Source organism: Streptomyces sp. NPDC087844, assembly GCF_044742785.1.
Classification (GTDB): Bacteria; Actinomycetota; Actinomycetes; order Streptomycetales; family Streptomycetaceae; genus Streptomyces.
Window position 1 is genome coordinate 344,608 of sequence record NZ_JBIUVD010000002.1, and the last position, 56,628, is coordinate 401,235.

The 56,628-nt window shown below is 69.4% G+C and carries 51 protein-coding genes and 2 pseudogenes (1 of these 53 only partly in view); 34 read left to right on the forward strand and 19 right to left on the reverse strand.

From position 1 onward, the window contains the following. Positions 1-4,704: the 3' portion of a polymorphic toxin-type HINT domain-containing protein gene (locus tag ACIOKD_RS05145; protein WP_402078348.1), read on the forward strand. It extends 2,208 nt beyond the left edge of the window; 4,704 of the gene's 6,912 nt are visible here — the last part of the coding sequence; the start codon falls outside the window, past its left edge; its stop codon occupies positions 4,702-4,704. A gap of 9 nt (positions 4,705-4,713) precedes the next feature. Then, positions 4,714-5,400, forward strand: a complete 687-nt coding sequence (locus ACIOKD_RS05150) for a hypothetical protein (protein ID WP_402078351.1) — start codon at positions 4,714-4,716, stop codon at positions 5,398-5,400. 90 nt (positions 5,401-5,490) lie between these two features. On the opposite strand, the pseudogene ACIOKD_RS05155 reads toward ACIOKD_RS05150, so the two are convergent. Next, positions 5,491-6,151 (reverse strand): annotated as a pseudogene (locus tag ACIOKD_RS05155) (site-specific integrase); the annotation flags it as partial. Between the two features lie 42 nt (positions 6,152-6,193). Beyond that, entirely contained in the window at positions 6,194-6,649 is a 456-nt protein-coding gene (locus ACIOKD_RS05160; protein ID WP_402078354.1) for an ATP-binding protein, read from the reverse strand. 245 nt (positions 6,650-6,894) lie between these two features. Here ACIOKD_RS05160 and ACIOKD_RS05165 point away from each other — a divergent pair, with 245 nt between their 5' ends. Beyond that, on the forward strand, positions 6,895-7,746 hold the full coding sequence (locus tag ACIOKD_RS05165) for a helix-turn-helix domain-containing protein (RefSeq protein ID WP_402078356.1): 852 nt from the start codon (positions 6,895-6,897) through the stop codon (positions 7,744-7,746). 8 nt (positions 7,747-7,754) lie between these two features. After that, on the forward strand, positions 7,755-7,949 hold the full coding sequence (locus ACIOKD_RS05170) for a hypothetical protein (RefSeq protein WP_402078358.1): 195 nt from the start codon (positions 7,755-7,757) through the stop codon (positions 7,947-7,949). Positions 7,950-7,987: 38 nt separating this feature from the next. Here ACIOKD_RS05170 and ACIOKD_RS05175 read toward each other — a convergent pair whose 3' ends face one another. After that, complete coding sequence (locus ACIOKD_RS05175; RefSeq protein WP_402078361.1) at positions 7,988-8,338, reverse strand: LAETG motif-containing sortase-dependent surface protein; 351 nt, start codon at positions 8,336-8,338, stop codon at positions 7,988-7,990. A 110-nt stretch (positions 8,339-8,448) separates the two neighbouring features. Here ACIOKD_RS05175 and ACIOKD_RS05180 point away from each other — a divergent pair, with 110 nt between their 5' ends. The 6 genes from ACIOKD_RS05180 (at position 8,449) to ACIOKD_RS05205 (ending at position 17,230) form a co-directional block, all read left to right on the forward strand. Further along, entirely contained in the window at positions 8,449-8,790 is a 342-nt protein-coding gene (locus tag ACIOKD_RS05180; protein WP_402078363.1) for a hypothetical protein, read from the forward strand. 210 nt (positions 8,791-9,000) lie between these two features. Then, positions 9,001-10,272 (forward strand): Ig-like domain-containing protein, encoded by a 1,272-nt coding sequence (locus tag ACIOKD_RS05185; protein WP_402078365.1) that lies wholly within the window; start codon positions 9,001-9,003, stop codon positions 10,270-10,272. Positions 10,273-10,493: 221 nt separating this feature from the next. Further along, the gene (locus tag ACIOKD_RS05190) at positions 10,494-11,978 is read left to right on the forward strand and encodes an ABC transporter permease (RefSeq protein ID WP_402078368.1); all 1,485 of its coding nucleotides are present in this window, start codon (positions 10,494-10,496) and stop codon (positions 11,976-11,978) included. A 137-nt stretch (positions 11,979-12,115) separates the two neighbouring features. After that, positions 12,116-12,799: an ABC transporter ATP-binding protein gene (locus ACIOKD_RS05195; protein WP_402078371.1), complete on the forward strand. Its 684-nt coding sequence runs from the start codon at positions 12,116-12,118 to the stop codon at positions 12,797-12,799. A 151-nt stretch (positions 12,800-12,950) separates the two neighbouring features. After that, the gene (locus ACIOKD_RS05200; protein WP_402078374.1) at positions 12,951-16,274 is read left to right on the forward strand and encodes a S8 family serine peptidase; all 3,324 of its coding nucleotides are present in this window, start codon (positions 12,951-12,953) and stop codon (positions 16,272-16,274) included. 140 nt (positions 16,275-16,414) lie between these two features. Beyond that, entirely contained in the window at positions 16,415-17,230 is an 816-nt protein-coding gene (locus ACIOKD_RS05205) for an antibiotic biosynthesis monooxygenase (protein ID WP_402078377.1), read from the forward strand. 122 nt (positions 17,231-17,352) lie between these two features. On the opposite strand, the gene ACIOKD_RS05210 is transcribed toward ACIOKD_RS05205, so the two are convergent. Further along, a complete protein-coding gene (locus ACIOKD_RS05210; RefSeq protein ID WP_402078380.1) occupies positions 17,353-18,282 on the reverse strand; it encodes a helix-turn-helix transcriptional regulator in 930 nt (309 codons plus the stop codon). Positions 18,283-18,465: 183 nt separating this feature from the next. Between ACIOKD_RS05210 and ACIOKD_RS05215 the strand changes: the two genes are divergently transcribed. The 3 genes from ACIOKD_RS05215 to ACIOKD_RS05225 all read left to right on the forward strand — a co-directional run bounded on the left by ACIOKD_RS05215 (position 18,466) and on the right by ACIOKD_RS05225 (position 22,303). After that, positions 18,466-19,506, forward strand: coding sequence for an NAD(P)-dependent alcohol dehydrogenase (locus ACIOKD_RS05215; RefSeq protein WP_402078383.1), 1,041 nt, complete (start codon positions 18,466-18,468; stop codon positions 19,504-19,506). 240 nt (positions 19,507-19,746) lie between these two features. After that, the gene (locus ACIOKD_RS05220) at positions 19,747-20,136 is read left to right on the forward strand and encodes a VOC family protein (protein WP_402078385.1); all 390 of its coding nucleotides are present in this window, start codon (positions 19,747-19,749) and stop codon (positions 20,134-20,136) included. A 67-nt stretch (positions 20,137-20,203) separates the two neighbouring features. Continuing rightward, on the forward strand, positions 20,204-22,303 hold the full coding sequence (locus ACIOKD_RS05225) for a restriction endonuclease (protein WP_402078388.1): 2,100 nt from the start codon (positions 20,204-20,206) through the stop codon (positions 22,301-22,303). A 15-nt stretch (positions 22,304-22,318) separates the two neighbouring features. Here the strand turns inward: ACIOKD_RS05225 and ACIOKD_RS05230 are convergent, their stop codons facing one another. Next, positions 22,319-22,741 carry a winged helix-turn-helix transcriptional regulator gene (locus tag ACIOKD_RS05230; protein ID WP_402079205.1) on the reverse strand — a complete coding sequence of 141 codons (423 nt, stop codon included), beginning with the start codon at positions 22,739-22,741 and terminating at the stop codon, positions 22,319-22,321. A 154-nt stretch (positions 22,742-22,895) separates the two neighbouring features. Here ACIOKD_RS05230 and ACIOKD_RS05235 point away from each other — a divergent pair, with 154 nt between their 5' ends. The 3 genes from ACIOKD_RS05235 to msrA all read left to right on the forward strand — a co-directional run bounded on the left by ACIOKD_RS05235 (position 22,896) and on the right by msrA (position 25,099). After that, positions 22,896-23,531 (forward strand): NADPH-dependent F420 reductase, encoded by a 636-nt coding sequence (locus ACIOKD_RS05235; RefSeq protein WP_402078391.1) that lies wholly within the window; start codon positions 22,896-22,898, stop codon positions 23,529-23,531. A gap of 294 nt (positions 23,532-23,825) precedes the next feature. Then, positions 23,826-24,380: a DUF3455 domain-containing protein gene (locus tag ACIOKD_RS05240; RefSeq protein WP_402078395.1), complete on the forward strand. Its 555-nt coding sequence runs from the start codon at positions 23,826-23,828 to the stop codon at positions 24,378-24,380. A gap of 206 nt (positions 24,381-24,586) precedes the next feature. Then, positions 24,587-25,099 carry a peptide-methionine (S)-S-oxide reductase MsrA gene (gene msrA / locus ACIOKD_RS05245; RefSeq protein ID WP_402078398.1) on the forward strand — a complete coding sequence of 171 codons (513 nt, stop codon included), beginning with the start codon at positions 24,587-24,589 and terminating at the stop codon, positions 25,097-25,099. A 163-nt stretch (positions 25,100-25,262) separates the two neighbouring features. Here the strand turns inward: msrA and ACIOKD_RS05250 are convergent, their stop codons facing one another. Next, positions 25,263-26,078 carry a hypothetical protein gene (locus ACIOKD_RS05250; protein ID WP_402078400.1) on the reverse strand — a complete coding sequence of 272 codons (816 nt, stop codon included), beginning with the start codon at positions 26,076-26,078 and terminating at the stop codon, positions 25,263-25,265. A 570-nt stretch (positions 26,079-26,648) separates the two neighbouring features. After that, positions 26,649-27,770 carry a hypothetical protein gene (locus ACIOKD_RS05255; protein WP_402078402.1) on the reverse strand — a complete coding sequence of 374 codons (1,122 nt, stop codon included), beginning with the start codon at positions 27,768-27,770 and terminating at the stop codon, positions 26,649-26,651. A gap of 175 nt (positions 27,771-27,945) precedes the next feature. Between ACIOKD_RS05255 and ACIOKD_RS05260 the strand changes: the two genes are divergently transcribed. Next, positions 27,946-29,100, forward strand: coding sequence for a cystathionine gamma-synthase (locus tag ACIOKD_RS05260; RefSeq protein ID WP_402078405.1), 1,155 nt, complete (start codon positions 27,946-27,948; stop codon positions 29,098-29,100). 78 nt (positions 29,101-29,178) lie between these two features. On the opposite strand, the gene ACIOKD_RS05265 is transcribed toward ACIOKD_RS05260, so the two are convergent. The 3 genes from ACIOKD_RS05265 to ACIOKD_RS05275 form a co-directional block, all read right to left on the reverse strand. Continuing rightward, complete coding sequence (locus ACIOKD_RS05265; protein WP_402078408.1) at positions 29,179-29,430, reverse strand: hypothetical protein; 252 nt, start codon at positions 29,428-29,430, stop codon at positions 29,179-29,181. Continuing rightward, complete coding sequence (locus tag ACIOKD_RS05270) at positions 29,427-29,936, reverse strand: sigma factor-like helix-turn-helix DNA-binding protein (protein WP_402078411.1); 510 nt, start codon at positions 29,934-29,936, stop codon at positions 29,427-29,429. The genes ACIOKD_RS05265 and ACIOKD_RS05270 overlap by 4 nt, the downstream gene beginning before the upstream one ends. A 183-nt stretch (positions 29,937-30,119) precedes the next feature. Further along, the gene (locus ACIOKD_RS05275) at positions 30,120-30,620 is read right to left on the reverse strand and encodes a MarR family winged helix-turn-helix transcriptional regulator (protein WP_402079208.1); all 501 of its coding nucleotides are present in this window, start codon (positions 30,618-30,620) and stop codon (positions 30,120-30,122) included. A gap of 162 nt (positions 30,621-30,782) precedes the next feature. Here ACIOKD_RS05275 and ilvA point away from each other — a divergent pair, with 162 nt between their 5' ends. The 3 genes from ilvA (at position 30,783) to ACIOKD_RS05290 (ending at position 34,121) form a co-directional block, all read left to right on the forward strand. After that, positions 30,783-32,012, forward strand: coding sequence for a threonine ammonia-lyase (gene ilvA / locus ACIOKD_RS05280; RefSeq protein WP_402078413.1), 1,230 nt, complete (start codon positions 30,783-30,785; stop codon positions 32,010-32,012). A 217-nt stretch (positions 32,013-32,229) separates the two neighbouring features. Continuing rightward, positions 32,230-33,267: an ATP-binding cassette domain-containing protein gene (locus ACIOKD_RS05285; protein ID WP_402078415.1), complete on the forward strand. Its 1,038-nt coding sequence runs from the start codon at positions 32,230-32,232 to the stop codon at positions 33,265-33,267. After that, positions 33,264-34,121, forward strand: a complete 858-nt coding sequence (locus ACIOKD_RS05290; protein WP_402078417.1) for an ABC transporter permease — start codon at positions 33,264-33,266, stop codon at positions 34,119-34,121. Before ACIOKD_RS05285 ends, ACIOKD_RS05290 begins: the two co-directional genes overlap by 4 nt. A gap of 68 nt (positions 34,122-34,189) precedes the next feature. Here ACIOKD_RS05290 and greA read toward each other — a convergent pair whose 3' ends face one another. Next, entirely contained in the window at positions 34,190-34,687 is a 498-nt protein-coding gene (greA, locus tag ACIOKD_RS05295; RefSeq protein ID WP_189769428.1) for a transcription elongation factor GreA, read from the reverse strand. A gap of 222 nt (positions 34,688-34,909) precedes the next feature. Further along, positions 34,910-35,302, reverse strand: coding sequence for a DUF4307 domain-containing protein (locus ACIOKD_RS05300; protein ID WP_402078420.1), 393 nt, complete (start codon positions 35,300-35,302; stop codon positions 34,910-34,912). Between the two features lie 215 nt (positions 35,303-35,517). Here ACIOKD_RS05300 and mca point away from each other — a divergent pair, with 215 nt between their 5' ends. Beyond that, positions 35,518-36,378, forward strand: a complete 861-nt coding sequence (mca, locus tag ACIOKD_RS05305; RefSeq protein ID WP_402079210.1) for a mycothiol conjugate amidase Mca — start codon at positions 35,518-35,520, stop codon at positions 36,376-36,378. Next, positions 36,371-36,643, forward strand: a complete 273-nt coding sequence (locus tag ACIOKD_RS05310) for a hypothetical protein (RefSeq protein ID WP_402078423.1) — start codon at positions 36,371-36,373, stop codon at positions 36,641-36,643. The genes mca and ACIOKD_RS05310 overlap by 8 nt, the downstream gene beginning before the upstream one ends. A 95-nt stretch (positions 36,644-36,738) precedes the next feature. On the opposite strand, the gene ACIOKD_RS05315 is transcribed toward ACIOKD_RS05310, so the two are convergent. Then, positions 36,739-39,960 (reverse strand): tetratricopeptide repeat protein, encoded by a 3,222-nt coding sequence (locus ACIOKD_RS05315; RefSeq protein WP_402078426.1) that lies wholly within the window; start codon positions 39,958-39,960, stop codon positions 36,739-36,741. A 91-nt stretch (positions 39,961-40,051) separates the two neighbouring features. Between ACIOKD_RS05315 and ACIOKD_RS05320 the strand changes: the two genes are divergently transcribed. From ACIOKD_RS05320 to ACIOKD_RS05365, 10 genes are all read left to right on the forward strand, one after another. Beyond that, positions 40,052-40,312, forward strand: a complete 261-nt coding sequence (locus ACIOKD_RS05320) for a hypothetical protein (RefSeq protein ID WP_402078428.1) — start codon at positions 40,052-40,054, stop codon at positions 40,310-40,312. 618 nt (positions 40,313-40,930) lie between these two features. Continuing rightward, on the forward strand, positions 40,931-41,443 hold the full coding sequence (locus ACIOKD_RS05325; protein ID WP_402078431.1) for an RNA polymerase sigma factor: 513 nt from the start codon (positions 40,931-40,933) through the stop codon (positions 41,441-41,443). Positions 41,444-41,704: 261 nt separating this feature from the next. Then, entirely contained in the window at positions 41,705-42,361 is a 657-nt protein-coding gene (locus ACIOKD_RS05330; RefSeq protein ID WP_402078433.1) for a hypothetical protein, read from the forward strand. 140 nt (positions 42,362-42,501) lie between these two features. Next, on the forward strand, positions 42,502-44,070 hold the full coding sequence (locus ACIOKD_RS05335; RefSeq protein ID WP_402078435.1) for an ABC1 kinase family protein: 1,569 nt from the start codon (positions 42,502-42,504) through the stop codon (positions 44,068-44,070). Between the two features lie 53 nt (positions 44,071-44,123). Next, positions 44,124-45,002, forward strand: coding sequence for an SAM-dependent methyltransferase (locus ACIOKD_RS05340; protein ID WP_402078438.1), 879 nt, complete (start codon positions 44,124-44,126; stop codon positions 45,000-45,002). A gap of 2 nt (positions 45,003-45,004) precedes the next feature. Further along, positions 45,005-45,472, forward strand: a complete 468-nt coding sequence (locus ACIOKD_RS05345) for a hypothetical protein (RefSeq protein WP_402078441.1) — start codon at positions 45,005-45,007, stop codon at positions 45,470-45,472. Then, positions 45,469-46,485 carry a phosphatidylglycerol lysyltransferase domain-containing protein gene (locus tag ACIOKD_RS05350; protein ID WP_402078444.1) on the forward strand — a complete coding sequence of 339 codons (1,017 nt, stop codon included), beginning with the start codon at positions 45,469-45,471 and terminating at the stop codon, positions 46,483-46,485. The genes ACIOKD_RS05345 and ACIOKD_RS05350 overlap by 4 nt, the downstream gene beginning before the upstream one ends. Before the next feature lie 93 nt (positions 46,486-46,578). Beyond that, positions 46,579-47,526: a VlmB-like protein gene (locus tag ACIOKD_RS05355; RefSeq protein ID WP_402078446.1), complete on the forward strand. Its 948-nt coding sequence runs from the start codon at positions 46,579-46,581 to the stop codon at positions 47,524-47,526. Positions 47,527-47,581: 55 nt separating this feature from the next. Further along, complete coding sequence (locus ACIOKD_RS05360) at positions 47,582-48,634, forward strand: fatty acid desaturase family protein (RefSeq protein ID WP_402078449.1); 1,053 nt, start codon at positions 47,582-47,584, stop codon at positions 48,632-48,634. A gap of 18 nt (positions 48,635-48,652) precedes the next feature. Beyond that, positions 48,653-49,252, forward strand: a complete 600-nt coding sequence (locus tag ACIOKD_RS05365; RefSeq protein ID WP_402078451.1) for a hypothetical protein — start codon at positions 48,653-48,655, stop codon at positions 49,250-49,252. Positions 49,253-49,317: 65 nt separating this feature from the next. On the opposite strand, the gene ACIOKD_RS05370 is transcribed toward ACIOKD_RS05365, so the two are convergent. From ACIOKD_RS05370 to ACIOKD_RS05395, 6 genes are all read right to left on the reverse strand, one after another. Beyond that, positions 49,318-50,172, reverse strand: a complete 855-nt coding sequence (locus tag ACIOKD_RS05370; protein ID WP_402078454.1) for an esterase/lipase family protein — start codon at positions 50,170-50,172, stop codon at positions 49,318-49,320. Positions 50,173-50,477: 305 nt separating this feature from the next. Then, the gene (locus ACIOKD_RS05375; RefSeq protein WP_402078456.1) at positions 50,478-51,053 is read right to left on the reverse strand and encodes a flavin reductase family protein; all 576 of its coding nucleotides are present in this window, start codon (positions 51,051-51,053) and stop codon (positions 50,478-50,480) included. Next, positions 51,046-51,528: a type II toxin-antitoxin system RatA family toxin gene (locus ACIOKD_RS05380; protein WP_402078458.1), complete on the reverse strand. Its 483-nt coding sequence runs from the start codon at positions 51,526-51,528 to the stop codon at positions 51,046-51,048. The genes ACIOKD_RS05375 and ACIOKD_RS05380 overlap by 8 nt, the downstream gene beginning before the upstream one ends. 25 nt (positions 51,529-51,553) lie before the next feature. Then, positions 51,554-52,891 carry an aspartate aminotransferase family protein gene (locus tag ACIOKD_RS05385; RefSeq protein WP_402078460.1) on the reverse strand — a complete coding sequence of 446 codons (1,338 nt, stop codon included), beginning with the start codon at positions 52,889-52,891 and terminating at the stop codon, positions 51,554-51,556. Beyond that, positions 52,888-54,039 (reverse strand): SDR family oxidoreductase, encoded by a 1,152-nt coding sequence (locus ACIOKD_RS05390; protein ID WP_402078463.1) that lies wholly within the window; start codon positions 54,037-54,039, stop codon positions 52,888-52,890. Before ACIOKD_RS05390 ends, ACIOKD_RS05385 begins: the two co-directional genes overlap by 4 nt. A gap of 169 nt (positions 54,040-54,208) precedes the next feature. Continuing rightward, complete coding sequence (locus ACIOKD_RS05395; RefSeq protein WP_402078466.1) at positions 54,209-55,342, reverse strand: acyl-CoA dehydrogenase; 1,134 nt, start codon at positions 55,340-55,342, stop codon at positions 54,209-54,211. Positions 55,343-55,504: 162 nt separating this feature from the next. On the opposite strand from ACIOKD_RS05395, the pseudogene ACIOKD_RS05400 reads away from it, so the two are divergent. After that, a pseudogene (locus ACIOKD_RS05400) lies at positions 55,505-55,905 on the forward strand (Scr1 family TA system antitoxin-like transcriptional regulator); the annotation flags it as partial. A 305-nt stretch (positions 55,906-56,210) separates the two neighbouring features. Beyond that, positions 56,211-56,423 (forward strand): hypothetical protein, encoded by a 213-nt coding sequence (locus tag ACIOKD_RS05405; RefSeq protein WP_402078468.1) that lies wholly within the window; start codon positions 56,211-56,213, stop codon positions 56,421-56,423. Positions 56,424-56,628: the final 205 nt, after the last annotated feature.

Below are 56,628 nucleotides of genomic sequence, written 5' to 3' on the forward strand. Positions count from 1 at the left end.
CAGGTGACGTCGTACACCTATGTCGGGGACGCCGGCTGGCGCAAGGCCAAGCCCGACGGCCTGAGCAAGACCGAGTACCTGACCTGGAGCGACTGGCGGGGCTACCAGAAGGTCCGCGTCGAGACGTCCGACGGCTCCACCAGCGCCTCCAACACCAGGGCCGAGCACGTTTTCTTCCAGGGACTGGACGGGGACACGGATCCTGACGGCGGCACCAAGTCGTCGTCGGTGACCGACTCGACGGGTACCAGCCACCCGGACTCCGACTGGAAGTCCGGCCTGGAGCTGGAGACGCTCACCTACGACGGCACCAAGGTCGACTCCAAGACGGTGAACACCGTCTGGAGCAAGGTCACCGCCACTCGTGTCAAGGACTGGGGTACCCGCACCGCCCGGTTCATCCGCCCGGCGAGGACGGACGTCTACACCGCCCTCGCTTCGGGCGGCTGGCGCCAGGTGGCCACCAGCAACAGCTACGACGACACCACGGGGCGCATCACCCAGGTCGCCGACTACGGCGAGACCGGGGTGGCCGACAACCAGTGCATCCGCAGTGAGTACGCGGACAACGCGGCCAAGCACATGTACGCGTACGTCTCCCGTGTCGAGACGGTCGCCGTCGACTGCGGCACGACCCCCGACCGCTCCAAGAACGTCATCTCCGACGACCTGACCCTCTATGACGGCTCGACCGGCGTGGGTACCGAACCCACCTCGGGCAGTCCGACCGTTCTCAAGCGGCTCTCCTCACACAGCGGCACAGCGGCGACCTATCAGACGGTCTCGACCACGACGTACGACAAGTACGGCCGTCCGCTGACTTTGAAGGACGCCAAGGACACACCCAAGACCATCACCTACACCGACACCTACGGGCTCGCCACCTCCAAGAAGGAGACCAACAACCTGGGCTGGGTCGCCACGACCGAGTACGCCCCTCAGTGGGGCCGGGCATCCGCCCAGGTGGACGTGAACAACAAGCGCACGGACCTCGCCTACGACGGCATGGGCCGGCTGACGTCCGTCTGGTTCCCCGACCGGGCCAAGGCGTCCTACTCTCCGTCGATCAAGTACGCGTACGGGATCCGCACCACCGACCCGAGCTATGTGCGTACGGAAAGAGTGGAGAACGGCGGCACGTACGGCAGCGAGTACACGCTGTACGACGGTCTGCTGCGACCACGTCAGATCCAGGCCAAGGGCCAGAACAGCGGCCGTCTGATCGCCGACACGTACTACGACGGTTCCGGCCGCATCGTGAAGTCGAACGGCACCTACTACGCGAAAGAGGCCCCGACTCCGACCCTTTTCGCACCGCTGGGCGAGGACATCGATGCCCAGACGGTCACGGAGTTCGACGGCGTGGGCCGCACCACGGCGTCGGTCTTCAAGGTCGCCCAGGTGGAGAAGTACCGCACCACCTACGCCTACGGCGGCGACCGGGTGCACGTGGACCCGCCGACCGGTGAGACCGCGACGACGACCATCACGGACGCACGTCAGCGCACGGTCGAACTGCGCCAGTACAAGGGTGCCGCCCCCGTGCCGTCCGGCACATCGGCGGACTACACCGCTACGAGCTACCGCTACACCCCGGCCGGTGAGCTGGCCGAGGTGAAGGACAGCGGAGGCAACGCATGGACGTACGAGTACGACCAGCGCCACCGCAAGGTCAGAACGGTCGACCCTGACACCGGGGAGGCGACGTCCGCCTACGACGACCTGGACCGCCTGACCTCCGTCACGGACTCGCGCAAGAACACCACCACGACGGTGTACGACAGCCTGAGCCGGCCCGTCTCCACCTGGCAGGGTGCCGCCGACACCGGCACCAAACTGTCGGTGACCAGGTACGACACCGCAGCCAAGGGCGTGCTGTACGGCGTCTACTCCTACAAGGACGGCGCGGTCCACTCCTCGGTGACCTACCCGGTCCTGGAGGAGAACAACGACTACAAGCCCAGCCAGACGAGCTACTTCCTCTCCAAGACGGCCGAGCCGGAGCTGGGCGGCACCTACCAGTTCAACACCCAGTACTACGACGACGGCACCGTCTCGGGCCAGAACTTCCCGGCCGCGGGGGGACTCGCAGCCGAGTCCGTGTCCTACATGTACGACTCCCTGCAGCGTCCCACGGCCCTGAACACCTCCCTCGGCGGCGGTACCTACGTGCCGTCCGTCTCGTACTCCCCCACGAACCAGCTCGAAGGGATGTCGCTGACGACCGGCGGCTCCTCCGACAAGAAGACCTCGCTGCACTACCAGTACGAGCAGGGGACCCAGCGTCTCACCAACGCACGTGTCGTCGTCGAGGGGGCGTCGTCGTTGGCCTACGACGCCGACTACACGTACGACGCGGCGGGCAACGTCCTGTCCATCGTCGACGACCCGACCGGCGGTACCCGCGACGCGCAGTGCTTCGCCTACGACAACCTGCGCCGGACGACCGAGAACTGGACGTCCAAGGTGACGCCCGACGGCAAGGTCGGCACGGGCAGCGCGGACACCGCCTGCGCTTCCGCCCCGTCGTCGGCCACGGTCGGCGGAACGGCTCCTTACTGGCACAGCTACGGCTACGACGCGCTCAACAACCGCACATCCGAGACAGCGCACGGCATCAGTGACACGGCGACATCGACGAAGACGTACAAGTACGGCGAGAACGGTGAGGGTCCGCACCAGCTGACCAAGGTCGTCGCGGAAACGACGGCGACGTCCACGACGCCCGCCGTCACCTCGCAGAACACGTACTCCTACGACGCCGCGGGGAACACCGAGACCCGTGTGCTGGGCGGCGACACCCAGTCGCTCGCCTGGGACAAGCAGAACGACCTGACCAAGGTGACAAACGCGGACGGCACCGAATCGTCGTACGTGTACGACGCCTCGGGCAGCCGGGTGCTGCGGAAGTCGGCGTCGGAGACGACGTTCTACCTGCCCGGTATGGAACTGCGCCTCGACAAGTCGGCGGGCGGGGTGAAGGCCACCCGCTACTACTCCATCGGCGGCCAGACCGTCGCGGTCCGCGACACGGACGGCGTCACCTTCCTGGCCGGCGATCACCACGGCACCGCGCAACTCGCCGTCGACGCCGTCACCGGCGAGACGCAACGCCGCCGCCTCGACCCGTTCGGCAACGGCCGGGACACCGACTCGTCGGACCTGTCGAAATGGGTGGACGACAAGGGCTTCGTCGGCGGCACCAACGACGAGACCTCCGGCCTGGTGAGACTCGGGGCGCGTGAGTACGACGCCTCGATCGGCAGGTTCGTCTCGGCCGACCCGGTGCTGAACGTGGACAACCCGCAGCAGATCAACGGCTACGCGTACGGCAACAACAACCCGGTCACGATCGCCGACCCCACCGGTATGTGCGCCGAGATCGACTGCCCGACCCGGCCGTGTGCCCAGTGTGAGAACACCACCCCCGGGGTGGTACCGGGCCCGCCGCGCGTGTCCGCCAACGCTGCGGCCGCCGGGATCACACTTGCGCAGGCCATCGGCCACTCCTCCGCCGCGGCGGTCAAGCAGCGCGAGGCGGACGCGGCCAAGCAGCGGGCGATCGCGGTCGCCAAGGAACTGGGCAAGATCATTGCGGACGAACTCGGACTCACCGACGCCCTGGACTGCTTCACCACGGGAAGTCTGGGGGCCTGCGGGGCCACAGTCGTCAACGTCGTCTCGTCGGTCATCAGCGGCGGTCCGATCGGCAGGCTGGTCGCCAAGTACTGGTATCGCGTCGACAAGGCTTGGGCGCTGGGCAAGCGCATAGTCGCTCTCGGGAAACAGCTCTGGGGAGCGTTCAAGGACTGGAAGAGAACCAGCAGAGCCGCGTCGTCGGCGGCGGAATCCTGCTCGGTGAACAGCTTCACACCCGGTACCAGGGTGCTGATGGCCGACGGCACGACGAAGGCGATCAGGGACGTCGATATCGGCGACAAGGTCCGGGCCACCGATCCGGAAACGGGCGAGACGAGCACCGAGACGGTCACCGCCGAGATCAAGGGCAAGGGCGTCAAGCACCTCGTCAAGGTCACGATCGACACGGACGGCAAGAAGGGCGACAAGATCGCCTCGGTCACGGCGACCGACGGCCATCCGTTCTGGGTCCCGGAACTCGGCGAGTGGATCGACGCCACTGCGCTGAAAGCGGGGGAGTGGCTGAGCACCGGCTCGGGCGCCCGGGTCCAGATCGGCGCGGTCAAGCGCTGGACGGCGCCGACGGCCACGGTTCACAACCTCACTGTCAGTGATCTGCACACGTACTATGTGCTGGCGGGGGCTACGCCGGTCCTGGTTCACAACTGCGGCGGCGGGGCTGCCGACCTAGGTCATCTGACCGATAGAGCCGACGACTTGCATTCTCTGATTCCGTCAGGCGGCCAGCGGTACAGGACTACCGGGGTGTTGCACGCCGACGGCGTTGGTGGAGGCATTGATCTGTCTGCTGTTGGGGCGAGGAGTAACCTCACTCTGATTCAAAGGGCTGATTCTCTTGACGCTGGAGAACTGGCTATATCGATGAGTAATGGTGCGCATGCTGAAGTGAAGCTAGTAACTGCAGCTCAGCACCTAGGTCTTAGTCCTGGTGGGATTGCAGCCAGTAGGCCTTTCTGTTCTGCTTGTTCTCAGTTCCTGACAAACCAGGGTGCGACACTTGTGAGCCCTAGGACCGCTCTTTGGCTTCCGCCCGGCGTAAGGTAACTCTCGATCGTGGCGGCATCGGAAGGGGTGCAAATGCTCACAAAGGAAGAGATTGGCCGGATCGAGGCAGCGTGTGGCGAGCTGGCCCTCGAGAGAGTCTTCGTGCTCTCTCTGGCCGCAGCCCACCGGACTCTTCCCGTCTATCAGGTGTACAGCGAGGCCCACGCTGACCTGGAAGGATACGGATTGGTTCATGATGGCCTGGTGGGGGCGTGGCGAGTTCTGCGCGCCAGGCCGGGCGCCTCTGCCATCGAACTTGCTCCCAGACTCGAGGCTGCGATCAGGAGTGCAGAGTCAGACCTTGAGTCGATCAACACGGTTGATGAATTTGGCCTCGCCCAAGCTTTGGCTGTGGAGTCAATTTCTACCGCGACTCTGGCATTGCGTGCCTACCTCGAAGAATCGCGAAGTGGCGCATTCAATGCCATTGTTGGCGCTCTTGAGGTTGATTCTGTTTGGGCGGAAGGCGAGGCCGAACGTCCAGGCGCCGAAGGTGATGTTTCGTGGGACAGATTGATGACTCACTACGGGCAGCAAGTGCGGGATATCGCTCTCCTGTCTGGTGCTGATGAGTCTGACGAGCAGCTCCTGTTCCGTGATATTGCAATGCGCGCCGAACGGGAAGGTATGCCTTTCCTTGTCCAAATGAGGGAATTGGTGTCAACCACGACCCCTAAATCTCATAGGGGGTCGTGAAAGACCGCGCATTTCAAACAGCCAAAGTGCCTCGCCGGATTAATTCCGGCGGGGCACTTTGGCTGTTTGAAGGCAACGGTGACGGCAACGTCAGCGGACGACGGCTGTGACGGATGGGTTGTCGGGGGCGTCGTCGGTTGATCCGAGGACGCCCCCGAGGGTGTCGATGGCTTGGCGTTGGAGGCGGAGTCGGACGTGGGCGTAGACGCCGGCGGTGACGCCGATGTGGGCATGCCTGAGGAGTTCCTTGATGACGACGAGGTCGACGCCTTGTTCCAGGAGCAGAGTGGCCATCGAGTGTCGGAGGTCGTGGAAACGGATGGTCCGGAGCTGCGTGCCCTGGAGGAGTCGGCGGAATCGGCGGGTGAGGTCGAGCGGTCTACCGGTGGGGGTGATGAAGACGAGCCCGTTGTACGTCCAGCTCGTTCCGGCCGCCTGGCGCTCTTCCTGCTGTCGTTCCTGGTGGATCTTGAGGGAGTTGATGCATTCGGTGGGGGGACGATGCGGCGTTCGGAGGCGCGGGTCTTGGTGTGCAGGATGGTCAGGCCGCCGGTGCGGGTGCGCTGGAGAGAGCGGTGGATGGCGGCGGTTCCGGTGGTAAGTCGAGGTCGTCCCAGTGCAGGCCAAGGAGTTCGCCCTTGCGGAGGCCGGTGCGCAGGGTGAGTTCGTGCAGGGCGTGGAGCCGGTCGGTGCTGGCGGCGTGGAGGAACTGCCGGGCCTCGTTCGTGGTGAAGGGCTTGAAGCGCCGGGGGCACGCGCGGCTTGGCTCGGACACGCCGATCGCTGCCGGGCCTCACTCGCGTACGGCGGCCAGTTCGAACCACACCACTTTCCAGCCGGCCGTCCGGGAGCGGGCCGGGAGGTGGTAGCGGCCCCAGGTGTCGGCAAGAGCCTCGACGAGGAACAGGCCTCGGCCGAAGTCCTGGTCAGGGGTGCAGGGCAGGGGGCCTGGGAGTTCGGGGTGGTTGTCCATGACCCCGATGCGGACGACTCCGTCGCGGGTACGGAGTCTGACGGTCACCGGACCGTCCGAGTGCTTCACCGCGTTCGAGACCAACTCGGAGGTCAACAGCTCGGCGGTATCCGCGAGTTCGGATGCGTAGCCGTAGCCGACGAGGACTGTGCGGATGGTCTGGCGGGCGATGCGGGCCGCTCGGGGGTCGTTGGTGAGGTGCAGATGGCACTCCCAGGCGACGGGAGGGGGCGCGGGCAGGGGCGGCACAGGGCAGAGGGAGGTTGGTTTGGGCATGGGGGACTCCAGTACGTGTGGTGAGTTCCGAGGCCGCACGGCCCGTGGCCTGTCTCTCTGGCGCGAGCCGCTCCTCCCGGGGCGGGAGCATCGCCGGCAGGCTCGTGCCATGCACTTCCGCTATGCCGTGCGTGAGTGGTGCACTACAGAAAGTAGAGAAAATGGAGTCACTGTGTGCATCTTACTGGAGATAATTACCCCCTTCGTGTGTGGACCTCGACCTCTGGCACAGGCAGACTGTCGCCATGTCAACCAGAATCACCCCGACGCAACGGCAGAAGCGACTCGGTTCCGAGCTGCGCAAGATGCGGCTGGCGGCGGATGCCACCACGGAGTACGCCGCGAGTCTCCTCGGCATCGACAGAACGCGGCTCTCCAACATGGAGTCGGGCATCCGCCCCTTCTCGCCGGAACGCGTCCGCATCCTGGCATGCAACTACGCGTGCACGGACGAAAGCTACGTCGAGGCTCTGGTGGCCATGGCCGTCGACAAGGAACGCGGGTGGTGGGAGCGCCACCGCGGCACGCTGCCCTCCGGCCTGCTGGACATCGCCGAGCTGGAGTGGCACGCCACCCGTGTCCGGACCGCTCAGGTCATGCACGCGCCCGGACTGCTCCAGAGCGAGGGGTACGCGCGCGCTGTTTTCGCAGCCGTACTGCCGCCACTGACCCGCCTCGAAATCGAACTCCGCGTCGCGCATCGCATGGAGCGTCAGCAGGTCTTCGAGCGGCCGGACCCGCTCCCGTACGTCGCCCACGTCCACGAAGCCGCTCTGCGTATGCCGTACGGCGGCACGGGGGCCACCCGGCAACAGCTCAGGCATCTGGGCGCCCAGTCCGAGCGGGACAACATCGAGGTCCGCGTGATCCCCACATCCGTGGGCGGGTTCCCGGGCGCAGGGCATGCGTTGCTCTATGCGGACGGGGCAGTGCCCTGTCTCGACACCGTGCAACTGGACTCGGCACACGGACCGGAATTCACCCACGCCGAGGCTCAGCTCACGAAGTACCGTGCCCATCTGGACTGGATGGACGGCGCGGCAATGACCTCGACAGCGTCACGCGACCACATCCGCAAGATTGCTCGCGAACTGTAGGAGACGTCGTGACCGACCACATCACCTGGGAAGACCCCTTCTGCGGCGAGGGCAACAACTGCTTCCGCCTTGGCACCGACCCCGACGGCAACGCCTACATAGCCGTGGCCGGTGCCGAGGACACCCCTCTGACCGACACCCGCGAGGCCCTTCGCACCCTCATCCTCGACATCAAAGCCGGCAAGGCGGACCACCTCCTCTGACCGGGAGCGACCCGGCTCCGTTCGGCGGGCGGGGGCGGTCAGAACTCGGTCATGCGTTCCCTGCGTACCGAATAGACGACGAACCCCGCCCCCAGGGCCAGGAACAGCGTGCCGCCCGCCACGTACGGGGTCGTGTCGAAGCTCCCCGTGTCGGCCAGACGGGTCTGGGTCGTGTCGGTCGTATCAGTCGTGTCTGTAGTGTCGGTGGCGGCCTCCGCGGACGTGTCCGTGGACGTGTGCGCCGCGGTGCGGACCACCGTCGTGGTCGTTGTCCGTGTTCTGTGCTCCGCCGGCTTGTCGTCCGTCGCCTTGGCGGACGGGACGAACCACAGGGCACCCAGGAGGGTCCCCGCGGCGGTGGCGGTCAGCAACGATCGACGTGCGGACACGGAATATCGATCCCCTTGTGACGCTGGCGAATTGGCCGTGTGGGGCGATGTTAGTGAAAGGTGCGGGTCACGGGAAAGTCACGGTGGCCAAGAGTCGTACGCTCCCATGCATGAGCACACCTGAGACATCACGTTTTGTGCGGTTGCACGTCGAATTGGTCGTCGAGGTCGACGACGAGAACGCACTGACCAAGGCGGCGCTGAGCCGCATGGCCGAGGATTCCGAGATCCCGGCCGACGAGCGGGCCCACGCCGAGAGCACCGTGACGCACAACACGGCCGAGGCCCTCGCGTACCTCGTCGACCCGTTCGACCTGGTCGCGGACGTACCCGGGGTCGAACTCGCCCAGGCCTCGTGGAGCAGCGAGCACATCGACTACGACCCCGATTCGCCGGATTGGGACCTGGACGAGGATGATGACGCCTCGGACGAGGAAGAAGCGACCGGCTGACGCCGCTTGGGAGAATTCATGACCCCGGGCGGCAACCGCCACCCGGGGTTCTGTCGTCTCAAGGGACGCAGTGACCGACCCCGCACCAGGCGTATCCCTGTGGAACGACGTGGCATGCCCCACACCCTCGACGGATGTGGAACGGGACGAACCGGTCGTAGCGTTGATTGGTGTTACGGGGACTCTCTTGGTTCAGGGGATTCGGCAACGATGGAGAAGCGTGTGATGACGGTCAGTAAGCGGCGCAAGGGCTTGACGGTCGCGTCCGCACTGCTCGGCGGGGTGCTGATGCTCTCCGCGTGCAGCGGAGGGGGCGGCGACAACCCCAAGGGCGAAAGCGAAGGTGACGGCTCCTCGCAGTCCAAGGTCGACGAGGCCGCGGCCAAGGAGACCTCCGAGGCCCAGATCAAGATCACGCCCAAGGACGGCTCCGACAACGCCTCCATCAACAGCGCCGCCGCGGTCACTGTGACCAAGGGCACACTGAGTGCAGTGACCATGAAGACTGCGGCCGGTGCCGCCGTCGAGGGCGAGATATCCGCGGACAAGAAGAGCTGGAAGCCCAGCGGCCAGCTGGAGCGCGCCACCGCCTACAAGATCGCCGCGACGGCCAAGGACTCGGACGGCCGCGCCGCCCACGAGAACGCGTCGTTCACGACGGTCTCCCCGGCCAACAGCTTCATCGGCAACTTCACGCCCGAGGACGGTTCCACCGTCGGCGTCGGCATGCCGGTCTCGATCAACTTCGACAAGGCGATCACGAACAAGGCGGACGTCCAGAAGGCGATCACCGTCTCCTCCACCAGCGGCCAGGAGGTCGTCGGGCACTGGTTCAGCGCCAACCGCCTGGACTTCCGCCCCGAGGAGTACTGGAAGGGCAACTCGACCGTCACCCTGAAGCTGAAGCTCGACGGCGTCCAGGGCGCCGACGGCGTCTACGGCGTGCAGCAGAAGACGGTCACCTTCAAGATCGGCCGCAACCAGGTCTCCATCGTCGACGCCAAGACGAAGACGATGAAGGTCACGCAGGACGGCAAGACCATCAGGACCATCCCGATCTCCGCGGGCGCTCCGGAGAACAAGACGTACGAGGGCCGGATGGTGATCTCCGAGAAGTTCAAGGAGACCCGGATGGACGGCTCGACGGTCGGCTTCACCAAGGAAGACGGCAAGGGCGAGTACGACATCAAGGACGTACCGCACGCGATGCGCCTGTCGACCTCCGGCACGTTCATCCACGGCAACTACTGGGGCGCCAAGTCCATCTTCGGCAGCGTGAACACCAGCCACGGCTGCGTGGGCCTGTCGGACACCAAGGGTGCCAACGACACGAACTCCCCGGGCGGCTGGTTCTACAGCCACTCGATCGTCGGCGACGTCGTGGACGTGCGGAACACCGGTGACAAGACCGTCGCCCCGGACAACGGCCTCAACGGCTGGAACCTGGACTGGGCGGCGTGGAAGGCCGGTTCGGCCGCCTGACCCTCCGACCCGAACACTCCTCGCGCCGAGGGCGGTTGCTCACCACGAGCAGCCGCCCTCGGCGTTCTCACAGCCTTTGGGGGCCGCCCTTGGCGTTTTCACAGCCTTTTGGGGGCCCGCACAGCCCGCTGGAGGGCCTTTCCGAGGTTCTGCACAGCCTTCTCATCCTTCTCTTATGCGGGGCTTATCCGTCCATCACACGGTGTCCCTAGCTTGCGGCCATGTTCTTCACCTATCTGAGGCGCGAACTGCGCCGCCGCAGAAAGGCGGCGCTCGTCGTCGCCTCCGGACTCGCCCTGGGCATCGCCCTGGTCATCGTGGTCAGCTCCGTGTCGTCCGGCATGGAGAAGGCGCAGGGCAAGGTCCTCCAGTCGCTGTACGGGCTGGGCACGGACATGACGGTCACCAAGGCGGCCCAGGCACAGTCGAGCACGGGCGAGCGCCCGCGCTTCCAGTTCGACGCCCGGGACGGTGACTCCGACGAGGAGCAGAGCAGCGACCGCGTCATGGTGCAGGGCTTCCAGACCCTGGCCTCCACCACGGTCTCCAAGGTCGACGCGCAGAAGGGGGTCTCCGACGCCGTCGGCGGGCTCAGCCTCCAGGTCATCAAGGTCAGCGGCCAGTTCCAGCGGGGCGAGTTCCAGCAGGACCAGCAGCAGGGCGGCGGCGGTGGCGACCAGCAGGGTGGCGGCCCCGGCGCCCAGCAGTCCCCGCAGGGCCGTGTCGAGGGCGGTGGCGCCGACTTCGACGTCAACAACTACTCGGTCTACGGCACGGACGTCACCAAGCCCGATCTGGGCCCGCTGACCTCCTCGAAGATCACCAGCGGCCGTACGTTCAAGACCTCGGAGACCGACGCGAAGGTCGTCGTCGCCGACAAGTCCTACGCCAAGGAGAAGAAGCTCGCCCTCGGTGACACGGTCACCGTCAAGAGCGTCAAGTACAAGGTCATCGGCATCGCGACGCCCGACAGCGGTGACGCGGCGGCCAACCTCTACATCCCGCTCAAGCAGGCGCAGACGCTCAGCGACTCCAAGAACAAGGTCACCACGATCTACGTCAAGGCGTCCGACTCGCAGCAGATCGACAGCGTCAAGTCGACCATCCAGAAGAACATCGACGGTACGACGGTGACGACCTCGGCCGACCTCGCGGACACGGTGTCCGGGTCCCTGTCCACCGCGTCCGACCTCGCCTCGAACGTGGGCAAGTGGCTGTCGATCGCCGTGCTCGTGGCCGCGTTCCTGGTCGCGGGACTGCTCACCTCCTCCGCCGTGTCCCGTCGCGTACGGGAGTTCGGCACGCTGAAGGCGCTCGGCTGGAAGTCCGGCCGCGTCACCCGGCAGGTCGTCGGGGAGGCCGTCGTCAACGGCCTGGTCGGTGGCGTCCTCGGGATCGCCCTCGGCCTCGGCGGCGCGTACGCCGTCACCGCGATCAGCCCGACCCTCCAGGCCGAACTCGCCTCCACGGGCGGGGGCATGGGCGGCCCCGGCGCCGGTGGCGGCCCCGGTGGCGGCGGTATGGGCGGCCCGGCCCGCCAGGCGGCGTCCAAGGCCCTCGACGTGACCCTCACGGCACCGGTCGCCCTCAACACGATCGCGATCGCGGTGGGCCTCGCGGTGGCCGGCGGCCTGATCGCCGGCGCCTTCGGCGGCTGGCGGGCCTCCCGCCTCCGCCCGGCGGACGCGTTGCGCCGGGTCGAATAACCCGGACACCCACAAGGCAGCCCGCGCCCCAAGCCCCTCCAAGGGCGCCCTCCCGGGGCGCCCCTCCAGGGGCGCGGGGAACCGCGCGACCAGCCACGGACGGCCCGCACCTTCAAGAACCGGCCCAGGAGTCACACGTGTACGAGCTAAAAGGCATCACCAAGCAGTACAAGCGGGGCAAGGAGACCGTCCACGCCCTCGCCGGCGTCGACCTGACCATCCCGGACGGCGACCGCCTGGTCATCCAGGGCCCCACCGGCGGCGGCAAATCCACCCTCCTCCAGATGCTCGGCGGCCTCGACCGCCCCACCTCCGGAAGCATCGAACTCGACGGAACAGATCTCGCCAAACTGTCCGAGACCAAACTGACCAACGTACGCAGCGAGAACATCGGATTCGTTTTCCAGAGCTTCAATCTCATTCCCACCCTCACCGCCCAGGAGAACGTGGAGACCGCCCTCGTACCGCTGAAGGTGAAGGTGAGGGAACGCCGGGAAAGGGCCGCCGCCGCGCTGGAGTCCGTCGGGCTCGCCGAGCGGGCCGGGCATCTGCCCGCCGAGTTGTCCGGCGGTCAGCAGCAGCGCGTCGCCATCGCCCGTGCCCTGGTCAAGCAGCCGAAGGTGCTGCTCGCCGACGAACCGACCGGCAACCTCGACGAGTCGATGCGCGACGAGATCATGGACGTACTCGAAACCATGTGGAAGGAGCACGGGCTCACTTTCATCATGGTTACGCACGATTCCGCGCTCGCGAAAAAGGCCCCGAGGGTCGCCACGATCCGGAAGGGGAAGATCACCGTCAGGGAAAACGCCAACTCTTGACCGCAGCCACACTATTGAGCACCAGTTCACCCCCCCGGCATACTGAGTATTCCGGGGGGTTGCGCGCGATCATGCGTACGGGATGTCCCCCGGCCGGGTGAACGGGGGTTCATCCCGGACCTGATCTCCAGGGGGAGACTTGCGCAGACAAGTGAAGAGAGCGTGCGCGGCCACGATCGCCACGGCGGCAGCCGTGGCCCTGGCGGCGGGCATGACCAGCCCGGCGTCGGCGGAGGCCGAGCGTACGGCCGCCGACCAGGCCGTACAGACCACGCCCAAGCACCGCGTCACCCTGATCACCGGCGACCGTGTCGTCGTCGACGCCAAGGGCCGTGTCATCGGCCTGGAGCGGGCCAAGGGCCGCGAGGGGATACCCGTCCAGATACGCAAGGCCGACGGGCACACCCTCGTCGTCCCGGCCGACGCGGCACGGCTGATAGCCGGCGGCAAGCTCGACCAGCGGCTCTTCGACGTCACCGAGCTCAACAAGTCGGCCAACCGCAAGGCCCAGAAGCAGGGCCTCAAGCTGATCGTCGGCTACAGCGGCGCGGCCGCGGCGGCGAAGGCGGACGTCCGCGAGGCCGGTGACACCAAGGTCCGCAGGACCCTGAAGTCGCTGAACGCGGACGCGGTGCTGACGCCCAGGGGAGACGCGCCCGACCTGTGGGCCGCGGTCACCGACACACGGTCAGGCGGCGCGAGCACCGCCTCCGGCATCGCCCACGTATGGCTCGACGGGGTCCGCAAGGCCAGCCTCGACAAGTCCGTCCCGCAGATCGGCGCCGACAAGGCGTGGGCCGCCGGATACGACGGCAAGGGCATCAAGGTCGCCGTCCTCGACACCGGTGTCGACGCGACCCACGACGACCTCAAGAACCAGGTCGTCGCCGAGAAGAACTTCTCCGCCGCCGCCGACGCGACCGACAAGTACGGCCACGGCACGCACGTCGCGTCCATCGTGGCCGGTACGGGCGCCAAGTCGACCGGCAAGTACAAGGGCGTCGCGCCCGGAGCCAAGCTGCTCAACGGCAAGGTGCTCGACGACAACGGCTACGGCGACGACTCCGGCATCCTCGCCGGTATGGACTGGGCGGCCGAGCAGGGCGCCGACGTCGTGAACCTCAGCCTGGGCGGCGGGGACACCCCCGACATCGACCCGCTCGAAGCGCAGGTCAACAAGCTGTCCAAGGAGAAGGGCATCCTCTTCGCCATCGCCGCGGGCAACGACGGCGACTTCGGCGAGCAGACGATCGGCTCCCCGGGCAGCGCGGAGGCCGCGCTCACCGTGGGCGCCGTCGACGACACGGACAAGCTGGCCTCGTTCTCCAGCCGGGGCCCCGGCCTCGACGGGCAGATCAAGCCCGACGTGACCGCGCCCGGCGTGGACATCACGGCCGCCTCGGCTGCGGGCAGCGTCATCGCCAAGGAGGTCGGCGAGAAGCCGGCCGGCTATGTGAGCATCTCGGGTACGTCGATGGCGACCCCGCATGTCGCGGGCGCCGCGGCAATCCTGAAGCAGCAGCACCCCGACTGGACGTACGCCGAGCTGAAGGGCGCGCTGACCGGCTCCGCCAAGGGCGGCAAGTACACGCCGTTCCAGCAGGGTTCGGGCCGGATCCAGGTCGACAAGGCCATCAAGCAGAGCGTGGTGGCCGACCCGTCGTCGGTGAGCTTCGGCGTCCAGCAGTGGCCGCACACCGACGACACCCCGGTCACCAAGAAGGTCACGTACCGCAACCTCGGGACGGCCGACGTCACGCTGAACCTCGCGGTGGCGGCCACCGACCCGAAGGGGCAGGCCGCCCCGGCCGGCTTCTTCACGCTCGGCGCCAAGACGCTGACCGTCCCGGCGGGCGGCACGGCCTCCGCCGACCTCACGGCCAACTCGAAGCTGGGCGGCACGCTCGACGGCGCCTACTCCGCGTACGTGACGGCGACCGGCGGCGGCCAGAGCGTACGCACGGCGGCGGCGGTGCAGCGCGAGGTGGAGTCGTACGACCTCACGCTCAAGTTCGTCGGCCGTGACGGCAACCCGGCGAAGGACTACAACGCCAACCTCGTCGGGGTCTCCGGGCTCGCCAAGGAGAAGTGGTACTCGCCCTACGACGGGTCCGGCACCGTCAAGGTCCGCGTACCCAAGGGCGGTTACATTCTCGACTCGGCGTTCTTCGTCGACCCGGAGGACTTCGCCAAGGGCGCCGACTGGGTGGCCCAGCCGAAGCTGAACGTCACCAGGAGTGCCACGATCACGGTGGACGCGCGGACCGCCAAGCCGGTGGACGTCACCGTGCCCGACGCGGCGGCGAAGTCCGAGTTCGCCTCGGCGGACTACACGGTGGACGCCGGCAACAGCAGCTACTCGTTCGGCTGGTGGCTGAACTCGTACACCAACTTCCGTGCCGCGCACGCCGGTCCGCAGATCACGGACGGCACGCTGTACCAGCAGTGGGACGGCCACTGGGCCAAGCCCGCCGAGGAGTACGACACCACCGTCGGAGGCAAGGTCAAGCAGGTCGCCACCGGCTACACCAAGCACTACAAGGCGAGCGAGCTGGCCACGGTGAAGACCGGCCTGGGCGCCTCGGCGAGCGGCAAGAAGGGCGCGCTCAACGCCTGGGGCTCGCTGCCCGGCAGCTCCGGCTCCTCCTCGATCGGTATCCAGCAGACGCTGCCCGGCACACGGACGGTGCACCTGTCCACCGCGGGCGGGGTCAAGTGGAACCTCGACTTCGAGCAGCACGGCGGAGTCGACGAATGGGGCTGGCCGATCGTCGAGGCCTTCTACACGCTCGGCACCCCGCAGACCCTCGCGGCGGGCAAGAGCTACGAGAAGACCTTCAACACGGCGGTCTTCGGACCGCGCATCGGCTCCTCCTTCGGCCTCTACCGCGAGGGCAACGGCATCTACGGTTATCTGCCGCTGTTCGCCGACGGCAAGACCCATTCCGGTTCCTCGCTCTACTCGTCGGTCACCACGACCCTCTACCGCAACGGCGCCAAGGTCGGCTCGAACAGCGACCCGCTGGTCGGGGGCGACATCTTCAAGGTTCCGGCCGGTGACGCCGCGTACAAGCTGACCACCTCGGTCAAGCGGACCGTCAAGGTCGCCGCGGCCTCCACCCGCGTCGACGCCAGCTGGACCTTCCGCTCCAAGAAGGCCGACCTGGCCAAGCTGCCCGCGTCCTCGATCCGCTTCGACGCGGCCGTCGGCCTGGACAGCAGGGCTCCGGCGGACAAGAAGGTCTCCGTCCCGGTGACCGTCCAGGGCTCGGCCGCGGGCTCGAACCTGAAGTCGCTCGCCGTGTACGTGTCGTACGACTACGGCCAGACCTGGAAGAAGGTCACCGTCAAGAACGGCAAGATCGAGGTCACCAACCCGGCCAAGGGCAAGGGGATCTCGTTCCACGCCAAGATCGCCGACAAGAAGGGGAACAAGTCGACGATCTCGATCTACAACGCGTACTACGGAAAGTGACCGAAAGGCTCGCTGAACGCTGATACGCACAGAGACAAGCAGGAAGATACGCACGGAGATACGCACGGACGCGTGAGAACGCGTGAGAACGGCCCGCCGGAAGCACAGCTGACGGCGGGCCGTTCGGGTAGGGGGAGGACATGACCGCGCACACCGTTGAATACATCCGGTACCTCATTCCCGAGGAGCAGTCGGCGCTGTTCCTCGCCGCCTACTCCCGGGCCGCCGCGCACCTCGCGGCGGCCCCGAGCTGCGTCGACTACGAGCTGGCCCGCAGCGAGGAGGACTTCCAGCACTACGTGCTCCGGATCACCTGGACGTCCACCGAGGACCATGTCGAGGGCTTCCGCGAGTCCGAGCTCTTCACCGACTTCGTCGCCGAGATCGGCCCCTTCACCGGGTTCGTGGAGGAGACACGCCACTACAAGCCGACGACGGTACGGGGTACGGGGGCGGCCGTACCGACGCTGTACGCCTGGTCCGGGGGCGCCGAGGCCTTCACCCGCCTCACCGAGGTCTTCTACGACAAGGTCCTCAAGGACGACGTCCTGGCCCCCGTCTTCGAGGGGCTCGCCGCCGAGCACGCGGAGCATGTGGCGGCCTGGTTCGGGGAGGTCTTCGGGGGGCCGCCCGCGTACTCCGAGACGCAGGGCGGGCACGGGCACATGGTCGCGAAGCATCTGGGGAAGGGCATCACCGAGACGCAGCGGCGGCGGTGGGTCAATCTGTTGCAGGACGCGGCGGACGACGCGGGGTTGCCGACGGATGCGGAGTTTCGGTCCGCGTTCGTCGCGTACGCGGAGTGGGGGACTCGGCTTGCCGTGCACTTCTCCGGGCCGGACGCGGTGGCTCCGGGGGAGCAGCCGGTTCCGCGGTGGTCCTGGGGTTCGGCTCCGCCGTATCAGGCCCCCTCGTCCTCGTCCTCGTCCTTGTCCTCAGACGCCGGACGGGCTTGAGGGGGTTCGTTTTCAGCTGCGGGCCGGTGAGGGCCGGTCGCGCAGTTCCCCGCGCCCCTGGGTATCTCAGCCCCTCCGGCGTTCGAGGAGCGGGGGTTCGGGGGCGGAGCCCCCGAGGTCGGCTACTGCCTCGGCGCCGACGAACCCGCCTGGACCGCGTCCGTTCCCCAGCTCGCGAGCAAGCGGAGCGCCTCCGCCGACGGCGACCCCGGCTCCGGGTGATACGTGACCATCGACAACTCCTCGTCGTCGACGAGCTTGAACGTCTCGAAGGACAGCGTCAGCTCACCCACCAGGGGATGGTGCAACCGCTTCACCCCGTGGCTCTTCTCCTTGACGTCGTGCGTCGCCCACAGCCGCCGGAACTCCTCGCTCTTCACGGACAGCTCCCCGACGAGAGCCGACAGCCGAGGATCGTCCGGATGACAGCCCGCGTCCATCCGCAGGAAACTCACCATGTCGGACGCCTTCTGCTCCCACTCCACGAACAGCTCGCGGTACTCGGGCCGCAGAAACACCATCCGCGCCCAGTTCCGCTCCTGCGCCGGCATCTGGGACCAGTCCCCGAAGACGGCCGCGCTCATCCGGTTCCACACGAGGATGTCCGAACGCCGCCCCACGACGTACGCGGGCACACCGTCGAACGTGTCGATCAGCTGCCGCATCGCCCCCCGGACCTGCTGCGGCCGGGCCGACGCCTTCTTCTTGTGCTGCTTGGGCTTCGCGAGATGCGTCAGATGCGCGTGCTCGGCGCCGCTCAGCCGCAGGGCGCGCGCGATCGCGTCGAGGACCTCCGCCGACACGTTCCGTCCGTTGCCCTGCTCAAGGCGGGTGTAGTACGCCACGGACACCCCGGCCAGCTGCGCCAGCTCCTCGCGGCGCAGCCCCGGCACCCGGCGGTGCCGCCCGAAGTCCGGCAGCCCCACGTCCTCCGGCTTCAGCCGGGCCCGGCGGGTGCGCAGGAACTCGCTGAGTTCGGCGCGCCGGTCCAGCCGCCGTCCCGGTTCCTGTCCGGCCCCACCAGTGGGCTCCTGAGCGGGCTGTTCGTCCATACATCCAGTATTCACGGAGCCACACGGTCGTACGCATACGAAGGTGCTCCCGCCAGTAGTAGGACCAGTGGACGTACGTAACACCGTGGTCTGGGTGAAGGCCGGCAGACGGGGCAGCCTGGACGGCGTACCCGGCCGGAAGGCAGGCCGGGCGCAGTTCCATTCTTTAGGAGAACCCTCCGCATGACCACTGTCGCCGCATACGCCGCCCCCGCCGCCAAGGCTCCGCTGGAGCGCACCACCATTGAGCGTCGCCCGGTCGGTGAGCAGGACGTCCTGATCGAGATCAAGTTCGCCGGTATCTGTCACTCCGACATCCACCAGGCCCGCGAGGGCTGGGGCGAGGCCATCTTCCCGATGGTCCCCGGCCACGAGATCGCCGGCGTCGTCACCGAGGTCGGCTCCGGTGTCACCAAGTTCGCCGTCGGCGACCGCGTGGGCGTCGGCTGCATGGTCGACTCCTGCCGTGAGTGCGAGAACTGCAGGGCGGGCCTTGAGCAGTACTGCACCGAGGGCAACATCGGCACGTACAACGCCGTCGACAGGAGCGGCGAGGTCACCTACGGCGGCTACTCGACCCACATCGTGGTCGACGAGGCCTTCACCGTCGGTATCCCCGAGGGTCTGGCCCTCGACGAGGCCGCGCCGCTGCTGTGCGCCGGCATCACCACGTACTCCCCGCTCAAGCACTGGAACGCGGGTCCCGGCAAGAAGGTCGCGATCCTCGGCATGGGCGGCCTCGGACACATGGGCGTCAAGATCGCGCACGCGCTCGGCGCCGAGGTGACCGTGCTGTCGCAGTCGCTCCGGAAGAAGGACGACGGGCTGAAGCTGGGGGCCGACCACTACTACGCGACCAGTGACCCGCAGACCTTCGAGGAGCTGCGTGGCTCGTTCGACCTGATCCTCTCGACCGTTTCCGCTCCGCTGGACCTGGACAAGTTCCTGTCCCTGCTCCGGACGGACGGCGCCTTCGTCAACGTGGGCGCGCCCGAGGAGCCTGTTTCCCTGAACCTGTTCTCCGTGATCGGTGGGCGCAAGACCCTCGCCGGGTCGGGGATCGGTGGCATCCAGGAGACGCAGGAGATGCTGGACTTCTGTGCGGAGCACGGGTTCGGCGCGGAGATCGAGCTGATCAGCGCGGCTGAGATCAACGAGGCGTACGAGCGGGTGCTCGCGAGTGATGTGCGGTACCGGTTCGTGATCGACGCGGCCACGATCTAGCTCCGCTCGGGGGTGACTGGGGCTCGGTCTGTGTTTGGGTGCGGGCGCGGTGGGGGCTGGTCGCGCAGTTCCCCGCGCCCCTGAGGGGCGGGGGTGCGCCCCAGCCCTCCCACGCCTGGACATAGCTGCGCGGGCTGCGGGGGTGCCGTCCCGCCGGGTAGGCGCCTAGCGTGGGCATGGACAGGCATGGACAGGCATGGACCGGAAAGGTGCCGCTGACGAGCCGAGGAGGTCCGCACGATGACCGTCGAGCTGAACCACACGATCGTCGCCGCCCATGACAAGAAGACGTCGGCCCGCTTCCTCGCCGACATCCTGGGTCTGGAGGTGGGCTCCGCGTACGGCCCCTTCGTCCCGGTACAGATTCCGAACGGGGTGACCCTCGACTACATGGACGTCGTCGGCTCCATCCCGCCCCAGCACTACGCGTTCCTGGTCTCGGAGGACGACTTCGACACGATCTTCGCCCGCGTCCAGGATGCCGGGCTCACCTACTGGGCGGACCCGTACCACCGCCGCGTCAGCGAGATCAACACGAACGACGGCGGTCGCGGCACGTACTTCGAGGATCCGAACGGCCACAGTCTGGAGATCCTCACCCGGCCTTATGGAAGCGGGGCGCGAGGGTAGGCGAGGCGGCCGGCACGCCTACTATGTGCTTTTCGGCTGCCATTGTCCTGGGGAGGGCCTGCGGCACATGTCTCGTCGCTCTACTGGTTTTGTCGGCGTGTGGGCCGAAGTGCAACGGCAGCAGCAGCGCCAGCTGGAAGTCGAAGCCAGGCAGCGGAGGCGAGCGGAACAGCAGACCCTCGCCTACCAGCGGCGAGCGGCCCAGAGCCACCGCCAGTACAGACAGGCCGAGGCGCAACGCCGTACCGACGAACTAGACGCACAGGTCGCGTCGTTGCAGGGCCTCCTCGCCGCGGGCTGCCGGACTCCCCCCTTCAGAGCGTCCTCGCTCCTGCGGCCGGAGGAGGTCGAGCCCTTCGCCCCGGGGCCACTGGCCCAGCCGGTACGCATGCCGGACGCCGGCCAGTACCAGGTGCAGAGCGGCTGGACCGCGAACCGTAGGGCCCAGGCGCAGGCCGAGGCACGGGCGCGCTTCGAGCACGACTGGCACGCCGCCCAGGCCGCGGAGGCGCACCGGCAGCGGCAACTGGCCGCCTACCAGCGGCAGTACCAGCAATGGGCCGACACCCAGCTGGCCGAAGTACGCCGTCACAACGCCGGCGTCACCGAGGTCACCGAGGGCGTCCGGCGCCTGGATCCCGACGCGGTGATCGAGTACTTCTCCGCCGCTCTCTACGCCTCCAAGGCGTGGCCTGAGGATCTGCCGCGCCAGGTCGCGGCAGCGTACGACCCGGCGGCCCGGGAACTGGTGCTGGACTGGGAACTGCCCGACTTCGGCATCGTCCCCGAGGTCAAGTCCGTCCGCTACGTGGCAGGGACCGACCAGGACAAGGAGGCCCCGCGGCCCGTGAGTCAACGGCGGGCGCTGTACCGGGACGTTCTCGCGCAGTGCATGCTGCTCGTCCTGCACGAACTCTTCGCCGCGGACGAGCTGGGCGCACTCGAATCGGTGACCCTGAACGGGTTCGTGGACGGACACGACCCGACGACGGGCCGACCGGGCCAGATCTTCCTCGCGACCGTCATGGCCTCCCGCTCGGCGTTCCGCGACCTGCACCTCGCACAGGTGGAAGCGGGCAGCTGCCTGTCCGACGCGCTGCGGGGACAGCTCTCGGCCCGTCCGGACCAGCTCACTCCGGTACGGACGGGACGGCGGCCCCAGGACGTCGGGAACCGTGTCGTCGCCCACGGCGGCGACGAGGAACCCGACCTGTACGCCATGGATCCGATCGCCTTCGAGAACCTCGTCGCCGAACTCTTCCGGGCCATGGGGATGCAGGCGGTGACGACCCAGCGCTCGGGCGACGGCGGCGTGGACGTCGACGCGCTGGACCCGGCGCCGATCCGGGGCGGCAAGATCGTCGTACAGGTCAAGCGGTACCGCAACACCGTTCCGCCCACCGCCGTACGCGACTTGTACGGCACCGTGCAGGACGCCGGGGCCAATAAGGGTGTCCTGGTGACGACTTCGGGCTTCGGTCCCGGCTCGCACACCTTCGCCAACGGCAAACCGCTGGAACTCGTCTCGGGCCCCCAGCTCGTCGATCTGCTGCACCGGCACGGGCTGCGGGGGCGGCTGGGCGAGGGCGACCGGGCGGCAGGCGGCGAGGCGCGGTCGGCCACGCGGTCGGCCACGCGGTCGGCGCGGCCGGCACCGGAGGACCCCGGCACCCGGCTGCCCGACGACTACAACGTCCTCGGCATGTCGTGGTCCGGGAACGTGGCCCTGGACGTGTGCGCGCTGGTCTGCGCGGGCAACCGCGTCCTCAGCGACGATCACTTCGTCTTCTTCAACAACCCGCGGACGCCCGACGGTTCGGTGCGCACCCTTCCCGCCACCGGGCCCGACAAGGCCGCGATCTGTGTGTCCTTCGACGGGCTGCCGGAACGGGCGGACCGGTTCGTCCTCGTGGCCGCGATCGACCCGGAGGCCAACCCGGACGCCGACCTCTCCGGGTTCACCGACGCCCGGATCCGCCTGCTCGACCCGGCGATGTCCGAACTGGGACAGCTGGAGGTCTCCGACGGGCGCCCGCGCGAGACGGCGCTGGTGCTCGGCTCCTTCCGCCGACGGGCGGGCGGCGACTGGGACTTCGTCCTCGGCGGCAAGGGCTACACCGGCGGCCTCATGGAACTCGTGCAGGATCACGGCATAGAGGTGGAGTAGCAGCGGGGACACCCGCTATCGGGTCCGGGGCTCCCAGGGCTCACGGGACTCCTGGGACTCCTGGGTCTCCTGAATTTCCTGGGCCTCCTGGGCTTCGAGGAGTTCGTCGCCGTGCTCGGTCACCCAGCGGCCGAGTGCCGCCATGGGGCCCTCGACCAGGCTCAGCCCCAACCCGGTCAGGGCGTACTCGACGCGCGGCGGCGCCTCGGCATGGGCCCGGCGGTCCACCAGGCCGTTGGCGAGGAGGCGGCGCACCGTGTCGGTCAGCACCTTGTCGCTGATACCGCCGATCGCGGCCCGCAGATCGCGGCGCCGGCACGGTCCCGAGCGAAGAGCCGCCAGGACGACTGGGTCCCAGGTGTGGGCGAACAGATCGGCGGCGGCGCGCAGCCGGCAGTCGGCCACCAGCTCGTAGCAGTGCGCGTCGTCATCGGTCATCACCCCTTCACCCGCCTCTCTGCCATCCGTCTCTGTCATCCGTCTCATTGTCATCATCGCGGGTCGGTCACGCACCGATCGGTGCGTGACGCGCTCCCTACCGTGGCTACCCAACTGGCAGTGGAAGACGACGGTTCGAGAGGCAGCAGCGACGATGCGTATCGGGATTCTGGGAACGGGAACACTGGCGGCGGCCCTGGGCGAGGGCTGGCTCCGTGCAGGGCACGAGGTGTGGATCGGCGGACGGTCGCAGGTCAAGGCGGACAAGCTGGCCGAGCGACTGGGGCGCGGGGCACTCGCCGCCCCACCGCGAGTGGCGGTCACGGGCCGCGACGCGGTGCTGCTCGCCGTGTCCTGGGACGGCGTCGGGGACATGCTGGGACTGGCGGGCGCGTCCGACGGCGTACTCGCGGGCACGCCTCTGATCGACCCTACGAACGCCGTCGCGCACGGTGTCGGCGACCTGCTCACCGGACGCGGCGAGTCGATGGCGATGCGGATCGCCGGGCTCGCACCGGGCGCCCACGTGGTGAAGGCGTTCCATCTCTTCCCCGCCGGCCTGTGGACGAGCCCCGTCGACGACGGCCGGCCCCGGGCGACCGTGGCGATGTGCGGCGACGATCCGACGGCCCTGCGGATCGTCGGCGAGCTGGTGAGTGACGTCGGCGGCGCCCCGGCGACTCTGGGGTCGCTGGACCGTGTCCGCCAGCTGGAGGAGGTCGCGGGCTTCGTCATAGGCCTCGCGTTCGCGGGCGTGGACCCCAACTCCGCTGTTCCAAAGGTCTCTTGAGAAGGTGACGGGACATGCGGAGTGTCCCCCGGGACCGGCGTGGCGTGACCGGCCGAATGCCCCCCAGACCCTCGCCAGGGCGAACAGGGCAGGTGATACTCCTTGCTCCATCACGTGTTGCTCCATCACGTGTTGCTCCATCAGGCGTTGCTCCATCACGTGCCGCGCGCTCAGCCGGGCGGCCCGGTCCGTCGACTCGGCAATGGTTCCCGCACGGCGGAACGGTGTCCGCGTCCGCGTCAGCGTCCGCGGCTGTGACCTCGTTCGTTCGGAATCACCCTGGAGACACATCCCATGAAGCTCGCCAAGCGTCTTGTCCTCACCACCGCGGCACTCGCCGCCGTGACCGCCGGCACGCTCTCCGGCGCGTCGGCCGATCAGGCGGCGGTCTCGCAGCCCGTACGTGTCGGCGTCGACGTTCCCGACGCGCTCAAGGTCCCGGACGGAAACCGGCTCACCGGTGTCTTCGCCGCCACCGGCGTCCAGACCTACACCTGTACCGAGGGTGCCTGGAAGCTGCTGGAGCCCGCCGCCACCCTCTCGGTGAGGAGCGACCGCCACCACCGCCCGGTCGCCCTCCACTCCCGAGGCCCCGTCTGGGTGTCCACGGTGGACGGCAGCGCCGTGAACGCCGCAGCCGTCGCCACCTCGCCCAGGACCGGCACCATCCCCGAGCTCCTGCTCAAGTCCACCGCCACTCGCGGCACCGGCGTCTTCGCCGACGTCTCCTACATCCAGCGCCTCGCCACCGACGGCGGCGTGGCCCCCACCACCGCCTGCGCCGGCACCGACGACCAGGTCAGCGTCCCCTACTCCGCCACCTACACCTTCTACAAGCCCACCGTGTGACGGGTTGAAGATGAGCTGAGAAGAGCTGAACAGCGGCGGGAAGCGCGGCGGCCGGGCAGGGAGCCGTTCGGCCGGGCATCGAGCCGCTCGGCGGGGTACGGAATCGCTCGGAACCCTCGTGCGTTGGGAGGAGTGGGTATGGATGCCGGTGGTGAGCGAGCCGAGCGGCCCGAGTGACCGAGCTGACTGAAATTTGGAGGGCCGCAATGGCTGCGCAGACACAGAGGGCCGTGCTGGCGGGCGGATGCTTCTGGGGGATGGAGGACCTGATCCGCCGACTCCCCGGCGTGACGGCGACCCGGGTCGGATACACCGGGGGCGACGTGCCGAACGCGACGTACCGTAACCACGGCACGCACGCGGAGGCCATCGAGATCCTTTTCGACCCCGCGGGGACCGATTTCCGTACGATCCTGGAGTTCTTCTTCCAGATCCACGACCCGAGCACCAAGAACCGTCAGGGCAACGACCTCGGTCTCAGCTACCGCTCGGCGATCTACTACGTGGACGACGAGCAGAAGCGGATCGCCGAGGACACGATCGCTGATGTGAACGCCTCCGGACTGTGGCCGGGCGAGGTCGTCACCGAGGTGGAGCCGGTCGGCCCGTTCTGGGAGGCCGAGCCCGAGCACCAGGACTACCTGCAGCGTTACCCGGACGGCTACACCTGCCACTTCCCACGCCCGGGGTGGCGGCTGCCGGCCCGCGCGGAGGGCTGACCGCCGGGGCGGCCCGCCGGTCACACCACCTGTGACTGACGGGCCTCCTCGCCCCGGCGCAAGCCGCCGTCCGCCGTGCGCCATGAACCGACCGGTCTCCGTACGTCGCGAAGATGAACCACCGCCGCTCTCGCAGCTCCGCCCCCTCGGCTTCGGGGCGGCATCAGCTGCGCCGCCACCAGCGCCGCCTGGGTTCGACCGTCAGCGCGGTTTCGTCCGTCGACCTGTCCGTGGACTTGTCCGAGTGGAACGCGGCCAGGGCGGTGCGGACGCGGTCGAAGGAGACGACCTCGTGATGGCCGTCGGCGTCGACGGCTACCCCGACGCAGACCAGCTTGAAACGGTGCCCGTCTCCGCCGAGACGGGCGCCGATGAAGACCGGTGCGCCCACGCACCCTTGAGGCAGGTCTCCGTTCCAGTGGATGCCGCCGTTGCCGGTGCGCGCAATCTCGCCGACCACGACAGCCTGCTCCCGCGTACCGTCCCCGTCGGCGACGTGACCCAGTAGATAGGCCGCGACCGGACCGTCACCGAGGTCGACGATGTCCTGTTCCGTGGCCGCGATGGCGTCGGTGATCTCGTCGGTGGTCCAGCGCCACCCCTTGCGAGCGCCGTGGGCGTGCAAGCCGGTGGTGGGCATGACCGCCACTCCCAGATCGCCGAGATGGGTCCAGCCCTCCGCGAAATCGGTCATCAGCAATTTGTCCGCGCTCATCACGGGGGTGCACAGCTCGGGGCGCAGGGTGAACTCGGCCATCGCGACGCGGGTCGGTTCGCCGGCGGTCACGAGGAACTGCCGGACGACCTCGCCGTCGGCGCTCGTCTCCACAAGCTCGTTGCACCAGAAGGCCGTTGCGTGCCGCTCCTCCCGGTTGGCCCGCTGGAAGGGCAGCGTCGAGCGGCCGGCATGACCGACGATCGCGTCGATGGTCGCATCGGAGAGAGCTGGCAGGCCAGGAGGCTCAAGAGGGTCGGACACAGGGCGAGACGTTAGCGCACGCCCGGGGCATCCTGATCCGTCGACTTCCGGCCGCCGTCTTGACGGCCATGCAGCATGAGGCCCGGCACGGCGAAAGTTCGCAAGAGTTCGCGTTGACAGTTCGGTGTGCGGGTGTCGGTGGGACCGCCGCATCGCCACCGCGAGGTCGACTGTCACGCAGCCGCAACCACACCGGCTGACCGGGAACTGTGCGACCAGCCCCCACACGCCCGCGCGTGCGAACGCACCCGGTTCCGCCCCGTCACGGGCGCGAGGAACTCACCGGATCGACTCGACACCGGCCGACAGTGCGCCCGATGTCGCCGCGACTCCCGGCGGAAGAGGCTTACCCGGCTGCCACGGCCACACCCATGGGGCAGGACACCCCGGTCACGTCGAGCCTACGCTGCCCCGGGAACACGGGCCCTCCTCGGCGATGGCGGAGATGGCGGAGATGGAGGCGATGCCAGAAGCCCCCTCGTGGCGGTGGCGTCCAGCGAGAGGAACGTAGGAGCCGTCTCCGGCATTCCGGGGGCAGGGCCGCGGCTGCCGGGGCTGCCAGGGGTGTGCTCAGTGCGGCAGCGTCACCGGGCTTCCCCCGTTCGCCTCGTATCCCGCCACCGACAGGGCCCGGTACACCGCGTAGTCCGCCGCCGGGTCGGGCGTCAGGGTCCAGGGCAGGGCGCCCACGTGGCCGTCGACACGCACCAGCTGGTTCATCGACTCCGCCCAGCGCTCGCCGCGCACCAGGAAGAAGACCAGCAGATGGCGGACATGGGCGAGCATCGGGTCGTCCGAGCGGGCCGCGTGGACCGCGAAGAGCGCGCCGTGGACCGCCTTGGTCACGACCTCGCTCTGGTAGAAACCGCTGACGAGATTCACCTCGGGGAGGTGCTCGAAGACCGCGAAGAGCGGCATGGCGGCGAGCAGGGAACCCCGGGGAGCCCGCGCCGCCGCCGCCTCCGCGAACGAGTACGCCGTCTCCCGCGAGCCGTGCCACTTCTCGCACCAGTAGTGCAGTGCCGCCAGATGCGCCCCCATGTGCGCGGGCGCCCGGTCCAGGATCTTCAGCCAGAGCTTCTCGAACTCCGGCTGCGAGTAGGCGAGCCCGCGGGCCACGGAGAGCTCGATGATGTACGGGATCGGGTCGCCCGGAGCCAGCAGCGCCGCGTCACCGCAGGCCGCCCGCGCCTCCTCCATGATGATCCGGAACTCGTCCGTCCCCGGCGACGACGTACGCCACGCCTGCTGCACCAGGAACTCCGCGTGCACCGCCGCGCCGCCCGCGTCCTTGGGCTGCTCGGTCCGCCAGACCCGCAGCCACTGCCCGCCGGGGTTCTCGCTCACCCCGCCCGGACGCTGCTGCAGCTCCAGCGACGCGGCCCCCGCGAAGGCCTGGACGCGCTGCCAGCGCCGCTCGCCCTCTGCCTCCGTACCGGCGAGGAGCTGTGACGCGGCGCGGTAGTCCTGGCTGCGTTGCACCAGATCGAGGACCTCCAGCAGGTCCTGGTCGGGGCCGGGCATGCGGATGTCCAGCTCCTCCTGGCGCAGGAAGCCGTAGTTCGCCGGGTCGGCGGCGTCCGGGTCGCCGGGAGCGACCTGCTGGATACCACCGGCACGCCTGCGCATCATGATCGGTCCGAGGGCGAACCCGATCATGAGCAGCGCCATCAGGACCCAGAGAATTTCCATGCCACAAGCGAACCAGACGGGTCCGACAATTGGCCAACCAGGGCGGCGACTCCTGTGGAAAACCTCCGCGGAGGGCCGCAGGGAGCAGTTCCCCCAGAGCCCTCGGCGACGGCCTCGGGCCAGGAGGGGGGCGTCCGACGTCACAACGTCCGCGAGCGCACTACCCTCGGTTCCCATGAGCGAAAGGCACATCAGCCAGCACTTCGAAACCGTGGCGATCCACGCGGGCAACACCGCCGATCCCCTCACCGGCGCGGTCGTCCCGCCGATCTATCAGGTTTCGACCTACAAACAGGACGGCGTCGGCGGTCTGCGCGGCGGCTACGAGTACAGCCGCAGCGCCAACCCGACCAGGACCGCCCTGGAGGAGAACCTCGCGGCCCTGGAGGGCGGCCGCCGCGGGCTCGCGTTCGCGTCCGGACTGGCGGCCGAGGACTGCCTGTTGCGTACGCTGCTCAGTCCCGGCGACCACGTGGTCATCCCCAACGACGCGTACGGCGGTACGTTCCGCCTCTTCGCGAAGGTCGTCTCGCGGTGGGGGGTGGAGTGGTCGGTCGCCGACACCAGCGACCCCGCGGCCGTACGGGCCGCCATCACGCCCAGGACCAAGGCCGTCTGGGTGGAGACCCCCTCCAACCCGCTCCTCGGCATCACCGACATCGCCGCGCTCTCGCACGTCGCGCGTGAGGCCGGCGCGAAGCTGGTCGTCGACAACACCTTCGCCAGCCCTTACCTCCAGCAGCCGCTCGCGCTCGGCGCGGACGTCGTCGTGCACTCGCTGACCAAGTACATGGGCGGCCATTCCGACGTCGTCGGCGGTGCGCTCGTGGTCGCCGACCAGGCGCTCGGCGAAGAGCTCGCCTACCACCAGAACGCGATGGGCGCGGTGGCCGGTCCCATGGACGCCTGGCTGGTGCTGCGCGGCATCAAGACGCTCGCCGTCCGTATGGACCGGCACAGCGAGAACGCCACCAAGGTCGCCGAGATGCTCACCCGGCACGCGCGCGTGACGCGCGTTCTGTACCCGGGCCTTCCGGAGCACCCCGGTCACGAGACCGCCGCCAAGCAGATGCGGTCGTTCGGCGGCATGGTCTCCTTCCAGGTCGAGGGGGGCGAGGAGGCGGCCGTCGAGGTCTGCAACCGCGCCAAGGTGTTCACCCTGGGCGAGTCCCTGGGCGGCGTCGAGTCCCTGATCGAGCACCCGGGGCGGATGACGCACGCGTCCGTGGCCGGGTCCCTCCTGGAGGTCCCCGCCGATCTCGTACGCCTCTCCGTGGGCATCGAGAACGTCGACGACCTCCTTGAGGACCTTAAGCAGGCCCTGGGATAGCCCGACCGGTTCGGCCCGTCCGGCTCGGCTGCAGTCCTGTAGTACCCGGCGGCCCTCCAGAGGCCGCCGCAGGCCCTCTCACCAGCCGGTCAGCGGTGGAGTCGTCTCCGAAGGCGGCTCCACCCACGGCTGGGCGACCGACAGCCACACCACGAAGGCCACGGTCGCCGCTAACAGCACCAGCCACATCAGCCGCCGGGCAAGCGTCCGGCGGCGCAGCATGCGCCCGCCCCTGCGGACGGCCTCCGTGTACAGGGCGGGCGGTACGGGAGGCTGCGGCTTCTCCAGGATGCGCCGGACGTCGGCCTCCCTGCGGCTGACAGGGCTCATGAAGGCACCACCTTCGCGATCGGCGGGGCGGCTTCCCGCGGCGGATGCAGCAGTGTGGCCATGGCACGGTCGCAGATCGTCCGTACGCGTTCCGTGGGCAGCCCCAGCAGCGCGGCGGCCTGTTCCTCGGCGACGCCCTCGTACATGCGCAGCACGAGGATCAGCCGTTCCTGAGGGGTGAGGTGGCGCAGGGCGCTGTCGGGGGCGGGGCGGCCACGGGGGTGCGGCCGGCCGATACCGCCGTACTGGTGCCAGGCCCCGCGCGCGAAGCGCACAGCCAGATACTGCCGGGTCCGGTCGTACGGGTCCTCGCCGTGCAGGCGGTCCCAGACGGCGTACGTATGGGCCAGGGCCGCGGTGAGCAGGCGCCGCGCGCGCGGGTTGCCGTCCGTGGGCTCCGCGGTGAGCAGCGTGGCGGCATGCAGCAACCGCCCTGCCGCGCCCGCGACGAACGCCTCGAACTCCCGGGCACGGCGGGCGTTCCGGGACGCCTGCCGCTCTCGCACCGCGCCTCCCCGTGGGAAAACCGGGCCCTGGGGACGTACGCCGTGAACAGCCGCGTGCGTCGGGACCCGACTTCATATGAGGCCAGGCGTGGGCCCCCGGTCAAGAGGCCGGCACGAGACGGTACGCCCGGATCGGTCCGGATCGGTCCGGTGCGGCCCGGCGTGGTGGCGGGCGGCGGGCGGTCAGGAGGTTGCCGGTGCCTCTGCGGACGGCGACGCGGCCATGCGGGTGGAGAGTGCGACGTTGAAGCGGGTGAGCAGGGTGCAGAAGGCCTCGCGCTCCTCGGGCGACCACTCCTGGGTCAGTTCCGCCATCAACTGGCGCCTGGAGGAACGGACTTCCTCCAGACGGGAGAGTCCGCGCGGCGACAGCTGGAGCACCACGGCCCGCCCGTCCTCCGGGTGGGAGGTGCGCTTGACGAGGCCGGTGTCGACCAGTGGGGCGACCTGCCGGGTGACCGTCGACGAGTCGATGCCCATGCTCGCGGCGAGCGCCTTGACGCCCATCGGGCCTTCCTTGTCGAGGCGGTTGAGCAGCAGGTACGCGGCGCGGTCCATCGAGTTGCGCACCTGCCCGACTCCGCCGAGCCGGGTCTGTTCGGCACGGCGGGCGAACACCGCGACCTCGTGCTGCAGTGTTTCGAGAAGACCGGGGTCACCGACGGTCGTCATGTCCATCGACATTTCAGGTGTTGTGGGCATGGCCGGGGGCTCTATTCATGCGTGGGGCTGGGTTGGGGGACAGAGTACGCGGACGGGGGGCGGGCCGTACCGGCGCTGAGGAAACCGGTCTCGGACGTTGGTCACGCCCGCTGTGGCGCGGTGTGAACTGCGAGACTGATGGTCATGAGCTATCGCACGGCCGACCCCTTGCCGCCCGTGACCCTCGACGATGTGCGCGGCGCCCAGAAGATGCTCTCCGGCGTGGCACGGATGACCGCCATGGAGGGCAGCAGGCACCTGTCCGGCCTGGTGGGCGCGCCGGTCCTCCTCAAGTGCGAGAACCTCCAGCGCACCGGTTCGTTCAAACTGCGCGGCGCGTACGTGCGGATCGCCGGCCTCCTTCCCGAGGAGCGGGCCGCCGGGGTGGTCGCGGCCAGCGCGGGCAACCACGCGCAGGGGGTCGCCCTGGCCTCCTCGCTGCTCGGTGTGCGCTCCACGGTGTTCATGCCGTCGGGTGCCCCGCTGCCGAAGGTCGCGGCGACCATGCACTACGGCGCCGAGGTGCGTACGCACGGCACGGTGGTGGACGAGACGCTGGCCGCCGCGCAGGAGTACGCGGCCGAGACGGGTGCCGTCTTCATCCACCCCTTCGACCACCCCGACATCATCGCCGGGCAGGGCACGGTGGGCCTGGAGATCCTGGAGCAGTGCCCCGAGGTGCGCACGATCGTCGTGGGGATCGGCGGTGGCGGGCTCGCCGCGGGCATCGCGGTCGCGGTGAAGGCGCTGCGGCCGGACGTGCGGATCGTGGGTGTGCAGGCGGCGGGCGCGGCCGCGTACCCGCCCTCGCTGGCGGCCGGGCGTCCGGTGTCGGTCGAGAACCCGGCGACGATGGCCGACGGGATCAAGGTCGGGCGGCCGGGGGACGTGCCGTTCCGGATCATCGGCGACCTGGTCGACGAGATCCGTACGGTCTCCGAGGACGCGCTGTCCAGCGCGCTGCTGCTCTGCCTGGAGCGGGCGAAACTGGTCGTCGAGCCGGCCGGGGCGAGCCCGGTGGCGGCGATCATGAGCGAGCCGGAGGCCTTCGAGGGTCCGGTCGTCGCGCTGCTGTCCGGCGGGAACGTCGATCCGCTGCTGATGCAGCGCATCCTGCGGCACGGCATGGCCGCGAACGGCCGCTACCTGGCGGTCACGCTGCGGCTGACGGACCGGCCCGGGGCCCTGGCCACGCTTCTCGGGGTGTTGTCAGTGGTGGACGCTAACGTCCTCGATGTGAGTCACGTACGGACCGATCCGCGGCTCGGGCTCACGGAGGTGGAGGTCGAGCTTCACCTGGAGACGAAGGGGCCGAAGCACTGTGCCGAGGTGAACTCGGCGCTGCGTCGGGCGGGCTACACGGTCATCGACTGAGGTCGGGTGGGGGAGGCGCGCCGGGAGAACCGGGCTGGGAGAACCGGGCTGGGAAAACCGCTTGAGGAAACGCGATACATCGCGTTATGGTGTGTCTCTCGTCACAAGGCAGTCCGGGTGAGGTGCGATATTCGCTCGCCCGGAGGCGCACAGCAGGCGAAAGACAGTCGCCCACCCATCACTTTTCACTGGATCCCCAACCACTCGGGAGACTCACATGCCAGGCGCCATCTACGCCGAAGGCCTGGTGAAGACCTTCGGCGACGTAAGGGCTCTGGACGGCGTCGATCTCGATGTCCCGGAGGGCACGGTCCTGGGCCTCCTCGGGCCGAACGGAGCGGGCAAGACCACCGCCGTCCGCTGCCTCACCACCCTGCTCCGGCCCGACAGCGGCAGAGCGGTCGTCGCGGGCATCGACGTACTGAAGCACCCGAACGAGGTACGGCGCTCGATCGGTCTGTCCGGTCAGTTCGCCGCGGTGGACGAATATCTGACGGGCCGTGAGAACCTCCACATGGTCGGCCAGCTCTACCAGATGAGGGCCAAGCAGGCGAAGGCCCGCGCGGTCGAGCTGCTGGAGCAGTTCAACCTCACGGAGGCGGCCGACCGGACGGCGAAGACCTACTCCGGCGGTATGCGCCGCCGGCTCGACCTCGCGGCGGCGCTCGTCGTCTCGCCGCCGGTCATGTTCATGGACGAACCGACGACCGGCCTCGACCCGCGCAACCGCCAGCAGCTGTGGGAGGTCATCAAACAGCTGGTCTCCGGTGGTACGACGCTGCTGCTGACCACGCAGTACCTCGAAGAGGCCGACCACCTCGCGCACGACATCTGCGTCGTCGACCACGGCAAGGTCATCGCCCGCGGCACCTCCGACCAGCTCAAGGCCCGTACCGGCGGCGAGCGCGTGGAGGTCGTGGTGCACGAGCGCGAGCACATCGCGACCGCCACCGAGGTCCTGCGGGGCTTCGGCAAGGGCGAGACAACCGTCGAGGACCACACCCGCCGGCTCACCGTGCCCGTCTCCGGCGGCGCGAAGCTCCTCGCGGAGGTCATCCGTGAGCTGGACGCCCGCGGCATCGAGATCGACGACATCGGTCTGCGCCGCCCCACGCTCGACGACGTCTTCCTGTCCCTGACCGGCCACCTCGCCGAGCAGAAGGAAGCGGAGAACGGCGAGAGCGCCGACACCGAGGGACTCAAGGGATCCAAGAGGTCCAAGGGGTCCAAGCGCAAGAAGGAGGCCGACAAGTGAGCGCCGTCACCGATGCCGTGCGGACCGTGGCCCCGGGAGGCTCCCTCGGGCAGTCCGTCCGGGACTCCCTGGTCGTCGCCAAACGCAACCTGATCCGCATGACCAGGATCCCCGAGATGATTCTGTTCGGGATCATCCAGCCGGTGATGTTCGTGGTCATGTTCACGTACGTCTTCGGCGGCTCGATGCAGATCGGGAGCACCACCGACCCGGACGTCTACAAGAACTTCCTGATGGCGGGCATCTTCGCGCAGACCGTCACGTTCGCCACCGCGGGATCGGCCGCCGGTATCGCGGACGACATGCAGAAGGGGCTCGTCGACCGTTTCCGCTCCCTGCCGATGGCCCGCGGCGCGGTGCTGACCGGCCGGACCGTCGCCGACCTGGTGCAGACGGCCATCACGCTGCTCGTCCTCGCGGTCGTCGCGCTGCTCGTGGGCTGGCGCACCGGTTCCGCGGAGCCGACCAACGCGGGCAGGGTCCTGGCCGCCTTCGGTCTGCTGCTCCTCCTGGGATACGCCTTCACCTGGATCGGCGCACTGATCGGCCTGTCCGTGCGCACCCCCGAGGCGGCGACCTCGGGCGGGATCATCTGGCTGTTCCCGGTGACGTTCATCTCGAACGCCTTCGTGGACTCCAGCCAGATGACCCCCTGGCTGCGGCACATCGCCGAGTGGAACCCGTTCAGTGCCACGGTGCAGGCGTGCCGCGTGCTGTTCGGCAACCCGGGCGTGGTGGAGTCGAGCGCCTGGCCCATGCAGCATCCCGTCTGGGCCTCGGTGATCTGGTCCGTGCTGATCATCGTCCTCTTCCGCACCCTGGCGGTACGCAAGTACCGCAAGGCGGACGGCTGAGCGGGCACGGAGAAGCCCCCGGCGCGCAGGCACCGGGGGCTCGCCGGGGGCGACGCCGTGGACGGGGGTTACGCGGCGTACGGCTTGGCTTCGAGAACCTTCACCGAGGCGAGCTTCCCGTTCGGCAGCTCGTACTGGGCGTCCTCGCCGATCTTCTTGCCGTTCACACCGGACCCCAGCGGGGACTGCGGTGAATAGGTCTCGATGTCGGAGCTCGCGTACTCGCGCGAGGCGAGCAGGAAGGTGAGCGTGTCGTCCTCGTCGCCGTCGAAGGCGATGGTGACGACCATGCCGGGCGCGACCGCACCACCGGCCGACGGAGCCTCGCCCACCTTGGCGTTCTCCAGGAGCTGGGTCAGCTGGCGCACCCGGAGTTCCATCTTGCCCTGCTCCTCCTTGGCCGCGTGATACCCGCCGTTCTCACGCAGATCGCCCTCCTCGCGCGCGGCCGCGATCTTGGCTGCGATCTCCGTGCGCGCAGGACCAGACAGGTGCTCCAGCTCGGCCCTGAGCTGGTTGTACGCCTCCTGGGTCAGCCAGGTGACGTTCTCGCTGGTCTGGGTCACAGGTGCTCCTCGTAGGTACTGGGAATACAAAGCATCGCCCTACCCAGAAGGATGTTCCTTCTCGGGTGGGCGAAACCACGAGCCTAACAATTCACGGGCCGAAGGGGGAGGACATAAGCCATCAGAATTACGTCCACGCAGGTCAGTGAGGAGGTATCGGGAGTGGCATCCGTCAGTGTCGCGTGCGGTCCGGCGTGGCCACGGAGTCGCACGGTGCGCAGCTCAGTCCGCGTGGCAGCCGAGGAGTTCCGCGGTCGTGCCGGGGGCCGTCGTGCGGAGCGTGAGGACCTTGTCGACGCGGGTCGCGTCCTGGTCGAACCGGAAGTCCGCGCGGCCGACCTCGGCGCCGTCCTCCGCCTGGGACCGGATCGTGCAGTAACCCCTCACACCCGAGTCCTTGCGGACCTCAAGATGTACCTTCACGGCGGAGTCCGAGGCGTCGAAACTGATGACCTCCGCGCTGATCTTGTTGCCGGCCACGTAGTGGAAGGCGAAATAGCCGATCAGTGCGAGCAGCGCCACTCCGAGCACGGAACCGATGATCTTGAGTTTGCGGTCGGTGCGCACGTCCGCGGAGCGACCGTACCGGCCCTCGGGCAGCTGCACCGTACTCATGATCGTCCTTTCCGGGGCGGGTCCGCCGGGCCGGGGCCCGGAATTTTTTGCCCGCCGGTTCGGTCACTATAGAAGCTCCCACCCGTCACCCGACCGCCGCCCCTCATCGACGTCCCTCATCGACGTCCCTGCGGGACGACCCCTATGGATTGCGCCGTCACACACTGGGGCGCCGACTTACTGAGGATTGAGTCTTGACTGACCAGCTGCGACTGATGGCCGTGCACGCCCACCCCGACGACGAGTCGTCGAAGGGCGCGGCCACCATGGCGAAGTACGTGTCCGAGGGGGTGGACGTGCTGGTCGTGACCTGCACGGGTGGGGAGCGCGGCTCCATTCTCAACCCCAAGCTGCAGGGCGACAAGTACGTCGAGGAGAACATCCACGAGGTGCGCAAGAAGGAGATGGACGAGGCCCGCGAGATCCTCGGCGTCAAGCAGGAATGGCTGGGCTTCGTGGACTCGGGTCTGCCCGAGGGCGACCCGCTGCCGCCGCTGCCCGAGGGGTGCTTCGCCCTGGAGGACGTCGACAAGGCCGCCGGTGAACTGGTCCGCAAGATCCGCTCGTTCCGTCCGCAGGTGATCACCACCTACGACGAGAACGGCGGGTATCCGCATCCGGACCACATCATGACCCACAAGATCTCGATGGTGGCGTTCGAGGGCGCGGCCGACACCGAGAAGTACCCGGAGTCGGAGTTCGGCCCGGCCTTCCAGTCGCAGAAGCTCTACTACAACCAGGGCTTCAACCGCCCGCGCACCGAGGCACTGCACCACGCCATGCTGGACCGGGGCCTGGAGTCGCCGTACGGGGACTGGCTCAAGCGGTGGGACGAGTTCCAGCGCGCCGAGCGCACGCTGACCACGCATGTCCCGTGCGCGGACTTCTACGAGATCCGCGACAAGGCCCTCATCGCGCACGCCACGCAGATCGACCCCGAGGGCGGCTGGTTCCGCGTCCCGATGGAGCTCCAGAAGGAGGTCTGGCCGACGGAGGAGTACGAGCTCGCGAAGTCCCTCGTCGACACATCCCTCCCCGAGGACGACCTCTTCGCGGGCATCCGCGACAATGCCTGATATGAGCGCAAGCCTGGCACTGACGCACCTCGTCCCCCTCGCCAAGGAGGTCGACGAGAACAAGGTCACCCCCGGTGTCCTCGGCTTCATCGTCTTCGCGGTGATGGCCCTGGCGGTATGGGGCCTGATGAAGTCCATGAACCGGCAGCTGACGAGGGTCGACTTCAAGGAGGACGCCGACCCGAAGGCGGAACCCGCCGGGAAGGCGACGTCCGGTTCGGCCGGTACCGGTTCCGGGGGCGAGGCCTCGCCCGCCAAGGGCTGACCCCGGACGCGACCGCGTCGGCGCCCTGATCCGGTGATGCCCGGCGGCATCGCCGGATCAGCCGCACCCGCGGGGCCCCTCGGGGAACGGCGCTGTCACGTCCGCTGTGCCGAAACCGGCACCCCCATGATCTCCCGCGCATGCCGGTTCGGGACCATTCCCAGGCGCCAGGCCTGCCAGCCGGCCTCCAGGTCGGCTCCCCGTTCCAGGAGGAGCTGGTACGCCTCGATGTAGTCGTCCAGTTTTCCGTCGCGGGTCGGGTGGCCGGCGCGGGAGAGCTGGGACAGCTCCTCCTGGGCCACGGCGGTGCCCACCTCGACGCCGCCGGGGGAGGCGTACGGCAGGAGTGTGCAGCGCAGGAAGCGGGCCCAGTCCTCGCCGCGGCGGTCGCCGTAGGCGGCGAAGAGCGAGGTCGCCTCGTCGCACAGGGCCAGCGCCGACTGCGTACGGGCGTTGCCCGCGTCCACCACCGCCAGTTCCAGGCAGGTCCAGGCCTCCCCGTGGGCGACGCCGATCCGCTGGAAGTCGGCGCGGGCGTCCACCAGGAGCTGCCGGGCGAAGCCGGAGTTGCGCAGCGAGCCGGTCTGCGCGGCGCGCTGGTCGCGGGTCACCCGTGCCGAGTGGTGGCGGGCGCAGGCCAATCCGTAGACGTCGCGGATGCGCGAGAACATCGTCCGGGACCGCTCCAGTTCACGGACCGCCTGGTCGAGGTTGCCCGTCTCCTCCAGGGACTGGCCCAGGTAGTACACCGTCCAGGCCTCGCCCCGGGAGTCCTCGTTCTCGCGGTGGCGGGAGGCCGCCTGGCGCAGGCCGTCCAAGGCGGCGGACGGGTCGCCGTCGACCAGCCGGGCCCGGGCCAGCTGGGTCAGCGCCCAGGCCTCGCCACGGGCGTCGCGGGTACGCCGGTACAGGTCGAGGGCGTCGCGGAGTTCGGACTCGGCGCGCGGTACGTCGCCCATGCGCAGGCCCAGTTGGCCGAGCTGGTAGTGGGCCCACGCCTCGCCGTGCACGGACTCGCCCTCGCGGTGCAGGTCCAGGGCCCGCGTGAGGAGGTCGAGCGCCTCGCGCAGCCTCGCCCGGTCCCGCTCCACGGCCGCCAGCGCGTGCATCGTCCAGGCCCGGTCGGCCGCGAGGTCGGGGGAGGCCTGGAGATCCAGGGCCTCCTGGAGTTTCAGGGCGGCCTCGGTGAGGTTGCCCTGGTGGTGCAGGGTGATCCCGAGCGAGCACAGCGCCCGTGCGGCGCCCGCGTCGTGATGGGCCTCGAAGTAGAGGTCGACCACCGAGGTCAGGGTCGTACGGGCCTTGTCGAGTTCGCCGAGCTGACGGGCCGCGATGCCCGTGCGCCACTGGACCGAGCGCACCAGCAGCCCCTGGTCGACGGCCTGCGTCAACTCGCTGATCTCGCCCAGGCGGTAGAGGTCGCCGCGCAGCAGGCAGTAGTCGCACAGGGCGCCCAGGAGGTTGAGCACCGCCGCCTGGTCCACGCCCTCCGCGTGCCGCAGAGTCGCCGTGATGAAGCTCGACTCGTCGTCCAGCCAGCGCAGGGCCGCGTCCAGCGAGGTGAAGCCGTGCGGACCGACCGTGCTCGATTGGAAGGACGTGTCGGCTCGCGTGGAGGTCTTGCCGTCGACCAGGCGGATCACCGAGTCGGCCAGTTCCCCGTAGTTCACGATGAGACGTTCCTGCGCGGCCGTGCGCTCGGCCGGTTCCTCCTCGTCGAGGAGGCGGGCCTGCGCGAAGGCTCGTACGAGATCGTGCAGGCGGTAGCGGCTGCCGCGGACGTGGTCGATCAGACCCGCGCGGGACAGCGCTTCCAGATGGCGGGTCGCCTCCGGCTCGTCCGTCGCGAGGAGGGCCGCCGCCGCTGCGGCGCCCAGCGAGGCGCGACCCGCCAGCGCCAGTCGCCGCAGCAGCCGCCTCGTCGGGTCCGGCTGGTCCGTGTAGCGCAGCCACAGCACCCGTTCGACCGGCTCGACCGGGCCGTACGCCGCCAGGTCGGTGGCGAGCCGGCGCGGCGTGCGCGGGCCGAGGGACGAGCCGGCGACGCGCAGCGCCAGGGGCAGCCCGCCGCACAACTCCCTGATCTCGTCGCAGGCCTCGGCGTCGTACGGAGCCGAGGCGTCCTGGGCGGTGGCCTTCAGCAGCTCCTCGGCGCCCGGCGCGGCCAGCGGTTCCACCGCGAGCTGGTGCACCCAGGCGGGCAGGTCGGCGGGCAGGTCCAGGGGTTTGCGGGTGGTGACGACGACCAGGCTGTCGGAGCGCTCCGGCACGAGTGTGCGTACCTGCTCCAGGTCGCTCGCGTCGTCCAGCACGATCGTCACCGGCAGGCCGGTCAGATGCTGGTGGTACAGCTCGGCGAGCCGCCTGACCTGCTGGTCCTGCGAGGAACGCTCACGGAACAGGAGCTGTTCGCGGGGCGCGCCCAGCCGGTTGAGCAGGTGGAGCAGCGCGTCGCGGGTGGTCAGCGGCGGCTCCTCCGGGCTGTCGCCCCGCAGGTCCACCACGCACGCGCCGCGGAACTGGTCCTTCAGCTCGTGCGCCGCGCGGACGGCCAGGGTGCTGCGGCCGGAGCCCGGCGCGCCGTGCAGGACGACCACCGTCGGCCTGGTCTCGGTGCTCGCGCGGGCCGCGTGCACCCACTGCGCGATCCGCAGCAGCTCCTGGCGGCGGCCCGCGAACGGTCCGACCGGCTCCGGCAGTTGACCGAACGACTGCTCCAGGACACTCCGCCGGCGGGCTGCCGCGCTCTTGTCCGTACGCCGCAGCTGGGGCGCGCCCTTCTTCGCTCCGGTGGAGGCGTTGAACACGCGCTGCTGGTCGAAGAAGGGGCGGATCCCCCGGACCTCCAGGGCGGTCAGCCAGGTCAGGCGCAGTTGTTCGGGGCCACCGGGCTGGCTCAGGGCTCCCGACCGGCGGCTCGCGGCCGGCAGGTGGGAGGCCGTCACCTTCGCCACCGTGGTCGCGGCGGCCACGACGCCGACGATCGCGCCGGCGCCCACCGCCGGGCCCGCACCGGTGCCGAGCGCCAGGTCCGCCACCACGGCCGCGAGGGCGGCGACGGCCGCCACCAGCAGGGGAGTTCCGGCGCCCTCGCGCGCGTAGCGCTGCCCGAAGGTCAGCCGGCCGGCCTCCGCCTCGTCCGTCGCCTTCGTGTAGGCCTCGTACTCCTCGGCGGCCGTCCTCGCCATGGTGTCCAGCGCGGCCCGCGCCCGCGACAGCAGTACGCTGCCTTCGACGCGTCCGCCCGACCGCCGGACCTCCTCCTCGACGGCCCGCACCAACAGCCGTTCGGCCTCCGCCCGATGGCTGTCCCGCATTCGCGTCCCCCTCCGCCGACAACGGCTTTCCTGGTCAAGTGTCCTGCGGATGAGCGGGGAAGGCGAGAGACCCACTGGCGCGTTCCCTGGCATGCGCACGCCCATCCGGGCAGCCCGGACCCAGTACCTACCCCCGGAGGAACCGGATGATCCGCGGGCCGTACCCGCGTTGTCGACGGTCTTCGGCTCCTCCTTGTCCTCCTTGGAGGTCACCGTGATCAGCGGCGGCACGGCGATCAGGAGGGCGCCCGCCAGAGCGGCACAGGCCAGGGAGAAGCCCGCCGAGGGCGCCCGCGGCGCCGAGCCGGGGATCCGCTCGGTCATACCCGGATCCGGCGGCTTGTCGGAGTAGTTCGGACTACCGGACCCTACGACGACGGCGAACCACCTCGGAAAACTCCATGACGAACGATCTCGCCATGAACGCGGCGCTCGGCACGGGGTGGACGCGGCGGCGCGTCTTCGCCGGGTCGAGAGCGGAGTTCGGGACGGCAGGGACGGTCACGCCGATATCCGCTTATCCCTTTTCGCCGATCGTATTTTCCGGAAACCGGGCGACGCCGGAACGAATGCGCCCCCTGTGCTTCACCGGCTCGGGAATGTGGCGTATTCGCGCCGTGTGCGCTGGCGCGTGGGAACCTTTCTTTACCTAGGGTGATGTTCTCGGTTGCGGAGTGACGTTTCCTCGCTTGTCAGAAGTGGTGCTAACCGGCATGAGATGTGTACCACGAGGGAAAAAGGTCTGGAGTGGCACGATCCCATTTCCATTCGGACGAGTGGGCTGTGATCGCCGGTGGTTTGTCCCCGGCTTGTCCAGGAGATTAACCCTGCGACGGGTGTGGACAGACCGTGCGAATAGTGTGATTCGCACTGACGGATCGATCTCGGGGTCATGGATCACAGGAAATCGGTAGACCGCTTACATGAGTTGCAAATTGTCGACCGAGTTTTTGGCCGAGCAATTGAAGAAATGCACGAGGAGAGTCGACCGGAATTCTCCTGGGACGTGATCGCGAGCCACCGGGAGCGGCTGATGAGGCTGGTCCGCCGCCGGCTTCCGAACGCGCAGGACGCCGAGGACTGCGTCCAGGAGGCGATGCTCAGGGCCGCCGCGCACGGAACCCTCGACCGAGAGCGGATCGGACCGTTTCTGACCTCGGTCGCCCTGCGCCTGTGCGCCGACCACTACCGCGAACTGGAGCGCAGACGCCGGATGCTGCGCCGCGCGGCCGACGTGGGCGGTCCCGAGCCGCCGGACGAGGGCGTCTGCGACCAGGACTTCGGGCGCTGGCTGCTCGCCCAGGTCCACCTGTTGCGCGGCCGGGAGCGGCAGGTCGTCCTCGCCCGCGCCCATGGAATCTCCACGCTGGAATTCGCGCGCCTGCACCAGATCTCGGTGAAGGCGGCCGAAGGCGCGTTCACGCGGGCGCGGGCACGGCTGCGGCTCGTCTGCGCCAGGGCCCTGGACGGCGTCGCGGCCTAGGGCGTCCCTTTCGGGCCGGGCCGACTTCGCAGTGCCCGCACGGCGCCTTGGCGCGTTGCCGCACGACCCGATCGCGCCCGGTGCGCGAACGGCGCTCCCGCGACACGCGGCGCCGGACGGAGTGGCCTGATCGAGCCGATTCAGAACGGACCCCCTCAACGCGGATTTCCGCCTTCTTCCCGCAGGTGACCCAGGTCGCCACGGGCACGAAAAACGGCTCCCGAATTCCGGGAGTGCCGAGGAGCAGGAAAGGTTGTGACCGTGAGCAGGAACAGTGCACAGGACACGATCAAGGATTATATCGGCGATATCGCCGACAGCACCAAGAGGGCCTTCGACGACATCCTCGACCGAAGGGACCGCTGGGACCGGGACCGGGACCGGGACCGGGACTGGGACCGGGACCGCGACTGGGACAGGGACCGCGACCGCGACTGGGACCGGGACTGCCGCCACGGCAGGCACCGCGGGAGGGACTGGGACAGGCACCACGGCGGCAGGAACTGGGACTGGCGCGGCAGGCACCACGACGGCCACTACGACCGGCACTGCGAGAGCTGGTTCAGCGCCGACATCCCGTACGGGGCGCTGAACGGGGTGCCCGGCGACGTGCTGCGGACGGTCACCGCGCTCTCCGCCCTCAATGGTGTGGCCAACCCCGCGGCCGTTCTCGCGAACGCCGCGCCCGGAACCAACCATCAGCCGCTGGCCGCGCTCGGTCAGGCGTCCGGCGGAGCGGCATCGGCCGCGTCCGGCGCGGCGGACACGGCGGAGGGACTGTCGGCGCTGCCCCAGCAGATCGCTCAACTCTCCGAGCTCGTCGGCTCCCTGGTGGGCGCGCTGGAGAACGTACAGGGCGTGGTCGGCGCGACGGTCGGCGTCGCCGGCCGTGCCCCGACAGCGCGGAAGGGGGTCTGAGCGGTAACTCCGGACCCCGCCGGGCGCCACCGGACGCGTATCACCGCACCCCCGGTGAGTGACCGGGACGCCTGACCCACCGCTGTGGGTGATCGCGCACACGACTGACAGAACTCGTCAGGCACAGGAGGTAGTGACACATGAGTGCCATGCTCGGCAGTCGGCTCCGGCTGGTTGTGAAGGTACTGGGAAGCCTCGTCGCCGACGAGCTGGGACAGGTGACGCGAGAACGCCGGCGGTCCAGGCGCGACCCACTGTCCCCGGCGGAAGCGGAGGCCTCCGCCGGGGACGGGCCGGCGCAGGACGGAACACGCCGGGCGAAGGCGGTGCGGCACGCCCTGGAGAGTCTCGGCCCGTTCTACGTGAAGCTCGGCCAGATCCTGTCCACCCGCCCCGACATGGTGCCCGCCTCCATGATCGGCGAGTTGCAGAACCTGCACGACCAGGTCGACGTCCAGCCCTTCTCGGTCTTCGAACCCGTACTCCAGGAGGAGTTGGGGATGGACTGGAAGCGCCGTTTCGACGACATCGAGACGGTCCGTCCGCTCGGCGCGGCCTCCCTCGCACAGGTCTACAAGGTCACCCTGCCCGGCGGACGCCCGGCGGTGGTGAAGATCCAACGGCCCGGCATCCGGGACACCGTCCGCTCCGACATGGCGCTGATGCGCAAGGCGTCCAAGATCCTGGCCCGTACCGCGCCCCGCTTCAACGAGGTGATCGACGTCGAGGCGATGCTCGGTTCGATCTTCGACGCGATGGAACCGGAGCTGGACTTCACCGGCGAGGCCCGCAACATGGACGAGGCCCGCGGATACATCAAGCGATACCCGATGCTCGAAGTGCCCAGGGTCGTGCACTCCACCCCCAAGGTGCTCATCCAGTCGCTGGCGGCCGGCGACTCCGTGAACCACGTCGACCGCGACTCGTTCAGCGAGCGGGAACGCACGGAGATCGGCAAGGACCTGCTGCGGTTCATGTACCGGGGCTACTTCGTCGACCGCATGTTCCACGCCGATCCGCACGCCGGGAACATCTTCGCGCAGCCCGGCGGACCGGCGACGCTCATCGACTGGGGCATGGTGGGCCGGCTGGACCGCCGGACCAGTCTGCAACTGTTGCCGTTGCTCATGGCCATCGCCCAGAACGACGGCCACGGACTCGCCCACGCCTGGGCGGACATGGGGCGGGTCACCGCCTGGTCGAACCTGCCCGCGTTCGCAGCCGACATGGCCGCCCTGGTGCCGAAGGTCGCCACCGCGTCCCTGGAGGACCTCAACTTCGGGGTGTCCCTGACCACCGTCCTGGAGAAGGCGACCAAGCGGGGCATCGGTTCGGCGCCCGCCATCTCCCTGCTCGGCAAGTCCTTCGCGAACCTGGAGGGTTCGGTGCGCTGTCTGGCACCGGAGATCGCACTCGCCGACGTCTTCAAGGAGGAGGCACGCGGAATCATCATGGCCCTGATCCGCGAGTACTTCACCCGGGACCAGGTCGCCCGCAACACGATGGACCTCCTGTCGACCGCGGCGTCCGCCCCCGAACAGTGGCGCGGTCTGCTCTCCGACGCCGCCAACCGGCAACTCGCTCTCCAGCTGCACGAACCGCACACGCCCGGGTCCATGGGCGGACAGCGCACCTGGAAGCCCTCGCGCGGCCTGCTGGCCCTCGGCGCGGCGGCCCTGTTCCTCGACCGCCGACGCGCACCCCGCTGAACCGCCCCCCACCCGACGTCCCGACAGAAGACCAGCCCACAAAGGAAACCCGTATGCCCATGCAGCAGCACGACAGCCGGCCCCAAGCGGCGGAGGCCACCCTGGACGGCGTCTCGGAGACGGCCCTGTGGACCGTCCGGATGCGGGCGCGCGAATCCGCCCGCACGCAAGCGCTCTTCGCGGACCCGCTGGCCGAGGAGTTCCTGGCCGGCGCCGGACCGGCCGGGGCGCCGCCGGGAGACGGAGTCCTGCAGCAGGTGCTGCCCGACTGGCTCGCCGTCCGCACCCGGTTCTTCGACGACCACCTCCTCGCCGCGACGCGCGCCGGGTGCCAACAGGTCGTCCTCCTCGGGGCGGGACTCGACGCCCGTGCGTACCGGCTCGACTGGCCCGCCGGGACCCGGATCTTCGAGGTCGACCTGCCCGCCGTACAGGGCTTCAAGGAGCAGATCCTGGCCGGCCGCACCCCGGCCGCCGCGCACCGTGTCCCGGTCGCCGCCGACCTGCTCGGGGACTGGCGGAGCGCGGCGATCGCCGCCGGATTCGACCCGCAACTGCCCACCGCCTGGCTGTGCGAGGGCCTGCTCTTCTATCTGGAGCCGCGAGCGGTCGACCGCCTGATCGCGACGGTGAGCGAACTGTCCGCGCCGGGCAGCACTCTGGGAGCCGAGTGCCTGAACGCCGCCACCGCCGAATCGCCCTTCGTGAAGCCCTGGCTGGAGGCGCTGTCCGACGCCGGTACACCGTGGATCTGGCATCTCGCGGACGCCGAGCGCTGGTGGGCCGGCCACGGCTGGCAGGCCCAGGTCGCCGACCTGCTCGCGCTGCCGTACGTCGTCGAGCGGTTCGCCCCGCATCTGTCCGCCTTCCCGGGCATGAACACGGACAGCATGATGCTGGTCACCGCCACGATGCCTGCCGGCGGGCGGTGACCGTGGACGGGCACAACCTCTGCCAGACCCCGACCACCTACGGGCTGCTGCGCCTGGAGTATCTGCTCGGGCTGCTGGTCGCCGCCGGTTTCTTCCTCGCCCACCTGGGCGAGGTGCGCTGGTGGGTCGCTGTCGTCCTGTTCGCCTACGTGGACGTCATCGGCTACCTGCCGGGGGCCGTCGCCTACCACCGCAGCTCCGACAAGAAGGTCTCACGCGTCTACTACGTGCTCTACAACACCATGCACAGCCTGAGTGTGCAGGGCACCGTCCTCGGCGTCTGGGCCCTGGTGCACGGCTGGGAGTGGGCCCTGCTGGTGCTGCCGATCCATCTCTTCGGCGACCGCGCCCTGTTCGGCAACTTCGCCAAGTCGTTCACGGTCTCCTTCGAGCCGGTCCCGCACCCCGCCGTCCAGCGCGCGCTGCGCGACTTCGCCACCGTGCCCTGGCACGAGGCGGCGGCCCGGTGAGCGCCCCGCCCGCGCTCGCCGACACGGAGGCGTACGAGATGGTGCGCCGCCACGGCAGCCACAGCAGTGCCTTCCTGGCGATGAACAGCGGCAACCGGCGCTTTCGTACGCGCGGAGTCGACGGGTTCGTCCCCTACCGGGAGGCGGGGCGACGGCACCTCTTCCAGCTGGGCGGCCCCGTATGTGCCGTCGAGGAGCAGCCCCGGCTGCTGGAGGCGTTCCTCGGGTGGGCCGCTCAGGAGAAACGCCGGGTGGCCGCCGTGCAGCTCTCCCGCCCGCAGGCCGAACTGCACGCCGCGCACGGTTTCGTGGTCAACCAGTTCGGTGCCTCTTTCAGCATCGCGCTCGACGGATACAGCCTCGGCGGCCAGCGCATGGTCAAGGTGCGCAACATGGTCAACCGGGCCCGCAGGGAAGGCGTCACCGTCTGCGAGGTGGAGGCGGAAGAGCGGGACGGGGCCGCGGTCGGCACGGCACTCGACGCGGTGGACGCCGGCTGGTTGCGGGCGAAGGGACGCCACGTCAAGGAACTTGAGTTCCTCATCGGCGAACGCGGCGGACCGGGCGCACCGCACCGGCGCCTGTTCACCGCCGTCCACGAAGGACGCACCGTCGGCTACGTCTCCTACTCGCCCGTGTTCGGCGAGCGGCCGGGCCGGCTGTACGACCTGACGCGGCGGCTGCCGGACGCCCCGCCCGGCACGGTGGAGCTGATGTTCGCCACCGCCCTGCTCCGGTTCCAGGAGGAGAAGTGCGGCTGGCTGCACCTCGGGTTCACCCCGTTCGTGCAGCTCGGCCTCGACACGGCCGCACCCGGGCCGAGCAGCGGCCCGCTGCGCCGGTGCGTGGAACTGCTGGGCGCCAAGGGGAAGGCGATCTACCCCGCCGCCGCCCAGGAGTCCTTCAAGCTCAAGTGGCGCCCGCAGCTCGTCGAACCGGAGTACCTGGCTTTCCAGGGCGGTGTGAGCCCCGGCGCCGTCTGGCGGCTGATGCGCCTCACCAAGTCCGTTTGAGACTCCGCGCGCGGCCGACGGCCCACACCGCGGCCCCCCATGCGCGACCACCCGGAATTCCCGAGAACCCGAAAGGCTGAGATGACCACGTCCATGTCCAGGATCCCGGCTGAGGCCGACCGGCACCACGCCCCGAGCCTGCTGGAAGGAGCGCTGCACACCGATCTGACGCCGGAGGGCTGCGACCTCGGCTACTGGTTCCGCGCCGTCCCCGAGGGCACCCTCGGCGGCGATCCGATGGGCCGCTCGCCGGACGTACCGGTGCCCGACCACATGCGGGCCGACGGACCACTGCGCCAGGCCGTCATGCAGGAACTCGCCTTCCGTTCGATGGCGGAGGAGAAGGCGGCGCGCGCCCTCTCCTTCCTCGTCGCCTACGCCCCCGACCTCGCCGGGATGGACTTCTACGCCTCCCAGCTGATGGACGAGGCCCGCCACGCCTACGCCTTCCGCGGTCACCTGCTCGAACTGGGCACGCCCGAGGCAGACCTGACGTCCACCATGGAGAAGCTGGCCGGAGCCGACCGGGACGCGATCCTGGCGCCGCTGGAGGACTTCGGGCTGTCCGTCCTGGAGCGGGACCGCGACTACATCGGCGGCGTCGTCACCCTGACCGTCCTGGTCGAAGGGGTACTCGCGCCCACCGCCGAACTGAGCGAACGCAAGTGGCGTCCCTTCGACCCGCCCGCCGCCGAGATCGAGCGGGCGGCCGGCATCGATGAGATCCGGCATCTGTCGGTGGGCACCACCATCGTACGGCGGCATGTCCGCGACCACCCGGAGGAGCTGAACCGGATCCGCGAACTCGTCGCGAGAGGCGTCGAGTTGTGGTCCCGGCTGCCGGTCCAGGAGCTGACCCTGCGGCGTGAGCAGCTCTACCAGCAGGGCATGGAGCAGCACCGCGACCTGGCCGGCGACTACGAGCTGTGGCCGGGCCGCCGGCTGGTCGACACCACCGCGGAGGAACGCATGCTCGCCGCCGCCGAATGGGCGAGCGCCACCCAGGAGGCACGGCTCGCCGACATGGGCCTGACCTCGTGAGCACCGTACGCACGTCCGCCAACGTCCATCAGGAAAAGGGGTCGGTGGTCCACCGATGACCGACAGCCAGGCAGTCAACTCCTCACCGTTCGAACCCGGCGCGCAGGACGAGGACTTTCGCGAACTGACCCGCCGCGTGCAGGCCGCCGGACTCATGCGCGCCCGAAAGGGCCAGTACGTGACGGGAATCGTCGTGATCTGGCTCATGAACGCCGTCGGCTGGGCGGCGCTGGTGCTGTCCGGCGGAACCTGGTGGAAGGTGGTCCTGACGGCGGTCTGGCTCGCCGTCTGGCACGAGCAGCTCGCCTTCCTCGTGCACGACGCCGGGCACCGCCAGATCACCCGCTCCCGCAAATCCATCCAGGTGCTGGGCATGATCCACGGAAACCTCATGCTCGGGGTCTGCTTCGGCTGGTGGGTGCAGCACCACAACCGGCACCACAACCACCCCAATCACCTGGAGCTGGACCCCGACATCCTGCGCCGGGTGGCGATCTTCGCACCCGAACAGGCTCAGCACCGCACGGGGTTCGCCCGCTTCCTGGCAGCCAACCAGCGGTACCTGTTCTTCCCGTTGCTCGGACTTGAGGCCCTGGTCCTGCGCATCGCGGGCGTCATCGCGCTGCGCCGCCGGGCGATCCGCCGCCCCCTCGTGGAGGGCGGGCTGATGGTGGCGCACATGGTGCTCTTCTTCGGCGCCCTGTTCGTCATCCTCCCGTGGCCGGCCGTGCTGCTCTTCCTGACGGTGCACCAGGGCCTTCTCGGGTACCTGCTCGGACTGGCCTTCGCCGTCAACCACAAGGGGCTGCCGACCCGGATGGGCGAGGAGTGGAGCTGGCTGGAGCGCCAGGTCCTCACCTCGCGCACGCTGCCCACCGGGTATGCCGGGGATTTCTTCTACGGCGGCCTCAACTACCAGATCGAGCACCATCTCTTTCCCGGTATGCCCCGCGCGGCACTGCGCCGCGCGTACCCCCTCGTCAAGCAGTTCTGTGTCGAGCGGGGGATCCCCTACGTCGAGACGGGGGTCCTGGAGTCGTACCGCGACCTCGCGGACCATCTCGGCTCCGCGAGCGAAGTTCTCCGTGGCGGCCCCGCCACGGCCTGAGGAAAGGAACGGTCCACAGTGATCCGCTCAACGAAGACGAAGATGTCCACGCGCTCGGCGCGAACGATGCGGGCGACGGCCCTGGCCGCAGTCCTCGCGGCGGGCGCGGTGCTCATCGCCCCCACCGCCCACGCGGACCCGGACCCGGATGCGGCGCCGGTGCCCGACCTGGTCTGCCGCCTCGACGCAGAGGTGAACTTCGATCCGCCGCTGGGGCTGACGGCCCGGAACGCCGACGTGTACGGAGTCATCGGCTACCACGACTGCCGCTCGCCCAGCGGGGCCGCGCGGGAACTCACCGACATCGACTTCCACGTCCGTGGCACCGGCAGATTCGGCGCGGTCCCCGCCCCGACCTTCTCCGTGCAGGGACACGGCAAGGGCACCTGGAACACCGGGGATCGGGGCGGCCTCGACTTCAAGGGCGACCTCAAAACGGGCAGCCCTGTGCCGGACCGGAAGGTGACGGAGGGGCCGCTGACCGGCGACGAGATCAACGGTCTGCAGATTCCCAGGCCCAGGTACGACAAGATCAACCCGAGGGGCGTGGCCGGCTTCGACGTCTTCGGCCAGGTGTGCTTCTGGAAGGGTGAGAAGGGCAGGTGCACGGACTACTGATCCGCGGGCACGACTGAAGGGGTGGTGCGGGCCGAGGCTCGCACCACCCCCTCGTCGTTCGCGGCTCAGTCGGCCAGGGCCTTCAGCGTCTCGCGCAGGACGACCGAGTCGGAGGGCATGGACAGGTGCCTGGTCCGGCGCTTCGGGTCCAGCGTCTGCAGTCGCAGGTTGGTGACCTGGTCGTCCGGGTGCGTCGGCGTCAACTGCTGGGATTCGGGCGGTTTGACCACTTCGTCGTAGGTCGACCAGATGACCGTGTAGTCGACCCCGTTCACGGTGTCGCCCGGTGCCACCAGCTCATCGACGAAGTCCGAGTCGTGCAGCAACTGAGTGAACGCGGGGCTCACCCGGAAGAGCACTTCCGCCTCCACGACCTCTCGCACCGCCGGCAACTGGCGGACCAGGGCGAGCAGTCCGTCCACGGTGACGCCGTGGCAGCTCGGTGCGATACCGACGAGGCGCCGCACCTTTCCGGTGCCACCGAGGAACTTGAGGTAGTAGTGCGGCGTCATTCCGCCCTGGGAGTGCCCGACGATGTCCACCTGCTGGGCCCCGGTGTCCGCCAGTACCCGGTCGACGAAGTCGGCGAGCTCCTGGCTCGACTTCTTGATGTCGCCCAGCCCGTACAGCCCGCGCAGCATCGGCAGCGTGGGCATTGCGCCGTAGTTCAGGCTGAAGACCCGGTAGCCCGCAGCTTTGAGCTTGAGTGTCATCTGCGGCCAGGTCGTCTCGCGGGAGCCCAGCGTGCCGTGCACGAGCACGACCGGGTAGGGGTGCTGCTCGTCCGGCGCGTTTCCCCAGTCGTCCGAGGCCGCGGCGGCGTCGAGCGCGGCGCCGACACCGTGGACGGCGCTCTGCGCGTTGCCGGCCGACCGCTCAGGAGTCTGCGACAGTTCGGTGGCGGCGTTTTCGGAGTTCACGCCGGGAATCTTGGGCAGGGACATGGGACCTCCAGGTGTGCGGAATGCGGTTCTCTGTTCTGTCGATGGCGTGGGAACGGCACTGCGGACAGCACTGCGGACAGCGCTTCGGACAGCACTGTGGACGGACGGACGGACGGGTGTCGGAGTCGCGGCCGGTGCTGTGGACGGCGGCTGCCGACGCGGCGCCACGAGGGTGGCTCCGCCGGTCGTCGGTCGGCGGCCCACGGCCTTTGGAGAACGAGACGCGGGAGGCCCGGTCGGGGAGATACCCGACCGGGCGTCCGTCGCGACCCGCCGCGTGCTCAGCCGTCACGCGCTCCGGGCAGCGCGTGGAACTCGCGGTCGTGCCAGAGCAGCGGCTGTCCGCTGTTCACCTCGACCGCGAGCACCCGCCCGACGACGGCGTGGTGATCGCCGTACTGGCGTACGTCCTCGACCAGGCACACCGACCACGCGAGGGCGTCGGCGAGCACCGGAAGGCCGAGTACCCGCCGTACGGGACTGTCGGTGAAACGCCGCGCGGGCGGCACGGAGGCGTCAGCGAAACGCTCGGCGACCTGACGCTGTCGCGACGTCAACAGGCTGACGGCGAAAGCGCCGTGCTCGCGCAGCGCGGTCAGGGTGCGGGAACTACCGCGCAGACAGGCGAGGATCAGTGGTGGCTTGGCCGAGAGCGAGGTGAGGGCCGAGACCGTCATGCCGGTCGGCGCACCGGCGCCGTCCAGGGCCGTGACGACCGTGACGCCGGCCGTCAGTTTGGCGTAGAGCCCGAGACAGCGGACGGTGTCGGGTCCCGGCTCGTTCCGCAGTGTGTCCCAGCCCGGTGCGAACGACCGTGTCGGCGCCGCCTGTTGGGCGGCCAGCGCCAGTTCAGCCATGCGCGGGGGCGGCGGACTCGGCGAAGTGGACCGGCGCGGGCGAGACCCGGCCGAGCAGTCCCCGCAGGATCCGCTCGATGTTGGCGCGCAGCGTCGACTCCGCCACCGGATCGAGGAGTTCGGCCAGTGTCGGGATGCCCAGATCGAAGTCGGCGTCGAAGGTCACGACCGTGCCGTCCTCGTCGGACCCGCACTGCCAGGTCCCGTCGAACGTCTCGAAGTCGCCGCTGAGTTGAGTGAAGCCGATGGTCAGCGACTGTGGCGTGAAGCTGTCGCGTTCCGACCAGCGCATCAGCCCGTTCCGGAAGCCGACGGTCCACTCCGACACCACCGTGCCGTCGGCATGAGGTGGATGGACCACGACCTCGTGGACGGTATCGGTGACGGTGGGATAGCGGCGGAAGTCACGGATCCGCCGGTACGCGGTCTCGGGGTCGACGTCGTGGGCGGTCAGCCGTACGGTCACGTGACGCATGGGGGATTGCCTTTCCATGAAGGGTTCAGACGGTTCGGCCGAGGCGCGTCGCGACGACGCGCAGAGCCTCGGTCAGGGCGGCCAGGAAGAGTCCTACGTGTTCCTCGTCGGCGATCGCCGGCGGAGTCAGACGCAGGACGCGGGTCGCGTTGAGGGAGTGGTTCACCAGGACGCTTCGGCCGACGAGTTCGAGCATCAGTTCACCGACGGCCTGCTCCTCGGCGAATTCCAGGCCGATCAGCAGCCCGCGTCCCCGGACCTCCCGCACCATGCCTCCGGTGTACGGGGCGCAGGCGGTCCGGACGCCCGCGAGCAGCCGGTCGCCCAGTACCGCCGCGCGGTTGACCAGGTCCTCGGTCTCCAGCGTCTCCACGGCGGCCAGCGCGGCGGCACAGGCGAGCGGGGACGCGGCGAAGGTCGAGGTGTGCAGATAGGGATCGCGGGAGAAGGGGCGGTAGGCCGCCGCGGTGGCGACCACGGCCGCGACCGGCACGACCCCGCCGCTGAGACCCTTGCCCACCAACAGGGCGTCCGGGGCGGCGTGTTGAGGGCGCGGCGCGCCGTCCAGGTCCATGCCCCACCACGACCCCAGCCGCCCCAGCCCCGTCTGGATCTCGTCGACGATCAGGAAGGCCCCGTGCGTCCGGCACAGTCGGCTCACCTCCGCCAGATATCCGGGCGGCGGAACGCGCACTCCGCCCTCTCCCTGCACCGGCTCCACGATCACGCAGGCCCGGCTGCCGAGGGCGGCGAGTGCCGTCGCCATCGCGTCGGTGTCGCCGTACGGAACCGCCGTGCTGTCGGGCAGGAGCGGCCGGAACGGCTCCTGGTACTTCGGGTTGGCGGTCGCGCTCAACGCGCCGAGGGTTTTGCCGTGATACCCGCCGAGCGTGCTGACGAGGGCGGTGTGGCCGTGCGCGCGAGCCAGTTTCAGGCCCGCCTCGGTCGCCTCCGCACCGGAGTTGACGAAGTGCACGTGATCCAGGCCGGCCGGCGTCCGGGTGGCGAGTGCCCGCGCCGCGCGGGCCGCGACCGGCTCCAGGAAGACCCGGCTCGCCAGTGGATGCGTGTCCACCTGGCGGTGCACGGCCGCGGTCACGGACGGGTGCCGGTGTCCCAGCAGGAAGACTCCGTAGCCGCCGAAGTCGAGATAGCGGCGGCCGTCCCCGGTGAACACCCAGACGCCCTCGGAACCGGTCTCCACCATGCCGCCGATCACCGTGCCGAGTACGGCGCGGCCGGAGGACAGGTGTTCGCGGTAGAGGCGGGCGATGTGCGCGCCCTCGCCCGCCGGATCGGTCCGGTCGCAATCGGGCGGTGCCGAGGGCAGGGCGGCGGACGCCGTGGACGGGGCTGCGGTCATGACGCCAGCTCCTGCGTCTGCGGGTGCGGCGCGGGCCGCGGATCCGGCGTGCGGCGGCCGCGTTGGTCCGGCCGCATGCCGCCGCGTCCGGTGGACCAGGCGGTCAGGTTGCGGACCAGCGCCTGCCGCAGGTCGGCCTTGGACTGGGCGGAGCCGCAGTGCGGTGTTCCCAGGGACGACTCGAACGGCAGCGACCGCTGGAAGACGAGCAGCAGTTCCGCGTACGTGTGGAAGCGGCGGCGCAGCGACTCCGGGAAGGTCGGGCCCTCGATCAGCGGCAGCAGCAGCCGGTGTACGGACTCCACCGGGATCAGCCGCGGCGGATGCGGCCGGGGCCCGTACCGGTCCGCGAACTCCAGGCACGTGTCCACCACTTCGCGCTGCAGCAGTGCGTCGGCGCCGGCCGTCAGCCAGTACTCGCCCTCGGTCACGCCGGCCCGCAGCAGGTCGCCGACGGCACCTGCCACGACGTCCTGGGGCACCATGTCGATCCGGGCCTCGGGCGCTCCGGGAAGCACCGGGACCTGTCCCTTCACGATGGCCCCCAGCGCCCGCGTCAGCCCCTGCATCCCGGCGATCCGGCCGGTGACCGAGTCACCCATCACCACCGACGGACGCAGGATCACCCCCGGTACCGGAGCGTCGCGCACCACCTGCTCGGCGGCGGTCTTGGAGGCGAGGTACGCGGCGGCGCCGGGGAAGCGCCGCTGCTCCTCGGACGCCAGCGGATTGGCGACGAAGGCGGTGCTCATGTGGAAGAACGGTGCTTCGGCGCGGGCGGCGAGGGCGAGCATCGCGGCGGTGCCGTCGAGGTTGGCGCGCCGGATCGCGTCCGGCTCGGCCTTCCAGTTGGTCGCGGCGGCGGAGTGCACGACCAGGTCCACCTCGGCGGCGAGCCGGTCCAGGTCCGCCGACGACAGACCGAGTCCGGGCTCCAGCAGATCGGCCCGGATCTCGCGGACCCGGCGGTCGTCGATCGGGGTGTGGTGGCGCAGGCAGACGATCCGGAAGTCCGTCGCCAGTTCATCGATGAGCGCCCTGCCCAGCACTCCGGCGCCGCCGGTGAGAAGGATCGTGGGACGCCTCGCGGACGGTGAAGGTGACGACGGCAGTGGGCCGGGCGGGGCGCTGTTCCGGGACGGAGGCATGGTGGTGTTCCCCTCGGTCGAGTGGTCGCGGCACCGCGGACCCGCGGCGCCGGTCGGAAGATGACACGTGTCAGGAAAAGGCGGTGCGGGACGGCACGGGCTGATGGGGGCCGTTCGGGCCGGCCCGGACCGGGCGGGGCGGATGGGTCGGCGCCGACCCGAGCGGGGGTCAGGCGATGGTCAGCGGCTCGTCGGCGAGATACGCGGACAGCGGACCGGTCATCCGCGTCCTGGACGGCGGGTGCAGGGCGAGGCCGTTGGCACAGGCGGCGAGGTAACCGACCTCGTCCGACGTCATGAAGTTGAGGCCGCCGAGCAGTTCGACGGCGCGGGGGACGATCCGGGCGAGGGCGTCCTGGACGGTGTAGCGCACGTAGAGCGAGTCGGCGAGCGCGGACTCGTCGGGGGAGCCCTCGTCCACCCGCCGGGCGAGACCCTCGGCTGCCGCCATCATGCCCTCGATCTCCACGAGCAGCCTGACCCGCTCGGAGTCGGGCACCCGGTCGTTGAGCAGCACCCGTTCCACCAGGGCGCTCGCCGCGCCCAGATAGCTGCCGGTCATCAGCAGCTCGAACCAGACCAGACCGGCGGTCTGCACCGCGTCGAGTTGGGCGCCGGCAGGCGTCGCCGTGCGTACCAGCAGCTCCTTGGGTACCAGTACGTTGTCCAGGGTGACCTGGTCGCTCTCGGCGCCCGCGAGGAAGCTGCTCGACCAGAAGCCGCTGACGCTCAGCCCTTCGCTGTCGGCGGGGACCAGTGCCACGGCCAGCTCCTGTCCCTCGCCCTTCTCGCGCGGCACCATCACGCTGGCGGTGAGCAGGTCCATGGAACGGGCCAGACTGCACGGCCGTTTCACGCCGCTGATCCGTACTCCCTCGGGTGTCACCGTGGCCGACATGGAGGGCGACAGGATGCCGGAGCCGCTGCGTCCCTCGGCGAAGCCGGACGCCATCAGGCGGTTGTCCGACGCGACGCCCTGGACGAGCATCCACTCCAGCCCCGTACCGGAGTCGCTCAGGCCGACCAGCGTCGCCATCGAGAAGTGGTGCATGGTCGTCGCCACCGCGAGCGAGGGCGAACGGCTGCCCAGGGCGCGCTGCACCCGTAGCGTCTCCAGGGCCGTGGCGCCCCGGCCGTGGAAGCTGGTAGGGGCGAGCAGTCCCGGGCCGCCGCTCTCCCGGAACATCGCGATGCCGGGGCTGTCGGCGCCTTCCAGCGTCATGAGCGGCAGGTCCCGCAGCCCTTCGTCGAGCCCGGGCAGCAGTTTGGCGAGGGCCGCGCGCTCACGTTCCAGGAATCTCATGTCGTCCCCAGCTCCTTGATCCTCGGATGTCGCCGGCAGCGTCCTCTCCTGTTTACGCGCGAATCGCCGGGACCCCTCGGGCCGAAGTGGGAGGAGCGTCTGCCGTCGATCTCGGCGTCTCGGTGGCGTGCGCGGTGTGCGGAGAGCGCGACCTCCGGCGGTGCCTACTCGCCGGGTCTCTTCCCGGGCCTACTGCAAACGTTCGGCCACACCGAGGATGTGTTGCGCGCTGTCCAGCGGAGACGGGTTCCCGTCGATGATGTGGCCGACGCTGTGGCTGCCCGCATGGAGCGTCAGCAGTCCTGTACGAGGGACAGCGACGGTTCGCGTTCCTCGTTGAAGAAGGCGTGTTGGGCAACGGCCTGGGCGACGCCGGCACCCAGGCGGAGCAGCTTGACCACCTCCTGACGGTAGGCGCGTTGCCCAACGTCAGCGTCGGAGTGATCCCTGTCCATCTCGGCCGGACACGTATGCCGGTCGAAGGGTTCTGGATCTTCGACAAGGTGCAAGTGAACGTTGAACTCGTTTCCGGCTATCTCACGATCACGCAGCCCAGCGAGGTGGTGACAAGGCCCGTGCGCTACTCGCCAGGGCGCGTGACTCACTCATGTAATCGGCGCGCAATCGGCTGCAATCGGCTTCAATTGGCTGTCAGTTGAGAGTTCATGGTTCCTGGCGTGGTCGTCATCGGACCACGTGAGGGGACAGTGACGATGGCGACCGACACCGACGCACGCACGTGCCCCGAATGCCGAAAGCCGATCGGGGCCCTTGAGCCCTGCCGCCGGGGAACCGTGGAACGGCAGTCGGGACCGCCCGCCGTGGACTACCGGCACAGCAAGTGCGCCGAGCCGTACCGGCGGCGCTGATGACCCCCGCGAGACTCCGCAGACGCACTCTGCGCCCGTTACCGGCCCCGGAGCTGGTCAACCTCCTGGACGACCCTGAGGGCCCGTATGCGGACTCTCCCGAGGGTTGGTGGACGGAGCGGGGCGGGGCTCAGGACCCGGTCTCCGGGGTGGTCTACTTCCCGCCCGGCAGCAACCCGCCCCCATCCCCCTTCCACAGCGAGCACAAGTGAGGCGGACGCGCGCCCTGGTGCCGGCCCTCGCTGAGTTCCTGACGTGGGTCCTCGTGGGCTTGGTGCTCACGCTGCACATCTAGGTCTCCCATCCCTTCCGTGATCGCGGCGGCGCGGGGCGGCAGGGGTGGGAGGACAGGTCCCGTCCCGGTCGCTGAGCCACAGAAGGGCAGGCGGCCTGGACGGTCAGCAGGGCGCGCGGGGA

Coding starts and splice junctions, on each gene's coding strand:
- ACIOKD_RS05160 (WP_402078354.1), bottom strand. CDS start 6,649: ATGCCCAAACCAACCTCCCTCTGCCCTGTGCCGCCCCTGCCCGCGCCC.
- ACIOKD_RS05165 (WP_402078356.1), top strand. CDS start 6,895: ATGTCAACCAGAATCACCCCGACGCAACGGCAGAAGCGACTCGGTTCC.
- ACIOKD_RS05180 (WP_402078363.1), top strand. CDS start 8,449: ATGAGCACACCTGAGACATCACGTTTTGTGCGGTTGCACGTCGAATTG.
- ACIOKD_RS05185 (WP_402078365.1), top strand. CDS start 9,001: ATGGAGAAGCGTGTGATGACGGTCAGTAAGCGGCGCAAGGGCTTGACG.
- ACIOKD_RS05190 (WP_402078368.1), top strand. CDS start 10,494: ATGTTCTTCACCTATCTGAGGCGCGAACTGCGCCGCCGCAGAAAGGCG.
- ACIOKD_RS05205 (WP_402078377.1), top strand. CDS start 16,415: ATGACCGCGCACACCGTTGAATACATCCGGTACCTCATTCCCGAGGAG.
- ACIOKD_RS05210 (WP_402078380.1), bottom strand. CDS start 18,282: ATGGACGAACAGCCCGCTCAGGAGCCCACTGGTGGGGCCGGACAGGAA.
- ACIOKD_RS05215 (WP_402078383.1), top strand. CDS start 18,466: ATGACCACTGTCGCCGCATACGCCGCCCCCGCCGCCAAGGCTCCGCTG.
- ACIOKD_RS05220 (WP_402078385.1), top strand. CDS start 19,747: ATGACCGTCGAGCTGAACCACACGATCGTCGCCGCCCATGACAAGAAG.
- ACIOKD_RS05225 (WP_402078388.1), top strand. CDS start 20,204: ATGTCTCGTCGCTCTACTGGTTTTGTCGGCGTGTGGGCCGAAGTGCAA.
- ACIOKD_RS05230 (WP_402079205.1), bottom strand. CDS start 22,741: ATGACCGATGACGACGCGCACTGCTACGAGCTGGTGGCCGACTGCCGG.
- ACIOKD_RS05235 (WP_402078391.1), top strand. CDS start 22,896: ATGCGTATCGGGATTCTGGGAACGGGAACACTGGCGGCGGCCCTGGGC.
- ACIOKD_RS05240 (WP_402078395.1), top strand. CDS start 23,826: ATGAAGCTCGCCAAGCGTCTTGTCCTCACCACCGCGGCACTCGCCGCC.
- msrA (WP_402078398.1), top strand. CDS start 24,587: ATGGCTGCGCAGACACAGAGGGCCGTGCTGGCGGGCGGATGCTTCTGG.
- ACIOKD_RS05255 (WP_402078402.1), bottom strand. CDS start 27,770: ATGGAAATTCTCTGGGTCCTGATGGCGCTGCTCATGATCGGGTTCGCC.
- ACIOKD_RS05260 (WP_402078405.1), top strand. CDS start 27,946: ATGAGCGAAAGGCACATCAGCCAGCACTTCGAAACCGTGGCGATCCAC.
- ACIOKD_RS05265 (WP_402078408.1), bottom strand. CDS start 29,430: ATGAGCCCTGTCAGCCGCAGGGAGGCCGACGTCCGGCGCATCCTGGAG.
- ACIOKD_RS05275 (WP_402079208.1), bottom strand. CDS start 30,620: ATGTCGATGGACATGACGACCGTCGGTGACCCCGGTCTTCTCGAAACA.
- ilvA (WP_402078413.1), top strand. CDS start 30,783: ATGAGCTATCGCACGGCCGACCCCTTGCCGCCCGTGACCCTCGACGAT.
- ACIOKD_RS05285 (WP_402078415.1), top strand. CDS start 32,230: ATGCCAGGCGCCATCTACGCCGAAGGCCTGGTGAAGACCTTCGGCGAC.
- ACIOKD_RS05300 (WP_402078420.1), bottom strand. CDS start 35,302: ATGAGTACGGTGCAGCTGCCCGAGGGCCGGTACGGTCGCTCCGCGGAC.
- mca (WP_402079210.1), top strand. CDS start 35,518: ATGGCCGTGCACGCCCACCCCGACGACGAGTCGTCGAAGGGCGCGGCC.
- ACIOKD_RS05310 (WP_402078423.1), top strand. CDS start 36,371: ATGCCTGATATGAGCGCAAGCCTGGCACTGACGCACCTCGTCCCCCTC.
- ACIOKD_RS05315 (WP_402078426.1), bottom strand. CDS start 39,960: ATGCGGGACAGCCATCGGGCGGAGGCCGAACGGCTGTTGGTGCGGGCC.
- ACIOKD_RS05320 (WP_402078428.1), top strand. CDS start 40,052: ATGCGCACGCCCATCCGGGCAGCCCGGACCCAGTACCTACCCCCGGAG.
- ACIOKD_RS05325 (WP_402078431.1), top strand. CDS start 40,931: ATGCACGAGGAGAGTCGACCGGAATTCTCCTGGGACGTGATCGCGAGC.
- ACIOKD_RS05335 (WP_402078435.1), top strand. CDS start 42,502: ATGAGTGCCATGCTCGGCAGTCGGCTCCGGCTGGTTGTGAAGGTACTG.
- ACIOKD_RS05340 (WP_402078438.1), top strand. CDS start 44,124: ATGCCCATGCAGCAGCACGACAGCCGGCCCCAAGCGGCGGAGGCCACC.
- ACIOKD_RS05355 (WP_402078446.1), top strand. CDS start 46,579: ATGTCCAGGATCCCGGCTGAGGCCGACCGGCACCACGCCCCGAGCCTG.
- ACIOKD_RS05360 (WP_402078449.1), top strand. CDS start 47,582: ATGACCGACAGCCAGGCAGTCAACTCCTCACCGTTCGAACCCGGCGCG.
- ACIOKD_RS05375 (WP_402078456.1), bottom strand. CDS start 51,053: ATGGCTGAACTGGCGCTGGCCGCCCAACAGGCGGCGCCGACACGGTCG.
- ACIOKD_RS05380 (WP_402078458.1), bottom strand. CDS start 51,528: ATGCGTCACGTGACCGTACGGCTGACCGCCCACGACGTCGACCCCGAG.
- ACIOKD_RS05385 (WP_402078460.1), bottom strand. CDS start 52,891: ATGACCGCAGCCCCGTCCACGGCGTCCGCCGCCCTGCCCTCGGCACCG.
- ACIOKD_RS05390 (WP_402078463.1), bottom strand. CDS start 54,039: ATGCCTCCGTCCCGGAACAGCGCCCCGCCCGGCCCACTGCCGTCGTCA.
- ACIOKD_RS05395 (WP_402078466.1), bottom strand. CDS start 55,342: ATGAGATTCCTGGAACGTGAGCGCGCGGCCCTCGCCAAACTGCTGCCC.
- ACIOKD_RS05405 (WP_402078468.1), top strand. CDS start 56,211: ATGACCCCCGCGAGACTCCGCAGACGCACTCTGCGCCCGTTACCGGCC.